The sequence below is a fragment of the Pseudonocardia sp. Ae505_Ps2 genome (assembly GCF_001932425.1).
In the GTDB taxonomy this organism is placed as follows: domain Bacteria; phylum Actinomycetota; class Actinomycetes; order Mycobacteriales; family Pseudonocardiaceae; genus Pseudonocardia.
In genome coordinates, this window is sequence record NZ_MCIP01000001.1 from 3,536,037 (window position 1) to 3,587,075 (window position 51,039).

General features: G+C 75.2%; 48 protein-coding genes and 1 pseudogene (1 of these 49 cut by a window edge). 18 read left to right on the forward strand and 31 right to left on the reverse strand.

Annotated features, from left to right (window positions below; translation table 11 throughout):
• Both Ae505Ps2_RS16975 and Ae505Ps2_RS16980 read right to left on the reverse strand, forming a co-directional pair.
• A protein-coding gene (locus Ae505Ps2_RS16975; RefSeq protein WP_075553766.1) for a siderophore-interacting protein crosses the window boundary here: on the reverse strand, positions 1-562 show its 5' portion. It extends 272 nt beyond the left edge of the window; only the first 562 of its 834 coding nucleotides appear in the window; it begins with the start codon at positions 560-562; its stop codon lies off the left edge, out of view.
• Positions 559-1,470, reverse strand: coding sequence for an iron-siderophore ABC transporter substrate-binding protein (locus Ae505Ps2_RS16980; protein ID WP_198932193.1), 912 nt, complete (start codon positions 1,468-1,470; stop codon positions 559-561). Before Ae505Ps2_RS16980 ends, Ae505Ps2_RS16975 begins: the two co-directional genes overlap by 4 nt.
• Before the next feature lie 180 nt (positions 1,471-1,650).
• Between Ae505Ps2_RS16980 and Ae505Ps2_RS16985 the strand changes: the two genes are divergently transcribed.
• Positions 1,651-2,013 carry a hypothetical protein gene (locus Ae505Ps2_RS16985; RefSeq protein WP_175581804.1) on the forward strand — a complete coding sequence of 121 codons (363 nt, stop codon included), beginning with the start codon at positions 1,651-1,653 and terminating at the stop codon, positions 2,011-2,013.
• Between the two features lie 4 nt (positions 2,014-2,017).
• On the opposite strand, the gene Ae505Ps2_RS16990 is transcribed toward Ae505Ps2_RS16985, so the two are convergent.
• Positions 2,018-2,782 carry an SDR family oxidoreductase gene (locus tag Ae505Ps2_RS16990; protein WP_075306927.1) on the reverse strand — a complete coding sequence of 255 codons (765 nt, stop codon included), beginning with the start codon at positions 2,780-2,782 and terminating at the stop codon, positions 2,018-2,020.
• 15 nt (positions 2,783-2,797) lie between these two features.
• Entirely contained in the window at positions 2,798-3,799 is a 1,002-nt protein-coding gene (locus Ae505Ps2_RS16995) for an acetamidase/formamidase family protein (protein ID WP_075306925.1), read from the reverse strand.
• 112 nt (positions 3,800-3,911) lie between these two features.
• Between Ae505Ps2_RS16995 and Ae505Ps2_RS17000 the strand changes: the two genes are divergently transcribed.
• Complete coding sequence (locus Ae505Ps2_RS17000; protein WP_020623429.1) at positions 3,912-4,532, forward strand: L-threonylcarbamoyladenylate synthase; 621 nt, start codon at positions 3,912-3,914, stop codon at positions 4,530-4,532.
• Positions 4,533-4,762: 230 nt separating this feature from the next.
• Positions 4,763-6,628, forward strand: a complete 1,866-nt coding sequence (locus Ae505Ps2_RS17005) for a hypothetical protein (protein WP_075553767.1) — start codon at positions 4,763-4,765, stop codon at positions 6,626-6,628.
• Here Ae505Ps2_RS17005 and Ae505Ps2_RS17010 read toward each other — a convergent pair whose 3' ends face one another.
• Positions 6,629-7,591, reverse strand: a complete 963-nt coding sequence (locus Ae505Ps2_RS17010; protein ID WP_075306921.1) for a pseudouridine synthase — start codon at positions 7,589-7,591, stop codon at positions 6,629-6,631.
• A 26-nt stretch (positions 7,592-7,617) separates the two neighbouring features.
• Between Ae505Ps2_RS17010 and Ae505Ps2_RS17015 the strand changes: the two genes are divergently transcribed.
• The 4 genes from Ae505Ps2_RS17015 (at position 7,618) to Ae505Ps2_RS17030 (ending at position 12,013) form a co-directional block, all read left to right on the forward strand.
• Complete coding sequence (locus Ae505Ps2_RS17015) at positions 7,618-8,238, forward strand: LysE family translocator (protein ID WP_075306919.1); 621 nt, start codon at positions 7,618-7,620, stop codon at positions 8,236-8,238.
• 99 nt (positions 8,239-8,337) lie between these two features.
• Entirely contained in the window at positions 8,338-9,861 is a 1,524-nt protein-coding gene (locus Ae505Ps2_RS17020) for a GntP family permease (protein ID WP_233147575.1), read from the forward strand.
• Positions 9,862-9,869: 8 nt separating this feature from the next.
• Complete coding sequence (locus tag Ae505Ps2_RS17025; RefSeq protein ID WP_075306915.1) at positions 9,870-11,087, forward strand: CoA transferase; 1,218 nt, start codon at positions 9,870-9,872, stop codon at positions 11,085-11,087.
• Positions 11,084-12,013 (forward strand): hydroxymethylglutaryl-CoA lyase, encoded by a 930-nt coding sequence (locus Ae505Ps2_RS17030; RefSeq protein ID WP_170917051.1) that lies wholly within the window; start codon positions 11,084-11,086, stop codon positions 12,011-12,013. Before Ae505Ps2_RS17025 ends, Ae505Ps2_RS17030 begins: the two co-directional genes overlap by 4 nt.
• A 19-nt stretch (positions 12,014-12,032) precedes the next feature.
• On the opposite strand, the gene Ae505Ps2_RS17035 is transcribed toward Ae505Ps2_RS17030, so the two are convergent.
• Both Ae505Ps2_RS17035 and xylB read right to left on the reverse strand, forming a co-directional pair.
• On the reverse strand, positions 12,033-12,800 hold the full coding sequence (locus Ae505Ps2_RS17035) for an IclR family transcriptional regulator (RefSeq protein ID WP_020627902.1): 768 nt from the start codon (positions 12,798-12,800) through the stop codon (positions 12,033-12,035).
• The gene (xylB, locus tag Ae505Ps2_RS17040; protein WP_020627901.1) at positions 12,797-14,203 is read right to left on the reverse strand and encodes a xylulokinase; all 1,407 of its coding nucleotides are present in this window, start codon (positions 14,201-14,203) and stop codon (positions 12,797-12,799) included. The genes Ae505Ps2_RS17035 and xylB overlap by 4 nt, the downstream gene beginning before the upstream one ends.
• Before the next feature lie 72 nt (positions 14,204-14,275).
• Between xylB and Ae505Ps2_RS17045 the strand changes: the two genes are divergently transcribed.
• From Ae505Ps2_RS17045 to Ae505Ps2_RS17055, 3 genes are read left to right on the forward strand one after another with little or no spacing between them, the layout of a single operon-like run.
• Positions 14,276-14,473: a hypothetical protein gene (locus Ae505Ps2_RS17045; RefSeq protein ID WP_020627900.1), complete on the forward strand. Its 198-nt coding sequence runs from the start codon at positions 14,276-14,278 to the stop codon at positions 14,471-14,473.
• 1 nt (position 14,474) lies between these two features.
• Entirely contained in the window at positions 14,475-15,233 is a 759-nt protein-coding gene (locus Ae505Ps2_RS17050) for a glucose 1-dehydrogenase (protein ID WP_075306913.1), read from the forward strand.
• A complete protein-coding gene (locus Ae505Ps2_RS17055; protein WP_233147574.1) occupies positions 15,230-16,291 on the forward strand; it encodes a phosphotransferase family protein in 1,062 nt (353 codons plus the stop codon). Before Ae505Ps2_RS17050 ends, Ae505Ps2_RS17055 begins: the two co-directional genes overlap by 4 nt.
• On the opposite strand, the gene Ae505Ps2_RS17060 is transcribed toward Ae505Ps2_RS17055, so the two are convergent.
• The gene (locus tag Ae505Ps2_RS17060) at positions 16,278-17,756 is read right to left on the reverse strand and encodes a cytochrome P450 (protein WP_075333542.1); all 1,479 of its coding nucleotides are present in this window, start codon (positions 17,754-17,756) and stop codon (positions 16,278-16,280) included. The genes Ae505Ps2_RS17055 and Ae505Ps2_RS17060 overlap by 14 nt on opposite strands.
• Positions 17,757-17,856: 100 nt before the next feature.
• Here Ae505Ps2_RS17060 and Ae505Ps2_RS17065 point away from each other — a divergent pair, with 100 nt between their 5' ends.
• Complete coding sequence (locus Ae505Ps2_RS17065; RefSeq protein ID WP_158071502.1) at positions 17,857-18,438, forward strand: TetR family transcriptional regulator; 582 nt, start codon at positions 17,857-17,859, stop codon at positions 18,436-18,438.
• A 26-nt stretch (positions 18,439-18,464) separates the two neighbouring features.
• Here Ae505Ps2_RS17065 and Ae505Ps2_RS17070 read toward each other — a convergent pair whose 3' ends face one another.
• Positions 18,465-19,376, reverse strand: a complete 912-nt coding sequence (locus tag Ae505Ps2_RS17070; protein WP_075306907.1) for a LysR family transcriptional regulator — start codon at positions 19,374-19,376, stop codon at positions 18,465-18,467.
• 89 nt (positions 19,377-19,465) lie between these two features.
• Here Ae505Ps2_RS17070 and Ae505Ps2_RS17075 point away from each other — a divergent pair, with 89 nt between their 5' ends.
• Complete coding sequence (locus tag Ae505Ps2_RS17075; RefSeq protein ID WP_075334283.1) at positions 19,466-20,260, forward strand: alpha/beta hydrolase; 795 nt, start codon at positions 19,466-19,468, stop codon at positions 20,258-20,260.
• A gap of 10 nt (positions 20,261-20,270) precedes the next feature.
• The gene (locus Ae505Ps2_RS17080; protein ID WP_075306905.1) at positions 20,271-20,807 is read left to right on the forward strand and encodes a hypothetical protein; all 537 of its coding nucleotides are present in this window, start codon (positions 20,271-20,273) and stop codon (positions 20,805-20,807) included.
• Between the two features lie 107 nt (positions 20,808-20,914).
• On the opposite strand, the gene Ae505Ps2_RS17085 is transcribed toward Ae505Ps2_RS17080, so the two are convergent.
• The 8 genes from Ae505Ps2_RS17085 to Ae505Ps2_RS17120 form a co-directional block, all read right to left on the reverse strand.
• On the reverse strand, positions 20,915-21,583 hold the full coding sequence (locus Ae505Ps2_RS17085; protein WP_075306903.1) for a GntR family transcriptional regulator: 669 nt from the start codon (positions 21,581-21,583) through the stop codon (positions 20,915-20,917).
• A 55-nt stretch (positions 21,584-21,638) separates the two neighbouring features.
• A complete protein-coding gene (locus tag Ae505Ps2_RS17090; RefSeq protein WP_075306901.1) occupies positions 21,639-23,249 on the reverse strand; it encodes an ABC transporter ATP-binding protein in 1,611 nt (536 codons plus the stop codon).
• Positions 23,246-24,121 (reverse strand): ABC transporter permease, encoded by an 876-nt coding sequence (locus Ae505Ps2_RS32630; protein ID WP_075306899.1) that lies wholly within the window; start codon positions 24,119-24,121, stop codon positions 23,246-23,248. Before Ae505Ps2_RS32630 ends, Ae505Ps2_RS17090 begins: the two co-directional genes overlap by 4 nt.
• Positions 24,118-25,074: an ABC transporter permease gene (locus Ae505Ps2_RS17100; protein ID WP_075553768.1), complete on the reverse strand. Its 957-nt coding sequence runs from the start codon at positions 25,072-25,074 to the stop codon at positions 24,118-24,120. Before Ae505Ps2_RS17100 ends, Ae505Ps2_RS32630 begins: the two co-directional genes overlap by 4 nt.
• Positions 25,074-26,705, reverse strand: a complete 1,632-nt coding sequence (locus tag Ae505Ps2_RS17105; RefSeq protein ID WP_075306897.1) for an ABC transporter substrate-binding protein — start codon at positions 26,703-26,705, stop codon at positions 25,074-25,076. The genes Ae505Ps2_RS17100 and Ae505Ps2_RS17105 overlap by 1 nt, the downstream gene beginning before the upstream one ends.
• A 115-nt stretch (positions 26,706-26,820) precedes the next feature.
• A complete protein-coding gene (locus Ae505Ps2_RS17110) occupies positions 26,821-27,471 on the reverse strand; it encodes an LUD domain-containing protein (protein ID WP_075553769.1) in 651 nt (216 codons plus the stop codon).
• Positions 27,468-29,051 carry a lactate utilization protein B gene (locus Ae505Ps2_RS17115; protein WP_170917052.1) on the reverse strand — a complete coding sequence of 528 codons (1,584 nt, stop codon included), beginning with the start codon at positions 29,049-29,051 and terminating at the stop codon, positions 27,468-27,470. Before Ae505Ps2_RS17115 ends, Ae505Ps2_RS17110 begins: the two co-directional genes overlap by 4 nt.
• Positions 29,048-29,887, reverse strand: coding sequence for a (Fe-S)-binding protein (locus Ae505Ps2_RS17120; RefSeq protein WP_020627885.1), 840 nt, complete (start codon positions 29,885-29,887; stop codon positions 29,048-29,050). The genes Ae505Ps2_RS17115 and Ae505Ps2_RS17120 overlap by 4 nt, the downstream gene beginning before the upstream one ends.
• Positions 29,888-29,973: 86 nt before the next feature.
• On the opposite strand from Ae505Ps2_RS17120, the gene Ae505Ps2_RS17125 reads away from it, so the two are divergent.
• Together Ae505Ps2_RS17125 and Ae505Ps2_RS17130 are read left to right on the forward strand one after the other, a co-directional pair.
• On the forward strand, positions 29,974-30,660 hold the full coding sequence (locus Ae505Ps2_RS17125) for an FCD domain-containing protein (protein ID WP_075306895.1): 687 nt from the start codon (positions 29,974-29,976) through the stop codon (positions 30,658-30,660).
• A gap of 20 nt (positions 30,661-30,680) precedes the next feature.
• Positions 30,681-31,337, forward strand: coding sequence for a maleylpyruvate isomerase family mycothiol-dependent enzyme (locus Ae505Ps2_RS17130; RefSeq protein WP_212567643.1), 657 nt, complete (start codon positions 30,681-30,683; stop codon positions 31,335-31,337).
• Positions 31,338-31,388: 51 nt separating this feature from the next.
• Here the strand turns inward: Ae505Ps2_RS17130 and Ae505Ps2_RS17135 are convergent, their stop codons facing one another.
• The 4 genes from Ae505Ps2_RS17135 to Ae505Ps2_RS17150 are packed head-to-tail and all read right to left on the reverse strand — an operon-like array spanning position 31,389 to position 33,468.
• A complete protein-coding gene (locus Ae505Ps2_RS17135; RefSeq protein WP_075306893.1) occupies positions 31,389-31,898 on the reverse strand; it encodes a gamma carbonic anhydrase family protein in 510 nt (169 codons plus the stop codon).
• A gap of 4 nt (positions 31,899-31,902) precedes the next feature.
• Positions 31,903-32,418, reverse strand: coding sequence for an O-acetyl-ADP-ribose deacetylase (locus Ae505Ps2_RS17140; protein WP_075306891.1), 516 nt, complete (start codon positions 32,416-32,418; stop codon positions 31,903-31,905).
• The gene (locus tag Ae505Ps2_RS17145) at positions 32,415-33,188 is read right to left on the reverse strand and encodes a 5-formyltetrahydrofolate cyclo-ligase (RefSeq protein WP_083695830.1); all 774 of its coding nucleotides are present in this window, start codon (positions 33,186-33,188) and stop codon (positions 32,415-32,417) included. Before Ae505Ps2_RS17145 ends, Ae505Ps2_RS17140 begins: the two co-directional genes overlap by 4 nt.
• A gap of 25 nt (positions 33,189-33,213) precedes the next feature.
• Positions 33,214-33,468: a Rho termination factor N-terminal domain-containing protein gene (locus tag Ae505Ps2_RS17150; RefSeq protein WP_075306889.1), complete on the reverse strand. Its 255-nt coding sequence runs from the start codon at positions 33,466-33,468 to the stop codon at positions 33,214-33,216.
• Between the two features lie 86 nt (positions 33,469-33,554).
• On the opposite strand from Ae505Ps2_RS17150, the gene Ae505Ps2_RS17155 reads away from it, so the two are divergent.
• Positions 33,555-34,481: a GIY-YIG nuclease family protein gene (locus Ae505Ps2_RS17155; protein ID WP_075306887.1), complete on the forward strand. Its 927-nt coding sequence runs from the start codon at positions 33,555-33,557 to the stop codon at positions 34,479-34,481.
• On the opposite strand, the gene Ae505Ps2_RS17160 is transcribed toward Ae505Ps2_RS17155, so the two are convergent.
• Together Ae505Ps2_RS17160 and Ae505Ps2_RS17165 are read right to left on the reverse strand one after the other, a co-directional pair.
• On the reverse strand, positions 34,471-34,983 hold the full coding sequence (locus tag Ae505Ps2_RS17160; protein WP_075306885.1) for an NUDIX domain-containing protein: 513 nt from the start codon (positions 34,981-34,983) through the stop codon (positions 34,471-34,473). The two genes, Ae505Ps2_RS17155 and Ae505Ps2_RS17160, sit on opposite strands and share 11 nt — an antisense overlap.
• Positions 34,980-35,585 carry a GNAT family N-acetyltransferase gene (locus tag Ae505Ps2_RS17165; RefSeq protein WP_075553770.1) on the reverse strand — a complete coding sequence of 202 codons (606 nt, stop codon included), beginning with the start codon at positions 35,583-35,585 and terminating at the stop codon, positions 34,980-34,982. The genes Ae505Ps2_RS17160 and Ae505Ps2_RS17165 overlap by 4 nt, the downstream gene beginning before the upstream one ends.
• Before the next feature lie 164 nt (positions 35,586-35,749).
• Between Ae505Ps2_RS17165 and Ae505Ps2_RS17170 the strand changes: the two genes are divergently transcribed.
• Entirely contained in the window at positions 35,750-36,688 is a 939-nt protein-coding gene (locus tag Ae505Ps2_RS17170) for a VTT domain-containing protein (protein ID WP_249265289.1), read from the forward strand.
• 30 nt (positions 36,689-36,718) lie between these two features.
• Here the strand turns inward: Ae505Ps2_RS17170 and recD are convergent, their stop codons facing one another.
• From recD to Ae505Ps2_RS17210, 8 genes and pseudogenes are all read right to left on the reverse strand, one after another.
• A complete protein-coding gene (gene recD / locus Ae505Ps2_RS17175; RefSeq protein WP_212567644.1) occupies positions 36,719-38,740 on the reverse strand; it encodes an exodeoxyribonuclease V subunit alpha in 2,022 nt (673 codons plus the stop codon).
• Positions 38,737-42,216: a UvrD-helicase domain-containing protein gene (locus Ae505Ps2_RS17180; protein WP_198932190.1), complete on the reverse strand. Its 3,480-nt coding sequence runs from the start codon at positions 42,214-42,216 to the stop codon at positions 38,737-38,739. The genes recD and Ae505Ps2_RS17180 overlap by 4 nt, the downstream gene beginning before the upstream one ends.
• On the reverse strand, positions 42,213-45,590 hold the full coding sequence (gene recC, locus Ae505Ps2_RS17185) for an exodeoxyribonuclease V subunit gamma (RefSeq protein WP_075311928.1): 3,378 nt from the start codon (positions 45,588-45,590) through the stop codon (positions 42,213-42,215). The genes Ae505Ps2_RS17180 and recC overlap by 4 nt, the downstream gene beginning before the upstream one ends.
• A 46-nt stretch (positions 45,591-45,636) precedes the next feature.
• Positions 45,637-47,058, reverse strand: coding sequence for an SDR family NAD(P)-dependent oxidoreductase (locus Ae505Ps2_RS17190; RefSeq protein WP_170917053.1), 1,422 nt, complete (start codon positions 47,056-47,058; stop codon positions 45,637-45,639).
• A 62-nt stretch (positions 47,059-47,120) separates the two neighbouring features.
• Positions 47,121-47,780 (reverse strand): biliverdin-producing heme oxygenase, encoded by a 660-nt coding sequence (locus tag Ae505Ps2_RS17195; protein WP_075306881.1) that lies wholly within the window; start codon positions 47,778-47,780, stop codon positions 47,121-47,123.
• Between the two features lie 100 nt (positions 47,781-47,880).
• Complete coding sequence (locus Ae505Ps2_RS17200) at positions 47,881-48,480, reverse strand: TetR/AcrR family transcriptional regulator (RefSeq protein WP_075306879.1); 600 nt, start codon at positions 48,478-48,480, stop codon at positions 47,881-47,883.
• 40 nt (positions 48,481-48,520) lie between these two features.
• Positions 48,521-49,006, reverse strand: coding sequence for a peroxiredoxin (locus Ae505Ps2_RS17205; protein ID WP_060712110.1), 486 nt, complete (start codon positions 49,004-49,006; stop codon positions 48,521-48,523).
• 204 nt (positions 49,007-49,210) lie between these two features.
• Positions 49,211-50,203: pseudogene (locus Ae505Ps2_RS17210) on the reverse strand (tyramine oxidase); the annotation flags it as partial.
• Between the two features lie 129 nt (positions 50,204-50,332).
• On the opposite strand from Ae505Ps2_RS17210, the gene Ae505Ps2_RS32635 reads away from it, so the two are divergent.
• Positions 50,333-51,039, forward strand: a 707-nt coding sequence (locus tag Ae505Ps2_RS32635) for a transposase family protein (RefSeq protein ID WP_212567645.1), incomplete at its 3' end; no start/stop codon positions are given.

A 51,039-nucleotide genomic window follows, 5' to 3' on the forward strand; every position in this document is an offset into this window, starting at 1 on the left:
CCGGGTCGCCGACCTCGACCAGCACCCGGCCCCGATGGTGCGGCGGGAGCGCGGCGAGGATGCCGCGCACGGCGGGCAGTGCCGTCTCGTCGCCGGTGATCAGCACCTCGGTGGCGGGGCCCGGGTCCCACTGCACGCCGTGGTCCGGGTTGCCGCGCCGCACGTCCGGCCCGGAGAGCAGGACGGCGTCGCCGGGCCGGGCGGCCGCCGCCCACGCGCTCGCGGGACCCGGCCGGGCGTGGCAGAACACGTCGAGCTCGACCTCGCCGCGCCCCGGCCGGACCGCCACCGGGGTGTAGCTGCGCGGCACCGGCCGCGTGTCGGCGGGCAGCGCCCGCAGCCGGGCCCGCCACTCGCGTTCGGGCAGGCCCGACGCGAGCGAGGCGGGATAGCCGACCTCCGTCGGTACCAGCAGCTTGATCCGCTGGTCCCGGCCGTGCGGGGCGAACCGCGACAGCTCCGGCCCGCCCAGGACGAGCCGCCGGAACCCGGGGGAGGGCACGCCGACGGCGAGAACCCGGGCGGCGAACAGGACGTTCGGCGACCCCGCCAGCGGGCTCACCGGCCCAGCGTCCGCTCGATGTCGTCGAGCACCTTCTGCCCGCCGAGCGGACCGACCCCGGTGATCCAGACCGACTGGTCGACCGGGTGCAGCCGCGGGAAGACCTGCGCGCGCACCGCCTCGACGGCGGGCGGCACCGCCGACGGCGACGCCGGGTCGGCCGCGGTCAGGAACACCTCGTCGGCGCGGGCCTGCTGGACCAGCTCGGGGGACAGGTCCACCGAGATCGAGTTCTCCCAGTCCCGGGGAGGGATGGTGAACCCGGCGCACTCCAGGGTGCCGCCCGCGAACGACGTCGGCCCGTAGAGGGTCAGGAGGCCGTCGCGGGGGCGGATCATCTGCGCGGTGCGCCCGGCCGTGTCGTGCGTGCGCGCGACCTCGGCGCACCGGTCCCGGTAGCGGGTGAGCAGCTCCTCGGTGTCGGCCTCCCGGCCGAGCACCCGGCCGACGAAGCGGACGTTGTCCTGCCACGGGTCGGCCTGCGAGGCCATGAACGCCGTCGGCGCGATCGCGGCGAGGCGGTCGTACAGCGCGGCGTGCCGGGACTCGGTGCCCAGGATCAGGTCGGGCCGCTGGGCCGCGATCCGTTCCAGGTCGGGCTCGGCGACGGTCCCGACGACCGTCACCCGCGCGCCGGCGTCGCCGAGGTAGGCGGGCACCCCGGTGCCCTCGGACAGGACCGCGGCCCCGACCGGCGGGGCGTCGAGGGCGACGGTGGTGTCGAGCTGCACCGGCTCCAGCACGACGACCCGCCGCGGCGCGGCCGGGACCGTGACCTCGCCCCGTGCGGTGGCGACCGTGCGGGTGCCATCGTCGTCGGTGGGGTCGGCGCCGGGCGTGGCGGAGCACGCGGCGAGGAGCAGGGTGAGCAGGGCGGCGAGGGCCACCGCGGCCCGGGACGGCGTCACGGACGGTCTCCTTCGGTCAGGTGAGGCGACCCTAACCCGAGACCGGTAGGGGATGGGCTGTCCGGTTCGACGGAAATCCGGTCGCCCACGAGCGCACGACCGGGGACCCTGTCAGGCGATGATCGACCAGTTCCTCCGCGACGGCTGGGTGCACCTCCCGGGCGGGGCCGGTCCCTGCTGATGTTGTTCCTCTACACCGACGTCGGACCGGACGACGCCCCGACGCTGCTGCGGTCCGGCTCGCACCACGAGGTCGCCCGGCTGCTCGCACCGCACGGATCCGCCGGCGCGGACTGGCTGCCGTTCTGCGGCGAGGCGGTCCGCGCGACCGCGGGATGTCGGGAGGTCGCCGCGACCGGCCGCGCCGGCGACGTCCACCTGGTGCACCCGTTCGTCGTGCACCGCGCCCAGGCGATGTCCTCGGCCGCCCGGCGGCCACGGGTGATCGCCCAGCCGCCGCTGGAACCCGCGCGCGAGCCGGCGTTCGACCTGGTGGCCGGGACGGCCCCGGTCGAGCGGGTGGTGCGCGAGGCGCTGGGGTGAGGCCTCAGAGCTGCACCCCGCGGGTCAGCGCCCCGTCGACCACCAGGTTGGTGCCGCTGATCCGGCTCGCCCGCGGGCTGACCAGCGAGACGACCGCGTAGGCGGTCTCCTCCGGGGTGCCCATCCGGCCCGTCGGGTTGAGCCCCATCGCGTGCGCGTACAGCGCGGGGTCGTTCTGCTCGACGTTCGCCCACACCCCGCCGGGGAAGTAGACGTTGCCGGGGGAGACGGCGTTGGCGCGGATGCCCTTCGGGGCGAGGTCGAAGGCCAGGCCGGAGACGTAGTGCACCAGCGCGGCCTTCATGACGCCGTAGGAGCCGTCGGCGAAGTCGATCTCGCGACCGGAGACGCTCGACACCGCGGTGACCGAAGCGGCGTCGCTGCGCTCCAGGTGCGGCATCGCGGCGTCCACCAGACGCACCGTGTGCAGCAGGTCGATCTCGAAGCTCGAGCGCCAGTTCTGCTCGCCAGGGCCGATCGCGAGCGCCGAGACGTTCGCGACGACCGCGTCGACGGCACCGAAACGATCGGCGGCGGCGGCGACCCAGCCGGCCAGCGCATCGCCGTCGGCGACGTCCACCGCGGTCCCGGCCACCTCACCGGCGCCGGCGGCGCGCAGCTCCTGCTCGGCGGCGGCGACCCCGTCGGCGTCGCGGGCGCAGAACGCGACCCGAGCGCCCTCCGCCGCCAGCCCGGCGACGACCGCGCGCCCGATCCCGCGCGACCCTCCGGTCACGAGCACGACGCGGCCGTTCAACAGCATGTCCATGACAGGGGCCTTCCTCTACAGGGAGCGGGCCTGCTCGCGCAGGTGACGGTGGACGCCGCCGTAGGCCGCGGCCGTGGGCAGCAGGGCCTTCGCGATCTTGGTGACGGCGCTGTAGTTGGTGTCGACGACGTTGGCCAGCGGCGACTCGGCGGCCTGGGTGAGCAGCTGGTAGGCGTCCAGCCGGTCCAGCCCGTAGAGCTCGCCCAGCCAGGCGATCATCCCGACCTGGCTGGCCCGCCAGGCGTCCTCCAGCGGGCGGGCGGACCCGACGACGACGTAGTGGGTGTCGGTCTCGATCCGCGGCCAGGCCGGGGCCGGGGAGTTCTTGATCAGCTCGACGATCAGCACGACGTCCATCGCGCCCTCGACCGCCGTGCCGCAGCTCTCGCCCTCGCCCTGACGGTAGTGGCCGTCGCCGACCGAGAAGAGCGCGCCGGGCACGTTGACCTGCAGGTAGCAGGTGGCCCCGGCGCGCATCTCCGGGGTGTCCATGTTCCCGCCGAACACGTCGGGGACCAGCGAGCTGCGCACCTCCCGCCCGGGCGGCGCGACGCCGACGGTGCCGAGCATCGGGTTGCACGGCAGCTCCAGACGCAGGTCCGCGCTCGTCGCCTCGAACAGCACCGTCCCCGCGGCCCGGTCGAGCTGGTAGATCCAGGTCCGCTCGGGCAGCGGCTCGTGCAGCAGCGCGGTGCGCTCGGTCGTCGACAGCGCCCCGAACAGCGGGATCAGCGTGGAGGCGCCCCAGTCCCGGGCCGGGGTCAGCTCCACGAGGTGGACGGCCAGGGTGTCGCCGGGCTCGGCGCCCTCCACGTGGAACGGCCCGGTCTGCGGGTTCACCTCGCTCATGTCGAGCACCGCGCTCGGACGGTCCGAGATGGACGTGAGCCGCCCGGAGAACGCGTCCTCGGTCCACAGCCGCAGGCAGGTCCCGGGCGCGACCCGGCGCACCGGCGGCACGCCCCCGAAGGTCCAGGCGAACTCGTGCCGTTCCGGCCGGTATTCCACGACGTGCATGGATCGCATCCTGGTCCCCTCCGCGCGTCGCGGGCAACGGTTTCCCGGCCGCACCGCGACCGGCCGGTCGTCGAGGTCCCCGGGTGGGCCGCCGAGCCGGTACGTTCGCGCGATGGCCCGGTACTTCGACGTGCACCCGCAGAACCCGCAGCCGCGCAGCATCGGACAGGTCGTGGACCTCGTGCGCTCCGGCGGCCTGATCGCCTATCCGACCGACTCGTGCTTCGCGCTGGGCTGCTCGCTGGGCAACCGCGACGGCCTGGACCGGATCCGGCAGATCCGCAAGCTCGACGACCGACACCACTTCACCCTCGTGTGCGCGGAGTTCGCGCAGCTCGGGCAGTTCGTCCAGATCTCCAACGCCGTGTTCCGCGCGGTGAAGGCGTCCACCCCGGGCAGCTACACCTTCATCCTCCCGGCCACCAAGGAGGTGCCCAAGCAGCTGCTGCACCCGAAGAAGAAGACCGTCGGCGTGCGCATCCCCGACCACGCCACCACCCAGGCGCTGCTGGCCGAGCTGGGGGAGCCGCTGCTGTCCTCGACGCTGCTGCTGCCGGGCCACGACGAGCCGATGACGCAGGGCTGGGAGATCAAGGAGGAGCTGGAGAACCAGGTCGACGCGGTCATCGACTCCGGGGACTGCGGCACCGAGCCGACCACCGTCGTCGACCTGTCCGGCGACGAGCCGGAGATCGTGCGGCACGGTGCGGGGGACCCGTCGCGGTTCGAGTGAGACCCCTCCGGCGCGGCCGCCCGGCCGCCCGTCGTGCCCGTCCGGGCACTCCCGGCGACCCGTCGGCGGAGTTGCGCCGCCCGCCCGTCCACGATCCACCGCCCACCGCATCAGAACAAGCGCTGGGCGGACCGACGAGTAGGCTTCGCAACCGTCCCGCCCGCTACCCGAGCGGGTACTGACGTGGCGTCCGACCCGGGCGCCGTCCGAACGGTTCGGAGGACGATCGCGTGGCGCGAGACGACCCGCCGCCCCACCCGTCCGGCCCGGCGGGGGCCTCGGCCGGGGACGCCGTGCTGGCCGCGATCGCGCACCGGCTGCGGGCCCGTTCGGAGCGTCAGCAGCTGCTGACCGAGCGGCTGCGTGCCGGCGAGCTGCGCCCGGGTGCGCTGGCCGACCTCGCCGAGCTGGCCGCGGCCGCCCGCCGCGGCGCCCGCGACGGCGACCACATCCTCGTCCTCGCCGGTGCCCCCCGCGGTCCCCGGCTCGCCGCCCCGCCGACCCCGCTCGGCCAGGCGCTCAACACCGTCGTCTCGGCGAGCGAGGCGGCCTCGCGCACGATCGTCCCGCCAACGCCGAGCGTCTCGGTCGACGCGGTCGCCGAGCCCGTGCTGGGCCAGATCCTGGCGGAGCTGCTGGCCCACGCCGCGAGCGTCACGCCGGCGGGGGAGCGAATCGAGCTGCTCACCCGCTGGGGTCCCGAGGGTGGGATCGTCGTCGAGCTCCAGGGGACCCAGCCGCCGCGGCACCGCACCCCGGTCGAGGAGCTGGACCGGGCGCTGGGCTCGGCGACGCCCGGCGGTCCGGTCGCCCCGCAGGAGATCGGTCTGCACGTGGCCGCGCGGCTGGCCCGCGCCATCGGCGCCCGGCTCGGCGTCCGTGGCCCCGCCGGGAACTCCGCGGTCGCCCCGATCGCCGTGCTGCACCTGCCGTCGTCGGTCGTCGGCGGTGGCCGCTCCGAGCCGGCCGCGCCCGCCGGCCCCACCGCGGAGCCGCAGCCGGACGAGCAGGTCGGCACCGGGACGACGGCATCGCTGCGCCGCCCGGCGCCGGACGGTGCCCCCGACGCGGCCGGCACCCCCGACCCCGCTGCGGCGGCGGACGTGCCCTGGCCCCCGCGGGACGCCCCGGCGGCGGAGCCCGAGCGGAGCTGGCCGCCGGTCGCGCCCGAGCGGGACGAGCCGGCGGCATCCGCCGGGCTGCCCCGCCGTGCGCCCCGTCCGGCCGGCGGCATCGCGGCCGCGGCCCCCTTCGCCGGCTCCGGCCCGAACGGCAACAGCCCGAACGGCAACGGCCCGTACGGCTCCGGTCCGAACGGCGTCGGCCCGAACGGCTCCGGCTCGAACGGCGTCGGCCCGAACGGATTCGGCTCGACCGGGCCCGGTCCGGCCGGCTCCGGTCCCGGTGGGCCCGGACCAGGGTCCCGTCCGCCGTACGGGCCGCCGTCGCCGGGCGCGGGGCCGTCGCGCAACGGGGGCCCGCCGCCCGCGCCGCAGGAGGCCCCGGCCACCGAGGCACTGCCCGTCACCGGCGCCCCGGGGACGACCCCGCCGGTGGAGCTGTTCGGACCGTTCGACTCGGAGGTTCCGGTGCCCGTGGACGACGCGGACGACACGCCGATCTTCGCGGCGGTCGCCTCGGCCTGGTTCCGTGAGCCGGGATCGACCGAGACGACGGCGCTCCCGGTCACCGGGAACAACTGGCGCACCGCGGGTGACGCCGAGTTCGACGCCGCCCGCATCCGGGCCGACCGGGTCGTCGACCTGCCGACCACGGCGCAGGGTCTGCCGCAGCGGCTGCCCGGGCAGGCGATGGTGCCGCCGTCGTGGCGGGACACCCCGAACGGCGTCGCGCCGGCCGGGTCCCGCGAGCGCCAGCCCGACCGCGTGCGCAACCGGCTGTCCAGCTACCAGCGGGGGCTGCGCGAGGGCCGCCACCGCGCAGCGGAGGACCACGGTCCGCACGGACCGGCCGACGGGGCTGCCAACGGTGCGGTCAACGGCGCTGCCAACGGCGCCGCCAACGGGGTGCCGGTCCCCGGCGGCCACCACAACGGCCACCACCTCGACGACGACGGCGACCGCAGCGTCGGCTGATCACCACTCGTGCGGCGTCCCGGCGGCCCAGCCGTCCGGGTCGTCCCACGCCTGCAACGTGCGGCCGCTCACGAAGCGCCGCCGCACCCCGGTCAGCGGGTCGTCGAACTCCAGCGCGCGGGAGAGCAGCTGGAGCGGGCGGGTGAAGTCCTCGGGCGCCCGCCGGCGCAGCTCGGGATAGACGTCGTCGCCGAGGATCGGCACGCCCAGCCCGTTCAGGTGCACCCGCAGCTGGTGGGTCCGCCCGGTGCGCGGGGTCAGCCGGTAGCGGGCCAGGTCCTCGCGCCGCCCGTCGAGCTCGATGCGGGTCTCGGCGTTCGGCTCGCCGTCCTCGGTGACGGCGGCGAACACCCCGGGGCGTTTCACGATCCGCGACACCTCGGTGCGCGGCAGCTCCAGGTCCGGGTCGAACCGGGCGAGGGCCTCGTAGGTCTTGGTGACGCGGCCGCGGGCGAACAACGTCTGGTAGGCACCGCGCAGCTCGGGCCGCACCACCAGCAGCAGCACCCCCGCGGTGGCGCGGTCGAGCCGGTGCGCCGGGCTGAGCGCGGGCAGCCCGAGCTCGTGACGCAGCCGCACCAGCACGGTCTGGCGGACGTGGCTGCCGCGCGGGATCGTCGCGAGCAGGTGCGGCTTGTCGACGACGACCACGTCGTCGTCGGCGTGCAGCACCGGCAGGCCGAACGGCACCGGCACCTCGTCGGGCTCGTCGCGGTAGAGCCACAGCGTCGTCGAGGGCGTGTACGGCGTGGCCGGGGTGACCGGACCGGCCGCGGTCACGATCTCCCCGGCGGCCAGGCGCGCGTCGATCCGGTCCGCGACGTGCGGGAACCGGTCGACGAGGTGGTCGCGCATCGTCGCCCACCCCTGGGTCGCCGGGGTCCGGACGCGGGCCGGCGCGAGGCCGTCGACCGTCGGGAGCGGGGACGCCTCCCGGGAGGTGCGGCGCCGGCGGGATCTCACGGGGCAGCAGCCTACGATGGCCTCTCGTGAGCTGGACGTCCTACGGTGCCTATCTGTTGATCGTCGTCGGGCTGGTGCTGATGCCCGGCCCGGACACCTTCGTGATGCTGCGCGCCTCGCTGGTCGGCGGGCGCGCGGGCGGGCTGGCGACGCTGGCCGGGGTGTTCACCGGCAACGCCCTGCAGGGCTGCGCCGCGGCGTTCGGGCTCGGCGTGCTCGTCGCCGGCTCGCACACCGCGTTCACCGTGATCCGCTGGGCCGGCGTGGTCTACCTCTGTGTGCTCGGTGTGCAGGCGCTGCGGGCCGCCCGCCGCGGGGACTACCCCGCCGTCGACGACGGCGGTCCGCGGGTGCCGGTGCGGCGATCGTTCCTGGTCGGCTTCGGCTCGAACATCACCAACCCGAAGGTGCTGGTCATGTACCTGTCGGTGCTGCCGCAGTTCCTCGTCCCCGGCGTGACGACCATCGCCGACGCGCTGCTGCTGGCGCTGTCGGTGGCGGTGCTCGGCGGCGTCTACGGGGTCGGCCTGGTCCTCGCCGTGCACCGGGCGCGGGGCTTCTTCACCCGGCGCCGCGTGCGCCGCGCCGGTGACGTCGTCGCCGGCGCCGCGTTGATCGGGTTCGGCGGGGCGCTGGCCGTGACCTGACCGCCAGGCTTGCTCGCATGGTGGGTCTGTGTTCATGATGTGGGTACGACATCGTCGTCGACGCCCAGGGGGACCATCGTGTCGGACACCGTCATCGTGGTGAACACGGCTGTCGCCGTGCTCGCCGTCGTCGTGCTGATCGTGAGGTTCCGGCTCAACCCGGTGATCTCGCTCGTGATCGGCGCCGTCTACCTGGGGCTGACCGCCGGCCTGGGGGTGAGGGGGACGGTCGACGCGGTCACCGGCGGGTTCGGCGACATCCTGGCCGACGTCGGGCTGCTCATCGCCTTCGGCGTCCTGACCGGGGCGATGCTGCACCACGCGGGCGCCATCGAACGGCTGGTCTCGGCGCTGCTGGCGGCCTGCGGTCCGCGCGGGATGCCCTACGCCACGGCCGTCACCGTCTCCACCGCACTCCAGTCGATCTTCGTCGACGTGCTGCTGGTCATCTCCGCGCCGCTGGCCCGCCGGATCGCCCCGCGCATCGGGGACCGGGGACTGCCGCGGATGGCGACCGCGCTCGCGATCGGCCTGGAGTGCGGGATCGTGTTCATGGTCCCCGGGGTCGGCGCGGTCGCGCTCGCCGGTGTGCTCGGGGTGCCGCTGGGCCAGATGCTGATCCTGGGCCTGGTCGTCGTCGTGCCGACGGTGCTCATCGCCACCGCGATCATGTCCGTGCTGCTGCGTCGCGGCTGGTGGGACCCGGCGCGCGACGAGCAGGAGCCGGTCGCAGCGGGCGTACCCGGCGGACCGGGGGCCGGCGCCCCGCACGCCGCCGCGACCGACGCCGCCGCGGCCGTCCCCTCTCCGGCCGACGCCGCCCCACCCGGTGACGGTCCCGGCGGGGACCTCCCGCCGTCGGGGGGAGCTGTTCCGGGCCCCGGGGCCGGGCAGGGGGCTCCGGGTGGTGGTGCCGGCGGCGCCGGTCGGGCGGGCGGGGCGGCCGCCGGCACCGCGGTGTCCGGCACCGCGCGTCGCGAGCTCCCGCTGGCCCTGCTGTTCGGGCCGCTGCTGGTGGGCCTGCTGCTCATCGCCGCGGGCGCCGTCCTCGACGCCGCCGGGGTGACCCACCCGGTGCTCGCGTTCCTGGGTGAGCCGGTGATCGCGCTGCTGCTGGCGCTGATCGGGACCACCGCCGTCGTCGGGGTCGCCCACGGGCGCGAGATGGTGGAGTCCGCCGTGACCGACGGGTTCCGCGAGAGCGGGCAGATCCTCATCCTCACCGGGGTCGGCGGCTCGCTCGCCACCACGATCGGCGACGCCGGGCTGGGCGAGATCCTCGGCCGCTTCTTCTCCGCGAGCACCGCCGCCCCGCTGCTGATGGTGTGGCTGATCGCCGCCGTGCTGCACGTCGCGATCGGGTCGGTGACGATCTCGGCGATCACCGCGGCCGGCGTGCTCGCCCCGGTCGCCCCGGTGATCGGCCTGGCCCCCGTGTTGATCGCGCTCGCGGCCGGAGCCGGCGCGTTGTTCGCCGTGCACGTCACGTCGAACACGTTCTGGCTGCTGCAGTCGCTGCTCGGGCAGTCCGTGCGGGGGACGCTCAAGACCTGCTCGGTCGGGGTCTCGATCGCCTCGGTCGTGGCGATCATCGTGATCCTGCCGCTGTCGCTCGTCGTCTAGGGAGAGTCGTGTCGCAACTTCCGCTGTCCGGGGTCCGGGTGCTCGAGCTCGGCAACTACATCGCCGCCCCCACCGCCGGACGCCTGCTCGCCGACTTCGGCGCCGAGGTGATCAAGGTCGAGCGCCCCGGGACGGGCGACGAGGTCCGCAACTGGCGGCTCTACGCCGGGGACACCTCGATGCTGTACCGGACGCTGAACCGCAACAAGCGCTCGGTCACCCTCGACATGCGCTCGGCCGCGGGGAAGCAGGCGGTACTGGACCTGGCCGCCCGCTCCGACGTGGTGCTGGAGAACTTCCGGCCCGGCACGCTGGAGCGCTGGGGACTGGGCCCGGCCGAGCTCGACGCCGTCAACCCCGACGTCGTGCTCGTGCGGATCTCCGCGTTCGGGCAGACCGGGCCGCTGTCGTCGCGGCCGGGGTTCGCCGCGGTCGCCGAGGCGATGGGCGGGCTGCGCGCGCTGGTCGGGGAGGCCGACCGGCCGCCGTCGCGGACGGGGGTGTCGATCGGGGACTCGATCGCCGGGCTCTACGGTGCGTTCTCCGCGATGATGGGCCTCTACCAGCGCGAGAGCCGCGCCGACCGGCCCGCGCTGGACCGGCGCTGCATGGACGTCGCGCTCAACGAGGCCGTGTTCTCGATGATGGAGTCGCTCGTCCCCGACCACCTCGCCTACGGCGTCGAGCGGCGTCGGGTCGGCGGGCGGATGGAGGGCATCGCGCCGTCCAACGCCTACGTCTGCGCCTGCGGTGGAAGCGTCGTCGTCGCCGGCAACGGCGACTCCATCTTCGGCCGGCTCATGACCGTCATCGGCCGCGCCGACCTCGGGACGGACCCGGAGCTGGCCACCAACGCCGGCCGCTGGACGCGCCGCGACGAGCTCGACGGCGCCATCGAGGCCTGGACCCGCTCGCTGCCCCGCGACGAGGTCCTCGCGAAGCTGGAGGAGGCCGGGGTCCCGGCCGGGCCGATCCACTCCGCCGCCGACATCGTCGCCGACGAGCAGTTCCGCGCCCGCGACATGGTCCAGTACTTCGACGTCGACACCGGCGGCGACGCGCCCGCCCGCGTCGGGTTCCCCGGCATCGTGCCGGTGCTGGGCGACCGCTCGGTGCCGGTCCGCTCGGTCGGGCCCGACCTGGGCGCCGACACGCACGACGTGCTCGGGGGTCTGCTCGGGTACACCCCGGACACGATCCGGGCCGCATCGGGGGAGGACGCATGAGCACCGACGGGATCGTCCTGCGGGACGTCACGCTGCGCGACGGGCTACAGCTCACCGGCAAACCGCTGCCCACCGACCGCAAGGTCGAGCTGGTCCGCGCGCTGCTCGGGGCGGGCGTGCCGGAGCTGGAGATCGGGTCGCTGGCCCGCGGTGACCTGGTGCCGCCGCTGGCCGACACCCTCGACGTCGTCGCCGCGCTCACGCCGGAGGAGCTGGAGCGCTGCTGGGTGTGGGTGGCGACGCCGCGGCACGTGCAGAAGGCGGTGGCGGCCGGCGCGCGCAACGTCCAGTACTGCTTCTCCGTGTCCGACGCGCACAACAACGCCAACGTCGGCCGTGACACCGCCGTCTCCCTCGACGCGATGCCGCAGGCCGTCGAGTACGCGCGCGCCGCGGGCGGACGCATCCAGCTGTGCCTGGCGACCGCGTTCACCTGCCCGTTCGACGGGCCCGTCGACCCGGACCGGGTGCTCGGGATCGTCGCCGACCCGCGCACCGCGGGCTCCTGCGACGTCGTCGTCTGCGACACGCTCGGGCAGGCGAACCCGGCCGAGGTCGGGTCGCTGGTCGGGCGCGTCGCGGCGGTCGCCGACGGCCGCCGCGTCGCCTTCCACGGCCACGACACCTGGGGCCAGGGCGTCGCGAACGCCCTCGCCGCCGTGCAGAACGGCGCGACCGTCCTCGACGGCGCGCTGGGCGGCCTCGGTGGCTGCCCGTTCGCGCCCGGGGCCAGTGGCAACACCGCCAGCGAGGACCTGCTGTTCGCGCTGCGCCCGGACTGGCTGACCCCCGCCGTGCTGGCCGGGCTCGTGACGTGGTCGGAGGACCTGCTCGCCGAGCTGGGGGAGCCGATGCGCTCGGCGACCGCGCGCGGCGTCCGCTCGAACGCCCTGGCGTTCCCCTGGACGGCGGGGCCCCGCGGCTGAGCCCCCGGCGCGCACCGGGTCAGCCCGGCGGGCGCCCGCCGAGGGTCCGGGTGAGCCGCTCGGCGGCGCCGACCAGCAGGTCCACGCACTTCTCGCACTCCGAGCGGCCGAACCGGATGGTCGGTCCGCTGATCGTGAGCGCCGCCGCGACCTCGCCTGCGTGGTCGAAGACGGGAGCGGAGAGCCCGGAGCCGCCGTCGTCGCGCTCGGCGACGGTGATCGCGAACCCGTCGCGACGGGTGTCGGCGAGCAGCTCGCGCAGCCGCTGCGGGCTGGTCACGGTGTGGTCGGTGAGGGGCTCCAGGGGACCGGCGAGCACCTGCTCGGCCAGCTCGGGGGCCCAGGCCAGCAGCACCCGCCCGGCCGAGCCGGTGTGCAGCGGCACGATCCGCCCGACGTGCATCTCCCGGCGCAGCGCGTGCCGCGTCTCGGCGACGGCGACGCACACTCGGTGCCCGCCCTCGGCCCGGAACAGCGCCGCCGTCTCCCCGGTGGTGTCGCGCAGCTCGCGCAGCAGTGGCCCGGCGAGCTCGAGCAGGTCGACCCCGCGGGCCGCGGCTCCGGCCCAGTAGGCCATCCGGATCCCGATCCGGACCCGGTCCCCGACCCGGTCCAGCAGGCCCTCGGCGACCATGTTGGACACCAGGCGCTGCACCGTCGAGGTCGGGATGCCGGTCGCCTGCTGGATCTCGCCCAGCCCGAGCACCGGGCGCTGCAGGGTGAACGCGTCCAGGATGTCGGTGATCTTGCCGAGGACCAGGAGCCGCTTCGGGCCCTCGGTGGTCATGCCGCGACCCGGTCCAGGAACGCCCCCGCCGCCTCGCGGTAGCGCTCCCACGCCGCCGGAGCGGGCTCGGCCTCGTAGCGCGCCGGTTCGGCCCCGGCGCTCCACGACGGCGGGGTCGCCCCGCCGCGCAGTGCCCACGCGGCCTGCCGGGCGGCGCCGTCGGCCACGTACTCGCCGGGTTCGGGCACCCGGACCGGCACCTCGAACACCTGCGCGGCGATCCGGCAGACCGCCTCGGAGCGGGCCGCCCCGCCGACCAGCGTCACCCCGGACACGGTTACGCCCTGCTCGCGCAGCGCCTCCAGCCCGACCCGCTGCGCGGACAGCATGCCCTCGATCGCGGCCCGGGCCAGGTTCTCCCGGGTCCCCGACGCCAGCGTCCAGCCGTGCAGCGCGCCGGTCGCGTCGGGCAGGTTCGGGGTCCGCTCGCCCTCCAGGTAGGGCACCACGACCAGCCCGCCCGCGCCCGGCTCGGCGGCGAGCGCGAGGCGGCCCAGCTCGTCGTGGTCCACCCCGAGGAACCGCCGGGTCGCATCCAGCACCCGGGAGGCGTTGAGCGTGCACACCAGCGGGAGGTAGGCGCCGGTGGCGTCGGAGAACCCGGCCACGATCCCGGACGGGTCCTGGGCGCGGCGCTCCGAGCGGGCGAACACCGTGCCGGAGGTGCCCAGCGAGACGACGACGTCCCCACCGGCGTCGACCCCCAGCCCGGCGGCCGCGTTGTCGCCCGCCCCGGCGGCGACCCGGATCCCGCCCGGCCCGTCGACGGACTCGGCCGGGCCGAGCAGCCGCGGCAGCGTCGGTGTCGACCCGAAGAACCGTTCGAGCAGTTCGGGGCGGTAGTCGACGCCGTCGAACCAGCCGGTGCCCGAGGCGTCGGACCGGTCGGTGACCAGCTCGTCGAGCCCCGCGCCGCCGGGGACGCCGCCACCGCGGAGCCGCCAGGTCAGCCAGTCGTGGGGCAGGCACACCGCCGCGGTCCGGGCGGCGTTCTCGGGCTCGTGGCCGGCGAGCCAGCGCAGCTTGGCCAGGGTGATCGAGGCGACCGGGACGACGCCGGTCGTCTCCGCCCACTGCTGCGCGCCGAACTCCTCGACGAGCTCGCCGGCGGCCGCCGCCGAGCGGGTGTCGTTCCACAGCAGCGCGTCGCGCACGACCTCGCCGCGCTCGTCGAGGCAGACCATGCCGTGCTGCTGGCCCGCGACCGACACCGCGGCGACGCCGTCGAGGCCGCCCGCGTCGTCGATCGCGGCCTGCAGCGCCTCCCACCAGAGCCGGGGCGCGATCTCCGTGCCGTCCGGGTGCGCGGCGCGCCCGGACCGGACGAGCTCGCCGGTGTCGGCGTCGCGGACGACGACCTTGCAGGACTGGGTGGACGAGTCCACCCCGAGCACCAGTGCCATGGGCCCCAGCCTGCCATCGTCGGCGCGGCGCGGCGGGAGACAGGCGGGGCGGATCGGTGCCAGGGTGGTCCCATGAGCGACGAGCAATGGTTCTACTGCCTCAAGCACGGCACCGTGGAGACCGCCGACGGCTGCCGGTCCGCCGACCGGCTCGGCCCGTACCCGGACCGGGCCACCGCGGCCCGCGCGCTGGAGATCGCCAGGGAGCGCACCGAGTCCGAGGACCGCAAGGACCGGGAGTGGAACGCCGGGAGCTCCGGGGCGTCCTGACATGAGCGGCACGACGGAGGGCGGCCGGGTCGTCGTCGTCACCGGCGGGAGCCGGGGGATCGGACGGGCGGCCTGCGCGGCGTACGCGGCCCGCGGGGACACGGTCGTCGTCGCCAGCCGACGGGCCGAGGCGTGCACCGCACTGGCCGCGGAGCTGACCGCGCTGCACGGCGTCCCGGCGCTCGGCGTCGGCTGCCACGTGGGCCGCTGGGCGGACTGCGACGACCTGGTGGACCGGGTGCTCGCCGAGTACGGCCGGGTCGACGTGCTGGTGAACAACGCCGGCATGTCCCCGCTCTACGGGTCGCTCACCGAGGTCACCGAGGAGCTGTTCGACAAGGTCCTCGCGGTGAACCTGCGCGGCGCCTACCGGCTCGGGGCCCGCTGCGGGGAGCTCATGGCCGCGGCGGGCGGCGGCGCGATCGTGAACGTCTCCTCGGTCGCGGCGGTGATGCCCGGCCCCGGGGAGCTGCCCTACGCGCTGGCCAAGGCCGGGCTCAACGCGCTGACCGTCGGGCTGGCCCGCGCGTACGCGCCGTCGGTGCGGGTCAACACGGTGATGCCCGGTCCGGTCCGGACCGACATCGCCGAGCACTGGACCGAGGAGTTCCGTGCCCACGTCGCCGGCACCGTGCCCGCCGGACGGGTCGGGGAGGCGGCCGAGGTCGTCGGCGCGATCCTGTACCTGACCGGCCCGGACGCCGGGTACACCACCGGCGCGACGATCAAGGTCGACGGCGGCATGGCGTGGTCGACGTGAGCCCCGCGGACCCGTCGGGTGTGGTCGACCGGACCGCGCTCGCGGCCTGGCTGCGCGGACAGGGGTTCGGCGACTGGTCCGGCGAGCTGGAACCGGTCGGCGGCGGCACCCAGAACGTGGTGCTGCGCACCGTCGTCGACGGCAGACCGCTGGTCCTGCGCTCGTCGCCGGTGCACCCGCGGCCGGGGTCGGCCCGCACCATCGCCCGCGAGATCACCGTGCTCGGCGCGCTGCGCGGCACCGACGTGCCGCACCCGGAGCTCGTCGCCGCCTGCACCGACACCGACGTGCTCGGCAGGCCGTTCTACCTGATGACCGACGTGGACGGCGTCAACCCCGGCGAGCGGGTCTCGCCCGAGCAGGCCGCGACCCCGGCGCTGCGGCACGGCGCGGTGCTCGACGTGGCCCGGGCCGCGGCCAGGCTCGGCCGCCTCGACCCGGCCGCGGTCGGGCTGGACGGGCTGCGCCGCCCCGGTCCGTTCCTGGAACGGCAGGTGCCGCGCTGGACCGCGCAGCTCGCGTCCTACTCCGAGGTGCCTGGCTACGACCCCGGCGACCTGCCCGACGTGGCCGTCGCCGCGGACTGGCTGACCCGCCACCGCCCGCCCGAGCCGGAACCGGGCGTCGCACACGGGGACCTGCACCTGAACAACGTGCTGCTGGACCGCACCCGGCCGCGGGTGGCCGCACTCGTCGACTGGGAGATGTGCACCGTCGGCGACCCGCTGCTCGACCTCGGCTGGCTGCTGGTCACCTGGCCGGTCGACCCGGTCGGGTTCGGCGCGGGGACCGCGCTCGCCGGGCACGGCGGTCTCCCCACCCGGGCCGAGCTCGTCGCCGCCTACACCGACGCGGGCGGCCGCGACACCACCGACATCACCTGGTACGCGGGGCTGGCCGCGTTCAAGCTGGGCGTCGTGCTGGAGGGCACCTGGGCACGGGTCGCCGCGGGCGAGGCGGACCGCGCGGTGGGGGAGCGGCTGCACGCCGCGGCCGTCGCGCTGCTGGAGCTGGCCGTGCGGATCGCCCGCGACGAGTGGGCCGTCAGCGCGGGGTGAGCCGCACCGGGATCCCGCCCACCGGCACCGGCAGCGAGGTGTTGTCCCAGCGCAACCGGTAGGACGGCTCGACGGTCCACCGGTACCGGCGCAGCATCTCGTGCAGGATGGCGGTGACCTCGAGGGTCCCGAAGTGCAGTCCGATGCACTTGTGCACCCCGCCGCCGAACGGGATCCACGCGTCGCGGTCGGAGCGGTCCTCGCGCCGGTCGGGCCCGAACCGCTCGGGGTCGAAGTGCTCCGGGTCGGTCCAGCAGGAGCGGTCGTAGTGGTTCACCGCCTGCGCGACGACGACCCGCGTCCCGGCCGGGACGTGGTGCCCGGCCACCGCGGTGTCCTTCACCGCCGTCCGCATGACCACCGGGACCGGTGCGTCGAGCCGCAGCGCCTCCCGGATCACCAGGTCCAGCGACGTCAGCTCGCGCAGCTCGGCCACGGTCGGGACGCGGTCCCCGATCCGCTCGGCGAGCGCGTCGGACTCGGCGCGGCAGCGTTCCTGCCAGACCGGGTTGCGGGCGAGGTGGTGCGCCGCCGAGGCCGTGGTGGTGGTGGAGGTGTCGTGGGCGGCCATCATCAGGAAGATCATGTGGTTGACGACGTCGTCGTCGGAGAACGCCTCGCCGTCGTCGGTGCGGGCGTGGCACAGCGCCGAGAACAGGTCGGTGCCCTCGCCCGCGCGCTTGGCCGCCAGGTTCTCCCGGAACCAGTTCTCCAGCACGACCCGTCCGCGCAGCCCGCGCCGCCAGCGGGTCCCGGGCAGGTCCTTGCGGACGAAGGAGTTCGCCGCCCGGACGCAGTCGACGAACGCCCGGTTCACCGCCTCCGCAGTGTGCATGCTCGTTCCGCCTGCGCTGCTCTCGGCGGCTCCCGAGCGGGCGTCCATGAACACCGCCTGCGCGACGTCCAGGGTGAGCCGCTTGAGCGCCGGGTAGAGCCGCAGCCGCTCCGGCCAGGTCGGCAGCACCTCGCGCACGACCGGGGTGGTCGCGGCGACGTAGCGGGAGATCCGGTCCGCGGTGAACGCCTCCTGCATGATCCGCCGGTGCGCGCGGTGCTCGTCGAAGTCGAGCAGCATCAGGCCGCGGTGGAAGAACGCGTCGACCGTCGCGCGCCACCCCTCCTGGGAGAACGCCTTGTCCCGGTTGGTGAGCACCTCCCGGGTCGCGGCCGGGCCGGTCACGACGATCGCCCGGCCGTTGGGGGTGCGCATCCACCAGACCGGGCCGAGCGCCTCGGAGCGGGCCCGGGTGAAGCGGTGCCCGAACCGGACGTAGGTCAGGGCGTGGCCGAGGACGGGCAGCCCGTCGTCGCCGGGCACCTCGCGCAGCCCCTCGGGTGCCGGGCCGAACGCCGCGGGGCGCCGGCCTCGCACCGCACCGGTCAGCAGCGACCGGTCGACCGCCTCGGGCGCGGGCAGGGTGAGGACGGACGACCAGCGCTCACGCGCCTGCTGCACCAGCTTCACGGGCTTGCTCCTCGGACGTCGACGGCGGTGTCCCGGCCGAAGTTAGACACTTCTGACGAAACTGTCCAGACGATGGACGGGCCGTGCGATGATGTCGGCCATGAGCGAGCGGCGGACGATGGCGCGGCGAGCCCGCGACGAGCTGCGCGGCGAGGTGCTCGACGTCGCCGAACGCCTCGCGGTCGCGGGGGAACGCCCGTCGATGCCCGAGCTCGCCCGCCGGGTCGGGGTCAGCCGGCAGACCCTCTACAGCGAGTTCGGCGACCGCGACGGGCTCGCCGCCGCCCTGGTGCTGCGGGCCACCGACCGGTTCCTCGACCGGATCGAGGCCGCCCTCGACGGCGAGACCGACCTGCACGCGGCCTGGGTCGCCGCCGTCGGCGCCGCGCTCACCGAGGGGGCCGAGAACCCGCTGCTCAAGGCCCTGCTCAGCGGCGACGCGGCGGTCCCGTCCGCGTTCGGCACCGACTCCGGCCCGATCATCGCGGCCGCGGCCGAGCGGTCCGCCGGATACCTGCGCCGGGTCCGGCCCGGGGCCCGCGAGCACGACGTGCGGCTCGCCGCGGAGACCGCCGCCCGGCTCACGGTCAGCCACCTGGTGCTCCCCGCGGGCCCGGCGTCGCGCTCGGCGGAGGACATCGCGACCGTGGTGGTGCGGACGCTCGGCGACGACGGGGTGTGAGCTCGTGGGAGGTCGTCCCGCCCCGGTCACGGCGTGGCAGGCGTGCCGCCGGCCTCCCCGGCGGCGTGCCGGACCAGACGGATCAGCCGGCCGGCGGCGACGGACGGGGGCCGGTCGCGTGCGGTGATCAGGGAGACGACGAACTCGGGATGTGGTGAGAGGTCGAGGAGCCGACGGCGGACCGGCTCGGGCGCCGAGGACGGCGCGATCAGTGCCAGCCCGAGCCCCGCGCGGACCAGTTCGGCGACGGTGGCGACGTCTCCCACCTCGATGACCACCTCGCGTGCGACACCGTGGGCGGCGAGGACCCGGTCGACGCTCTCCCGGCTGCCCCAGCCGGGAGGGACGTCGATGAACGACTCGCCGCGGAGCTCGGTGAGGGGCACACGCTCACGACCGGAGAGCCGGTGCCCGGGCGGGCAGGCGAGCCGGATCGGTTCCCGGAACAGCTCGTGCGCCTCGATCGCCGGTGGGCACGCCGTGGGATCGACCGCGGCGAGCGCGAGGTCGAGGCGGTGCTCACGCACACCACGCACGAGCCCGGCGGTCCCGTCGGGTGCGGTGCCGGGGCGGATCGTCACCCGGGGCCACTGCTGGTGGAAGCGCTGGAGCAGCGCCGCCAGGTCGACACCGGGCAGGGCGTGCATGATCCCGACGGTGACAGTGCCGCGGATCCCCCCGGTCACCTCCTCGACGGCGTCGCGGGCGGAGGCGGCCGCGGCCAGCGTGGTGCGGGCGGGCGCGACCAGGGCCGCGCCCGCGTCGGTGAGCGCGACCCGGCGGGTGGTCCGCTCGAACAGCACCGCGCCCAGGTCACGTTCGAGCGCCCGGACCGCGACCGAGACCGCCGACTGCACGAGGTGCACGGACTCGGCGGCGGCGGTGAAGCTCCCGGTGTCGGCGACCGCAAGGAAGATCTCGAGCTGGCGCAGCTCCACGGCGCTCCCCGATCCATGAATCCGATGAATAGGTCTCAGGAGAACCTATCGTTGGACGTGATCGGTGTCCGCAGGTGACAGTCGTCGTCGTGGACGACAGCACCTTCTCGACGCGGACCGTCAACCTGGTCCGCACCGGCCCCCGCGGCGGCACCCCGCTGGTCCTCCTGCACTCGGCCGGGCTGGATCTGACCTACTGGGATCGTCAGATCGCGGCCCTGGCGCCCGACCGGGACGTCGTCGCGGTCGACCTGCCCGGCCACGGGCGGACCACCGGCGGCCCCGGCGACTGGCAGCTCGATCGCGCGGTCGGGTTCGTGCGCCGAGTGCTGGCGAGTCTGGAGGCCGACCGGGTCCACCTGGTCGGGCTGTCACTGGGCGGGATGCTCGCCCAGGCCACCGCCGTCGCGGACCCGGGCATCACGGCCTCGTTGACGTTGATCGACACGGCGGCCTCGTTCTCCGACGCCGGCCGCGCGGCGATGCGGGCCCGGGCCGCGCAGGCGCGGACGGAGGGCATGGCGGCGGTGCTGGAGGGGCTGTTCGGGCACTGGTTCACCGCCGACACCCGCGCCCGGCGCCCGGACCTGGTCGAGCGCGCCACCCGCACGCTGCTCGCCCAGGACCCGCAGGTGCATGCCGCGATGTGGGAGATGATCGCCGGCTTCGAGCTCGCGGCCGACCTCCCCCGGATCGGGTGCCCGACGATGGTCGTGGTCGGGGAGCACGACTCCAGCTCGCCGGTCTCCGCGGCCCGGCAGCTGCGCGACACCATCCCGGACGCCCGGCTGCGCGTGGTGCCCGCCGCCGCCCACCTCGCACCGTTGGAGAAGCCCGACACCGTCACCCGCCACCTGGTCGGGTTCCTCGACCAGGTCGCCTGAGGAACCCGCGATGGCCCGCATCCCGCTGCCCGAGCCCGCCGACATGGACCCCCGTCACCGCGCCCAGTACGAACGGTTCCCCTCGAACCTCACCCGGACCCTGACCCTCATGGACTCCCGGCTGTCCGAGGCCCTGCCGGAGACGGCCAACGCGCTGCGCGCCTCCGCGCTGGCTCCCGCCTGGCGCGAAGGGGTCATCCTGCGCGTCGCCGCCCTCACCGGCAGTGCCTACGAACGGTGGCAGCACCTGGACCAGGCGCGTCAGCACTGGTCGGACGAGCAGATCGCCGTCATCGAGACCACCGCGGGGGCCGACCGGTCGGTGCTGCCCACCGGGTTCGCCCGCCTGCTCGACCTGGTCGACCTGCTCGTCCCCGGCCTCCCGGTCCCCGCCGACGTCCTCGCCGCCGTACGCCGGATCCTCGACGACCGCGACCTGGTCACCGTCATCGTCCTGGTCGGGCACTACCTCACCGTCGCCCGGCTCACCACCGTCCTCGGCGTCGACCTGGACCCTGCCCCGGACACCTGGACCCACGAACACTGACCCTCAGCCCGGCCCGACGGTCCGCGGCAGGTCCGCACGCCGGCCCACGCCGGCGAGGCCGATCGGCACTGTCCGGTGCCGGGGAGGCCGACGGCTCGACGACCCGCTCAGCCCACCCCGCGGTGATGGCGCTCGGCGCGTTCGACGTGTGCCCGGGCCAGGGCCCCCGCCGACGCCGGATCACCCGCCGCGATCGCCGCGAGGATGCCCCGGTGCTCGGCCCACGACCGCGGACCGGCCACGGACACCCCCATCGCGTAGATCCATTCGATCCGGTCGGAGACGTGCCGCAGCAGCGACGGCAGCGACGCCGACCCGCTGTGCTCGGCGATGGCGAGGTGGAAGCGCGTGTTGAGCTCCGGCAGCCGTTCCGTCCGGCCGGACGCCAGCTCGGCCTCGCCCTCGGCGACGAGCAGCCCCAGCAGGTCCACCACCGCGTCCTCGCCCCCGGCCACCCGCGCCGCGCAGCGGGCCGCGGCGATCTCCTCGATGGTGCCGCGCACGGCGAACAGGTCCTCGGCGTCGGCGTCGTCGATCGTGGCGACGGTGGCACCCTGGTTCGGACGGACCTCGACGAAACCCTGGACGGCGAGCGTGCGCAGCGCCTCGCGCACCGGGACGCGCGAGACCCGGTAGCGCTCGCACAGCCGGGCCTCGGTCAGCCGCTCGCCCTGGGCGAGCACCCCGGTCACGATGTCCGCCCGCAGCGCCGCGAGTACCCGCCGCGCCTTGCCGTCGGCCGAGCCGTACCGGTTACCGCCGTCCTGCCCGTCCACCCGGACCCACCTCCTCGCCGCCGGTGCAGTGTGGACGCACGTCCCCGTCCGGTCGTCAGGGGGTGGCGCCGACGTCGCGCCCGGGGATCGCGGCGAGCAGCTCGCGGGTGTAGTCCTGCGCGGGGGTGTCGACCACGCGTGCGGTCGGGCCCTGCTCGACCACGGCGCCCGCGCGCAGCACCACGACGCGGTGGGCGACCTGGCGCACGACCGCGAGATCGTGGGTGATGAACAGCAACGAGACCCCCAGGTCGCGTTGCAGGCCGGTCAGCAGCTCCAGGATCTGCTCCTGCACCAGCACGTCCAGGGCGGAGACGGCCTCGTCGCACACGACGAGCTGCGGCCGGGCGGCCAGCGCCCTGGCGATCGCGACCCGCTGCCGCTGGCCGCCGGACAGCTCGTCCGGGCGACGTGCTGTCACCCCCGACGGCAGGGCCACCTGGTCCAGGAGCTCGGCGACCCGGTCGCGCCGCGACGCGGTGTCCCCGATCCGCAGCACCCGCAAGGGCTCGTCGACGATCCGGGCGACCGTGGACGTGGGGTCCAGCGAGCCGTAGGGGTCCTGGAACACCGGCTGCATGGTGCGGCGCACCATCGCCCGGTCCCGTCGTGACGAGCGGAACGGATCGGTCCCCGCCACGGTCACGGTGCCCGCCGTCGGCCGGTCCAGCCCGAGGACGATCCGCGCGGTCGTCGTCTTGCCCGACCCGGACTCCCCGACGAGGGCGGTGGTGGTGCCGGCGTCGACGGTGAACGACACGTCGTCGACGGCGCGGACCCGTTCACGGGAGCCGCGCACCCGGAACTCGCGGACCAGGCCGGTCACCTCGAGCACCGGTCGCGGCGGCGCGGGTGGCTCGGCGGCGCGGGACCCACCGCCGATCGCGGGTGCCGCGGCGACCAGACGGCGGGTGTAGTCGTCGTCGGGCCGGGTCAGGATGCGCTCGGCCGGCCCGGTCTCGACGACGTGGCCCTCGTGCATGACCACCACCCGGTCGGCGCGCTCGGCGGCCAGCGCGAGGTCGTGGGTGATGAGCAGCATCGCCGTGCCGCGGGCGTCGGTCAGCCCGGCGAGGTGGTCGAGGATCCGCCGCTGCACCGTGACGTCGAGGGCCGAGGTCGGCTCGTCGGCCAGCAGCAGGTCCGGCTCCGCGGCGAGCGCCATCGCGATCAGCACCCGCTGCCGCATGCCTCCCGAGAACTCGTGCGGGTACTGCCGCGCCCGGCGCGCGGGATCCGGGATCCCGGCCTCGGCCATCAGCTCCACGGCCCGGTCCCGCGCCGCCCGGCCGCGCGCCAGCCGGTGGGTCGTCAGGGCCTCGGCGATCTGCGCCCCGACCCGGTGCACCGGGTTCAGGTTGGACATGGGGTCCTGCGGGACGAGACCGATTCGCGCCCCGCGCAGTGCCCGCAGCCGGGCCTCCCCGGCGGTGGTGAGGTCCTCGCCGTCGAAGAGGATCCGCCCGCCGGTCACCCGCCCGGTCCCCGGCAGCAGGCCGAGCGCGGCCGCCGCGGCCGTCGACTTCCCGGACCCGGACCCGCCGACCACGGCGACCTTCTCCCCGCGACCGACCGCGAGGTCGACCCCGTGCAGCACGTCGGTGACGATGCCGCGGGAGTCGGCGTAACCCACCCGCAGACCGCGCAGCTCCAGCAGCGCGCTCACTGTCGTGCCCCCGGGGACAGGGCGTCGCGCAGCGCGTCGCCGACGAGGTTGAACGCCAGGCAGATCAGCAGGATCGCGAGGCCGGGGAACACCGCCGACCACGGAGCCCGGTAGAGGTACTGCTGGGCGTCGGACAGCATGATGCCCAGGCTCGGTTCCGGTGGCTGGATCCCGAGGCCGAGAAACGACAGCAGCGCCTCGCCGATCACCGCCACCGGCATGATCACGGTCGCCTGCACGATCACCGAGGACGCCGCGTTGGGCAGGACGTGGGTCAGCAGGACCCGCGGGCCCGAGGCGTTCATCGTCTTCGCCGCCAGCACGAACTCCCGTTCCCGCAGCCGCAGCGTCTCCGCGCGCACGACGCGGATCATCGTCGGCACCTGTGCCACACCGAGCGCGATCGCCGCGCCGCTCAGGCTCGCGCCGTGGATCGCGGCCAGTCCCACCGCGACGATCAGGAACGGGAACGCCAGGGTCAGGTCGGTCAGCCTCGACACCACGACGTCGGCCGCCCGCCACCATCCGGCGGCGAGCCCCAGCGGCGTGCCCACCAGCACGGCCAGCGCGACGGCGAGCAGTCCCACCTGCAACGACGCCCGGGTGCCGTACAGGATCCGGGACAGCACGTCGCGGCCCAGGTCGTCGGTGCCCAGCGGGAACCCGACGGTGCGCGGCAGCTGGAACGGGGTCTCGAAGTGCACCGCGCCGGGGGAGTGGGGCGCGAGGACCGGGGCGAGCAGCGCGGCCAGCACGACCAGGACGAGCAGCACCCCGCCGACGAGCCCGGAGCGGCTCCGCAGGAACGCGGCGAGCACCCGGCCGCCGGACGGCGCGGTCGGCTGGGGCCCGACGGGTTCGACGGCGGTCATCGCGACCTCCCCTCGACCCGGACCCGCGGGTCCACGACCGAGTAGAGGACGTCGACCGCCAGGTTGATGACGATGTAGGCGAGCGTCACGACGAGCACCACTCCCTGGATCACCGGGTAGTCCCGGGTGAAGACCGAGTCGAGCGTGAGCTTCCCGAAGCCGGGCAGCCCGAAGATCCGCTCGGTGACGACGGCGCCGGACACGAGCCCGCCCAGCTGCAGGCCGACGATCGTCAGGACCACGAGCAGGCTGTTGCGCAGGGCGTGCCGCAGCACCACGGCGCCACGGGACACTCCCTTCGCCCGCGCGGTGCGCACGAAGTCGGCGGTCAGGGTGTCCACCATGGATGCACGGGTCTGGCGCATCACGATGGCGGCGAGCCCCGTCCCGAGGATCAGCGCGGGCAGGGTGAGGTGCCACAGCGCGCGCAGCGGGTCCTCGGTGACGGCGACGTAGCCCGAGGCGGGGAACAGCCCGAGCCCGACCGCGAGGTAGAGGATCGCCAGCAGTCCGAGCCAGAAGTTCGGCACCGACAGCGAGACCAGCGACAGCCCGCTGACGGCCGCGTCCACCCCGCGTCCGCGGTACACCGCGGCCAGCGTCCCGGCGGCGATCCCGGCGACGACGGCGACGACGATCGCGTACAGCGACAGCCACGCCGTGACCGGCAGTGTCGCGGCGATCAGCTCGGTCACCGGCGTCCCGGTCCGGGTCGACTCGCCCAGGTCCCCGGTCAGCGCGCTGCCCAGGAACCGCAGGTACTGCTCGACCAGCGACCCGTCCAGGCCGAGCCGGTCGCGGATCGCGGCGACGGTCTCCGGTGTCGCCTCCTCCCCGGCCAGCGCCAGCGCCGGGTCGCCGGGCAGCGCCCGGACGCCGGCGAACACGACCACCGAGGCCAGCAGCAGGGTGACCAGGCCCTGCCCGGCCCGCACCGCCAGGTAGCGCAGCATCAGCCCACCTCGCCGTCGACGAACGCGGCCCGGCTCAGCCGCACGACGCCGTCGGCGAAGGTCTGCACGCCGACGACGTCCGCGGAGTGCGCCGTGAGGTTCCGCAGGCGGTACAGGTAGATGATCGGGTTGTCGCGCTGCACCCGTTCCACGACCTGTCCGTAGAGGGCCGCCCGGGCGGCCGGGTCGATCGTCGCCGCGGCCCGGCGGATCAGCTCGTCGACGCCTGCGTCGGAGTAGCCGGAGTAGTTGCTGCCCGCCCCGGTGGTGAGGAACGAGGCGATGTTGCCGTGCGGGTCCACCCGGCCCGACCAGCCCAGCTGCAGCAGGTCGAAGTCGCCACGGTCCTGGACGTCGAGCAGCGTGGAGTACTCGACCGGCTCCACGGTGATCGCGAACCCGCCCTGGGCGACCGCGGCCTGCAGCGCCTGGGCCAGCCGCAGCGTGTCCGGGGAGTTGGAGACCTTCATCGTCACCGGGTACGGCACCGGGGCACCGGCACTGGCCAACAGCCTGCGGGACTCCTCCGGGTCGTAGGGCGGGCAGGCGTCGCTCGCCGGGCTCGCGTAGGTGCTCCCCGGCGGGATCGGCGAGCAGGCGGGCTCGTACCAGTTGTTGAACACCGCGTTGACCAGCACGGTCCGGTCCACCGACAGGGCGAGCGCCCGTCGCACGCGCGCGTCGCGCGCCAGTGGGGTGTCGATGCGCCCCGGCGGGTTCCCGGTGCCGGCGGTGTTGCCGATGTTGACCGTCATCGCCTGGTACCCGAGCGAGGGGATCTGCAGGACACGCACGTCGGTCTCGCGGGACAGCGCGTCGACGTCCTGCGGGGAGATCGTGTCGGCCACGTCGACGTCTCCGCTGCGCAGGTTCGCCGCCCGGATGTTGGCGTCGTTCATGATCCGGTAGGTGATCGAGTCCAGGTGGACCTCGTCGGCGGCGTAGTAGAGCGGGTCCCGCACGACGGTGATCGAGGTCTGCGGGATGCGCTCGGCGAAGCGGAACGGTCCGACGCAGACCGGGTCGGAGGAGAACTCGACGCCGGGCCGGGCCAGCGCGGTCGGGGACATGATCATGCCCGCACGGTCGGCCAACGACGCCGTCAGCGGCGCGAACGGTCGCTCGTAGCGGATCCGCACCGTGCGCGGTCCGGTCGCGTCGATGCCCGCGACGGGGCCGAGCTCGGAACGGCGGCTCGAGTCCGGCAGCGTGAGGTGGCGGCGCAGCGTGGTGACGACCGCGGCGGCGTCGAGCGGGGTGCCGTCGGCGAACCGGACCCCGTCCCGCACGGTGATCTCCACCGAGCGGCCGTCGGCGCTGACCGTCGGCAGCGCGGTCGCGAGCTGGAGGAGCACCGTGCCCTCGGCGTCGATGTCGTAGAGCTTCTCGCAGATCGAGCTCATGACGTAGCGCGTGTAGAGCGAGGACGACGTGGTCGGGTCCAGGCGGTCGGGTTCGTTGGACAGCCCCATGACCAGGTCACCGCCGTCGCGGACCGGGGTGCCGGGGGAGACGGCCGCGCCGGGGACCACCGGACGCGGTGGTGCCGGCAGTACCGGCTGCACGGCGATGCAGCCGGTCAGCAGCAGGGCACCGAGCAGCACCACCGCGAGTCGAACCGTTGTATACATTGCCGGCGACCGTACGGCCGTCCGGACGGCCGCGATAGCCCTTCCGGTGTCACGATCACGTTTCCGGATCCCCACCCCGACGCCGGGCCACCTGGCCGGTGGACCCGACGAGGGGTCAGTCCCCGACGATCACCACGTGCAGTGTCCGCGGCCCGTGCACGCCCTCGACCCGGTCCAGCTCGATGTCGCTGGTCGCGCTCGGTCCACTGATCCAGGTGTGCGGCCGCACCGGGTCCAGCGCCGCCACCGCCTCCGGCACCCCGGCCACGATCTGGTCGGCGCGGATCACGCAGACGTGCAGGTCGGGGACCAGGGTCGCGGCGCGGCGGCCCTGGCCCGGTCCGTGGTCGAGGATGATCGTGCCGGTCTCGGCGACGCCGATGGCGGCCGTCGACAGCACCCCGTCACACCGGTCCAGCTCGGCCACCGCGACGCCCGGCCCGTCGGTGACGACCTCGACGTCGGCGGGAACCAGCCCGGCCGGGAAGCCCGGTGGCACCAGGATCCGCAGCGGACCGGAGCCCGCGAGCGGGGTCCGGCCCGCCAGCGCGCCGGCGACCCGCGCCGCCGCGGTGTCCGGGCCCGCCCGCTCGACGACGGCGCGGTAGTCCGCGACCCGCTCGTCGAACAGGTCCACGACCTGCGCGTGCGACAGTGACCGGTCGGGCACCGGGCGGACCACCTCGACGTCGAGCACCGGCTCGACGTCGGGGACGTCGGACAGGGCCCGCCGGGCCTTCGCCAGGATCGCCTTGCGCGCGCTCATGTCCCGCCCCCGTCCCGGCCGCCGTCGGTGTCGTCGCTCCGGCTCCGATCGCCGTCGGTGTCGATGGTCCGGCTCCGGCCGCCGTCGGTGTTGATGGTCCGGCTCCGACCGCCGTCCGTCCGCTTCCACCACTCCCGGAACGACTCCTCCGCCGGCACCGGGACGTCGCGCGAGTCCGCCCACGGGCTCGCCGGACCGGGGACCGCGCCCAGCACGGTCCGCCCGCCGGGGGTGGTGCGTCCCAGCCGCGCGACCAGCCGACCCCCGAGCCCGGCCGCTTTCTCCGCCGCACCGGTCCGCGTCGCCGAGGACAGCGTCCACGACGCCGCCCGCATCGCGACGTCCTGCACCGAGGGCACCCGGCTCGCCCGCTGGTGCGCGTCGACGACCTCGGCGCGCAGGTGCACCAGCACCTCGGGGATGTCGATGCGGACCGGGCAGACCTCGAAGCACGCCCCGCACAGGCTGGAGGCGTAGGGCAGCGAGTCGGTCTGCGGGTCGCTGCCCACCCCGCGCAGCTGCGGGGTGAGGATCGCGCCGATCGGGCCCGGGTAGACCGAGCCGTAGGCGTGCCCGCCGGTGCGCTCGTAGACCGGGCACACGTTCAGGCAGGCCGAGCAGCGGATGCAGCGCAGCGCCTGCCGCCCGGTCGGGTCGGCGAGCACGTCGGTGCGGCCGTTGTCCAGCAGCACCACGTGCACCTCCTGCGGCCCGTCGCCGGGAGTGACCCCGGTCCAGGTGGAGGTGTAGGGGTTCATCCGCTCGCCGGTCGAGGACCGGGGCAGCAGCGCCAGCATCACGTCCAGGTCCTGGAAGGTGGGCAGGACCTTCTCGATCCCGACCACCGACACCAGCACCTCGGGCAGGGTCAGGCACATCCGGCCGTTGCCCTCGGACTCGACGACGGTGAGCGTCCCGGTCTCGGCGACGGCGAAGTTCGCTCCCGACACCGCCACCTTCGCCCGCAGGAACTTCTCCCGCAGGTGCTCCCGGGCGGCGGCGGCGAGGCGCTTCGGCTCGTCGGTCAGGTCCGCGGGCGCGGCGCGTCCGGCGCGGCCCATCTCGCGCAGGAAGATCTCCCGGATCTCCGCGCGGTTGCGGTGGATCGCCGGGACCAGGATGTGGCTGGGCAGGTCGTCGCCGAGCTGCACGATCAGCTCGGCCAGGTCGGTCTCCCAGGCATGGATGCCCGCGGCCTCCAGCGCCGAGTTGAGGTCGATCTCCTGGGTGGCCATCGACTTGACCTTCACGACCTCGTCGGTGCCGTGGCGCCGCGCGATGTCGACGACGACGGCGTTGGCCTCGGCGGCGTCACGCGCCCAGTGTACAGTGGCCCCGGCCGCGGTGAGTGAGCGTTCCAGCTGCTCCAGGTAGTCGGGCAGGTGCCGCAGCACCCGGTTCTTGATCGCCTCACCGGCCAGCCTCAGCTGCTCCCAGTCGTCGACCTCGCCGACGACGCCGGCCCGCTTGGTGCGGATGACCCCCGTCGCGTGCGCGAGGTTGCGGCGCAGCTGCGAGTCCTCCAGCGCGTGCTTCGCCGCGGTCGGGAACGACGGGGTGCCGAGGAAGGTGCCGCTCACCGGGCCACCCCTCCGGCGCGCAGTTCCGCGGAACGCGCATCGACACGGCTGCCGACGGAGCGCTCGTCGCCCGCCCGGTCGTCCCCGGCGACCACTGGCTCGGTCTGCGCCAGCACCTCGGCCAGGTGCATGACCCGCATCCCCGACCGCTGCCGCGACAGCAGCCCCCCGACGTGCATCAGACAGGAGTTGTCCCCGGCGACGAGCACCTCGGCGCCGGTCGACCGGACGTGGCGGGCCTTGTCATTGCCCATCGCGATCGAGGTCTCGGAGTTCTTCACCGCGAACGTCCCGCCGAACCCGCAGCACTCGGCCGCGCCCGGCAGGTCGAGCAGGGTCAGCCCGCGGACCGCGCGCAGCAGCCGGGTCGGCCGGTCGCCGACCCCGAGCATCCTCAGCGAGTGGCAGGTCGGGTGGTAGGTGACGCGGTGCGGGAAGTAGGCCCCGACGTCGACGACGCCGAGCACGTCGACCAGGTACTCGCTCAGCTCGTAGACCGGCGGTGCCGCCTCCACACCACGGACCAGGCCAGGATCGCCGGAGCGGCGCGCGACGAGGCCGTGCTGGTGGCGCACCGAACCCGCGCAGGAGCCGGACGGTGCGAGGACGGCGTCGTAGCCGGCGAAGGCGTCGAGGTGGTTGCGGACGAGCGGGACGGCCTCGTCGAGGTAGCCGGTGTTGACCATCGGTTGGCCGCAGCAGGTCTGGGCTGCGGGGAAGTCGACGTCGACGCCGAGCCGGCGCAGCAGGGACACGACGGCCCGGCCGGTGTCCGGGAACAGGGCGTCGTTCAGACACGTGACCATGAGGCCGACGCGGGGCGGTGGGATCGGCATGGCGCCTCCGGTGACGTGGTGGGACGGAGGGTGTGGTCCGACCAAGGTAACGGTATGGTCGGACCACACACAAGCAGGAGGACGACGTGCCTGTTCCCGCCGCCTACGAGATGGTGCTCGCCCACGTCGAGGAGCGCCTGACGAGCGGCGAGTGGCGCCCGGGGGACCGGCTCCCGCCGGAGCGCGAGCTCGCCGCGACGCTGGGTGCCTCCCGCCAGGCGGTCCGCGAGGCGCTGCGGGTGCTGCAGGCCCAGGGCGTGATCCGCTCGCAGGTGGGCACCGGCGCCGACTCCGGGACGGTCGTCGTGCCGGCCCCGGCGCGGGCGCTCGGCCGGGTCCTGGCCCTGCACCTGGCGGTGGACTCGTTCCCGGTCGACGACGTCACCGAGGCCCGGGTCATGCTCGAACGGTTCTCCGCCGGGCTCGCCGCGCGCCGGCGTTCGGCGTCGGACCTGCTGGAATGGGCGGCCGCGCTGGACGTCATGGACGCCGATCTCGATCCGGTCGCGTTCAGTGACGCCGACATCGCCTTCCACGTCGCCATCGCCGCGGCCGCCGGGAACCGGCTGGTGGGGGAGCTGACCCGGGCGATCCGGGAGTCGGTGCGCGGGATGTTGCTCGAGGCGATGCAGTCCCAGGGGGACTGGCCCGCACTGCGCGAGCGGCTGCGGGCCGAGCACCGGGAGATCCACGCGGCCCTCGCCGACGGCGACCCGACGCTGGCGGCGGACCGGATCGAGGCGCACATCCGCGCCTTCCACGGCCGGGTCTGACCTGCCCTACGCTCGCGGCGGTGACCACCTCCGACCTGTCCGACGCCGCCGTCGTCGAGATCTCCGCACGCCATCGTCGTGCGTTCGCCGACCTGGTGTCCTCGCTCGACGCGACGCAGCTCGCGGCACCGAGCCTGTGCGCCGGGTGGGACGTGCGGACCGTCGCCGGGCACCTGGTGTCCGCGTTGACCACGACGATCCCGTCGTTCCTGGCCCAGGTGCTGTGGGCACGGGGGAACCTGGACCGGGCGGTCGACCGGGCCGCGCGGCGGGAGGCCACCCGCCCGGTCGAGGAGCTGGTCGCGGTCCTGCGCGAGCGGGCCGACAGCTCCGTCGCCCCGCCGGGCATCGGGACGCGGGGCCCGATGACCGACGCGATCGTGCACACCGGCGACGTCGTGGTCCCGCTCGGGCTGCCGTTCGACCCCGACCCCGCCGACGTGTGCGTCGCGCTCAACTTCGTGGTCGGGAGGGTCCCGCCCGGGTTCACCACGAAGCACCGGGTGGCCGGCCTGCGGTTCGTCGCCGACGACGCCAGGTTCGACGCGGGGCAGGGCGCGCAGGTGCGGGGACGAGCGATCGACGTGCTGCTGGCCGTGTGCGGGCGCCCTGCCGTGCTGGACCGGCTGACCGGGGACGGCGTCGCGACCCTCGCCGGACGCCTGACCCGCCGCTGACCTCGGCTGACTGCCCGTTCCTGGTCCCGGCGGCCGGGTCCGGTCGGTGGGTCAGGTGTTCGCGTCGCGGTGCAGCCCCAGCAGGTGGACGTAGGCGGCGGCCGACAGCGGGATCGAGTCCCGTTCGGCCTCGCCGAGCTCACGACGCACCTTCCCCGGGACCCCGGCGACCAGCGACCCGGGCGGCACGACCGTGCCCTGGGTGAGCACCGCCCCCGCGGCGATCAGCGACCCGGCGCCGACGTGCACCCCGTTCATGAGCACCGCGCCCATGCCGATCAGCACGTCGTCGGCCACCGTGCAGCCGTGCACGACCGCGCGGTGGCCGATGGTGACGCCGTCGCCGATGGTCGTGGGGAAGCCGGGGTCGGCGTGCAGGACCGAGCCGTCCTGGACGTTCGTGCGGGCGCCGAGGGTGATCGGGGCGAGGTCGGCCCGGACCACGCAGGTGTACCAGATCCCGGTCTCCGCGCCGACGCTCACCTCGCCGGCCAGCACGGCGCCGGGCGCCACCCAGGCCTGCTCGTGGACCTGCGGGGTGTGGCCGTTCACGGTGATCATGGGGTCAGCCTAGGGCGGTCTCGAAGGCGGCGAGGACGTCGTCGCTGAACAGGACGAACCGGACCTCGGCCACCGCGGTGCCCGCGTCGGCGACCTCCCGGACAGTGGCGACGGCGATCCGGGCGGCGTCGTCGAGCGGCCACCCGTAGACCCCGGCCGAGACGGCGGGGAACGCGACCGTCCGGGCGCCGAGCTCGTCGGCGACCCGCAGCGACTCGCGGTAGGCGCTCGCCAGCAGCGCCGACCGGTCCTCGCGCTTCGCGTACACCGGGCCGACGGTGTGGATCACCCAGCGGGCGGGCAGGTTCCCGGCGGTCGTCGCGACGGCCTGGCCGGTGGGGAGCCCGTCGGGGAGCTCCGTGGCGCGCAGCCGCTCGCACTCGGCCAGGATCGCGGGCCCGCCGCGACGGTGGATGGCGCCGTCGACCCCGCCCCCACCGCGGAGGCCGGAGTTGGCGGCGTTGACGACGGCGTCGACGCGGGCCTCGGTGATGTCCCCGCGCTCGCAGACGATCCTCATGCGCGTGCCTCCTCGCGCAGCCGTCCCAGCAGCGGAATGGCCGCGATCTTGTCCTCGGTCAGGGAGCTCCACACGATGCCGCCCTCGGGGCGCCGGCGCCGGTGCTGCCGGCAGTCGACGACGCGGTCCGGGGTGACGACGAGGTCGACCGGCGCGTCGTGGTCGGCCCACGGGACCACCCCGGCGTCGCGGAGCTGGAGCTCGTGCACGGTGGTGACGACGAGGGTGTCGTCGGAGATCAGCCCGGCCGCGCGGGCCAGCGCGAACTCGAGGTCGGCGAACCCGCCGCCCTTGCCCAGCCGCGCTCCGTCCGCGCCGACCGCCACACAGCCGGTGACCACGATGTCCACCGGCTCCAGCTCGTCGACGGCGACGCGGCGGGCCGACCGGGTGGCATTCTTGATCGACACGGCCCGGCGCGGCGGGTCGGCCAGGTGGTCGGGGTCGAGGAGGAAGAAGGGGTCGTCCTCGGCCAGCCTGGGGACGGCCATGTAGACGGTCTTGCCGTCCTCCAGCGCGTACTGCCGCACCGGGAGCTGTGCGGAGTCCGGGTTGGACTTCACGGTGCGCGCGGCACGCCAGACGTCCAGCTCGCGCAGCCGCCGGGCCGCGGCCTCCGCACCGACGAAGTTCGAGATCCGGTTCCGCGCACCCGGGAACCGGGAAACCTTCTGCTCGGTCAGCGCGGTCCAGACCTCCTCGCGCAGCTCCGCCTTGCGGGCGAGGGTCTCGGGGTCGCCCCCGGCGTCGTGGTCGTGGCGGCGGCTCATGCCCGCGACACTGCCAGGCCGCCGGTCAGTGCTTCCGCAGGGCCTCGATCAGCTCGTCCTTGGTCATGTCCGAGCGGCCCTCGATGCCGACCTTCTGCGCCTGGGCGTAGAGCTCGTCGCGGGTCTGGTTCTCGTAGTCGCCGTGCTCGCCGCCGCGCCGCCCGACGGTGTCGCGCCCCTGCGCCGCCGCGGCGTTCGCGATCCGTGCGGACTTCTCCTTGGAGTTGCCCTCCTCGCGGAGGCGCTCGTACATCTCCTCGTCCTTGATGCTGTTCGCCATGCACCAGGGGTACCCGACGCCGCCGTCGTCAACCCGTCCGCGGGACGCACCGGCGTGGCTGCCGGGACTTCTGCTAGGAGTGACGCATGAGCCAGGGCAAGTCCGTCCGCATGTTCCTCGCCGACGGCACCCCGGGAGGTCTCCTGACGGCGGAGATCATGAACTGGACGGGGCACGTCCTGGCAGCTCCGAGATCGGAACTCGCGGCGCTGCTGGTGCGTCCGGAGATCGGCCGCACCGGCGTCTACCTGCTGCTCGGCGACGACCCGGACTCACCGGGAGGCACCCTGGTCTACATCGGGGAGACCGACGACGTCGGTGAGCGTCTCAAACGGCACGCCCAGCCGCAGGAGAAGAACGGGAAGGACTTCTGGTCGCGGGCGGTGCTGCTCACGAGCAAGGACATGAACCTCACGAAGGCTCATGTGCGCTACCTGGAGAGCCGACTGATCGAGATCGCCCTCGATGCCAAGCGAGCCAAGCTCGTGAACGGGACGCAGCCTGCCTCGACGGCGATGCTGCCCGAGGCCGACGCCTCCGACATGGAGCAGTTCATCGAGCAGGTGCGCATCGTGCTCCCGGTGCTCGGGATCAACGTCTTCCGATCCCTTCGTCCGGTGCCGGCCCGGTCGACCGATCGTTCCGACGTCAGGACCGATCTCCCGAACGCGCCGCTGTTCCAGCTGCGTACCAAGAAGGACGGCGTGGTGGCGTCTGCGCGCGAGGTGGACGGCGAGTTCACAGTGCTGGCGGGTTCCCGGGCCCGCGCGCAGTGGGGTCCGACCCGCCACGGCTACCAGCAGCTGCACGGTCAGCTCGTCGACGACGGAACGCTGCCGCTGGCAGCCGGCGGCGAATGGCGAGAGTTCGCGCACGACACCGTCTTCGCGAGCCCCAGTGCGGCTGCAGCGGTGGTCCTCGGGCGTCCTGCCAACGGTCGCCAGGACTGGCGTGCCTCCGACTCAGGGATCACCTACGGCGACTGGCAGACCATCGGGGTCGTCACGGAGTAGACCGTGGTCGATCGGTGACGACCCCGAGCAGCTCCGCCAACCTGTCCAGCAGCGGCACCTGCCCCTTCACGATCTTCTCCCTGGCGGTCGCGAGGTCGAACCACGCGGCGCGGTCCAGCTCCGGGAAGCGCAGGGTGCGCCCGGAGCGGGGCGGCCACTCCATCTCGACCCAGCTGCCGTCGTCGGGACGGTCGGCGACGGCGGCGGCGCCGGTGAAGCCGGACCCGTCCAGCGCGAAGGCCGTGACGGTCTTGCGGGACTGGCGGACCGTGCCGAGCGGGACCGGGTCGCCGTCGGGTGGCGGGGCACCGATCTCCTCTGTGAACTCGCGGCGGGCCGCGTCGAGCGGGCTCTCGTCGGGACCGTGCTCGCCCTTGGGCAGTGACCAGGCGTGGTCGTCCTTGCGGGCCCAGAACGGTCCGCCCATGTGGCCGAGCAGTACCTGCGGGCCGTCCGGGCCGGTCCGGTGCAGCAGGAGGCCGGCGCTGGTCACAGGAGTCATCCGGGCATCATCCCGGACGGCCGGGCGGGCCGGTCGAGCCGGAGCACGTGGGACAGCGGGGGGTCGGCCGGGTTGTCGGGGGGCAGCTCCCCGGTCGCGATCCGGCGGAACCCGGCCTTCTCCAGCGCTCGCCACGACGTCCGGTTGCCCGCGGCGACCGGGACGACCACCGCCGTCGCGTCCGGGTAGCGCTCCCAGCCCTCGGTCACGGCCGCGGCGATGATCCGCGGGCCCAGCCCGCGTCCGGTCAGCTCCACCGGGCAGATGAGGTAGTCGATCTCGAGCGCGCCCGGCGGGAGGTCGATCAACCCACGGACCTGTGCGACGTCGTCGGGGTGGTCGGCCCAGCAGGCGCGTTGGACCAGCCCGACCGGGACACCGCCGAGCTCGGCGACGAGGTCCTCGCCCGGTTCCTCCCCGCGCAGCCCCGCCCCGAAGTCGCGTTCGAGGGCCTCGTCGGTGGTCTCGTGGAACCACCACCGGTGCACGTGCGGCGCGGCCAGCCAGCGTTGCAGCAGGGGCAGGTCGGCGCGCACCAGCGGACGCAGGGTGACGGGTGCGTCGAGGAGAGGCCCGTCGGTCGGTGTGGCGGACGGCGGCACAGGGCGGGAGCGTAGCCGCGCCGCGGGAGGTCGCCGAGCGGTTTCCTCCTCCGCCCGGACGAGGACGGGGCGGTGGGCATGTCGTCCTCCCTGCGGATTCGGACAGGACCCCGTCCGGCCTAGGGTCCTGTGCCGAGGGAACGCCATCGGACGAGGGGACGACGATGACGAACGACCACACCGGGCGGGCCGCGCACGGGGGCGGGCCGGTCACCGACGGCGGCACCGACGGCACGGACCGCACGGACGGCACCGGCGGCACCGCCGGCACTGCCGGCACGGACGGCGTGGCGACCGCGGTGCCGGGCGCGCACGCCGGGGAGCGGCTCGCGCCCCCCGCGGACGGAGCGGCCCCCAGCGGGGACGGCGAGGCCCCCGCACGGACACGGTGGTGGCGACGCGACTACAGCCCGGAGGAGATCGAGGCGGGCAAGCAGGCCTGGCGCGACGCGATGCCGTGGGACCACCCGATGTCGCGCGGCGACAAGGTGCTCGTCTTCTCCACCCTCGGCCTGCTCGTATTCATGCTGGCGACGATGCCGCTGCGGCCGTTCCTGCTGGCGTCGCACCCGGTGTGGCTCGCCGCGGTCACCGGCAGCCTCTCCGCGGTCGGCGTGGGCGCGGCGTTCGCCCGGATCGGTGAGGCGGACCTGTGGGCCGTGATCGCCGCCGGCGTGTTCGGGATGATCAAGTTCGACTGGTTGTTCTGGCTGGCCGGGCGCCGGTGGGGCGAGAAGATCGTCGCGTTGTGGGCGCCCGGTGACCTCGCGAAGCGGTTCGTCGGCCGGATCCGCAGCTGGCCGCGCTGGGCGATGCCGATCGCCGTCGTCGCGTCCGCGCTGCCCGGCATCCCCGCCGCGGCGGTGTTCGCCGTCGCCGGCCTGGGGAAGATGCGGCTCTGGACCTTTCTGCTGTTCGACGCGATCGGTGCCGCACTGATCACCGGACTCGTCGCCGGGCTCGGGTTCGGGCTCGGGCAGCACGCCGTCGACGTGGTGCTCGCCATCGACAAGTACGCACTGTGGATCAGCCTGGCACTGGTGGTGCTCGTCTCGGTGCAGGCGGGCCGCAAGCAGAAGCAGCAGGCCCCGCCGGCCGCGTGAGCCGTGCCCGCGCCGGCGTGACCCGGGACCTCAGGTCCCGAGCCGCTGCTGCAGGCCGCTCGCACGCCCGGCCGGGCGGCCGATCGCGGCGCGCACCGCCTCCTCGGTGCCGATGATCCGCACGGCCTCCTTCGCCCGGGTGACGGCGGTGTAGAGCAGCTCACGGGTCATCAGCGGCGAGTCCGCGGGCGGCAGCACGACGGTGATCCGCCGGAACTGGCTGCCCTGGCTGCGGTGCACCGTCATCGCGTGGACGGTGCTGACACCACCGAGCCGGGCCGGCTCGAACGCGACCGAGGAGTTGTCCCGGGCGAACACCGCGCGGCGCCCGGACCCGGTCCGGACCACGACCCCGGTGTCGCCGTTGAACAGCCCGAGGTCGTAGTCGTTCGTGGTGACCAGCAACGGACGCCCCGGGTACCAGGGGGCCTCGGTGGCGAATCCGGGACGCTCGGTCTCGATCCACCGCTCGATCTCCGCGGTCCAGCGGGCCACCCCGTGCGGGCCGCGGCGGTGCGCGCAGAGGACGCGGTGGTCGTCGAGCACCCGCAGCACCCGTGCGGAGTCCCCGGCATCGGCCGCCCCGATCACGTCCACCGCGGCCCGGACCACGTCCTGGCGGAAGGTGTCCAGCCGGGACGGCTCGATCTCGGCCGCGTCGCCGTCGACGAAGGACAGGTCGGCGGCGCCGCGACGCAGCAGGGCGACGGCGGTGTCGGCGTCGTCGTCCTGCACGGCGGCCGCGAAGTCCGCGATCGTGCCACCGAAGCGCCAGTTGCGCTCCAGCCGCACCACCCCGTTGCGCACCGCGACGGGTGGTCCGGGCTCGGCGGGCGCCGGGGTGCCCGCGGTACCGGATGCCGGGACGGGCCGGTCCACGCGGAACGCGCCGCAGGCGGCCAGTGCGTCCTGCAGCGCGGGCTCGGCCCGGCCGCCCGCGGCGGCGAGGTCGCCGAGCACCGCGCCGGCCTCCACCGACGCGAGCTGGTCCGGGTCCCCGACCAGCACCAGCCGGGCGTCGGGGCGGACGGCCTCCAGCAGCCGCGCCATCATCGTCAGCGACACCATCGACGTCTCGTCGACGACCACGACGTCGTGCGGCAGCCGGTTGCCGCGGTGGTGGCGGAACCGGCCCGAGGTGCCCCGCGAGCCCAGCAGCCGGTGCAGCGTCGACGCGGTCGCCCCCGCGACGGCGGCCCGGTCGGTCTCCGGCAGCCGCCCGTGGGCCTCGGCGACGGACTGGGTCAGCCGGGCCGCGGCCTTCCCGGTCGGCGCGGCGAGCGCCACCCGCAGAGCCGGCGCCCCCGGCGGGGCGGTCGCGCGGTGCAGGTCGTGCAGGACGGCGAGCAGCGCCGCGACCGTCGTCGTCTTGCCCGTGCCGGGGCCACCGGCGATCACGGCGACCGGTCGCAGCGCGGCGACCGCGGCGGCGAGGCGCTGCCGTTCGGCGCCGGGGTCGCCGAGCAGGCGGTCCAGCGCCGCGCACAGCCGGTCGGGGTCGACGGCCGCCACCGGTCCGGCGCGCGCGGTGAACTCGCGCCGGACCAGCTCCTCCTCCTGCCAGTAGCGCTCCAGGTAGAGCAGGTCCCCGAGCAGGCGCAGCGGCCGTCCGGCCGGACCGTCCTCGCCGACGGCGACCAGCGGGCTCGCCGCGCACGCTGCGCGCCACACCGCGGGCTCCGGCCAGGGCAGCCCGGAGACGTCGACGGCGACCTCGCCCTCGCCGGCGGTCGTGTCCGCGGCGCTCGCCAGGTCCACGCACACCGAGCCGTTGCGGATCGCGCGGACGGCGAGCGCGGCGGCCAGCACCACGGGTTCGGGTTCGGCGGTGGCCGGATCGGCGGCGGCGGTCGGGTCGCCGCGCCCGCCGAGGGCGGCGAGCCGCCGGGCGACGTGGATGTCTCCCGGTGCGAGGATCTCGGCCTCGTTGAACGCGGCGAGCACCCCCGTCGCGGTGCGGGCGGCCCGCGGGCCGAACGGGTCCCGTTCGGGGGCCGGTGGCACCGTCGGTGCTGCCGTCGCTGCCGGGGTGGAGTGTGCGGTCGTCGTCACGGGGTGCCTCCGTCCAGCAGGTCCGACAGCTCCTCGACCAGGGCGGCGGGTGGCCGCCAGGCGAAGACCCCGCAGGGCGCGGCCAGCGGCCCGGACCCGGTGACCGGGGTGTCCGGCCCGCACATGCCACGCAGGAACAGGTAGCCGACCCCGCCGAGGTGGGTGTCCGGGTCGTAGCCGGGCAGCCGCCACCGCAGGTAGCGGTGCAGTGCGACGGCGTACAGCAGCGCCTGCAGCGGGTAGTGCGCGTCGGCCATCGCCGTGGCCAGCCGGTCGGCGGTGTAGTGCGCCGCGGTCAGCGGGTCGCGGCCGGACGGGCCGGTCGGGCCCAGCCAGTTCGTCTTGTAGTCCACGACGAGGTACCGCTGCCCGGCCCCGTCGCGGATCCGCAGCACCGAGTCGATGCTGCCGGTCAGGTAGCCGCGCAGCGGCTGCCCGGCGAGGTCGGGGGAGTCGAGCAGGTCGGCGTAGCCGTGCAGTGGGTCGTCGGGCCCGAGATGCCTGCGTACCGCGGCGGCCAGCCCGGACAGGGTGAGCCGCCCGGTCGGGGTGTCACCGCCGCACAACGGCAGCTCGAAGTCCAGCTCGGACAGCCGGTCGCCCGGGGCGATGTCGGCCAGCGCGAGCCCGGACGCGATCGGCCCGAGCGGGGTCCGCAGCACCGGGACGAGCGCGTCGGCGAGCTCGTCGGGATCGAGGTCGGCCGGCTGGTGGCGCAGCTCCTCGGTGACGTGCGCGACGACCTCGGCGCGCAGCGCGGTGTCGCCCCCGGCCGCGGTGGTGGTGTCGAGGTGCTCCAGCACGGCGTGCACCAGGGTGCCGAACCCGGTGCCCGAGGGCAGGTCGGCCATGGGGGAGGGGAACGTGGCCGGATCGGCGGCGCCCGTTGCGATGCCCCCGCCGGCACCGGGGAGCGGAGCCGCGTCGGGCTCGTCGACGATGCCCTCGTCCTCGGGCTCGGTCAGCACCCCGGGTGCGGTCGCGACCGGCTCCGGCTCGGCGTCGACGGCCGGGTGCGGGTGGTGCGCGGCGTGCGCCGCCGCGGTCAGCGCGGTGTAGGAGGTGCGCCGCCACGCGGTGTCCAGGGTGCGGGCGAACGTCGCGACGGCCGGCTCGGCGTCCGGCGGGACCGGTGTGCGCTCGACGGGGTCGCGGTCGCTCACGGTCTCCACCGACGCGCCGGCCGGGGCGAGCCGTTCCCGCAGGAACGCCAGCGCGTTCGCGTCCCCGGGGACCTTCGCGGTCGGCTCCGGATCCGTGCCGGGCCCGGCGTGCCCGAACAGCACCCGGTGCAGCGACGACGCCGCCGTCGTGGCCCCGGGGACCCACCAGGCGACGACCTGGCTGCAGGCGCGGGTGAGTGCCACGTACAGCAGGCGGAGGTCCTCGCCGGCCTCCTCGGCCTGGTGCAGCGCGGTGCGCCGGGTGCGGTCCGGGCCGGTGGACCCGCCGACGTCGAGCAGCCGCCGCGGACCGTCGGAGCCGGGCGGGGTGTCGTGGTAGAGCAGCGTCTCGGGCCGGTCGTCGACCCAGCGGTCCCACGCGAAGGGCAGGTACACCACCGGGAACTCGAGCCCCTTCGACCGGTGCACCGTCACGATCTGGACGGCGTCGGCGTCGGACTCCAACCGCCGGCTCCGCTCGGCCGAGGTGTCGCGGGCGGCCTCGCCGATCCGGTGCCGCAGCCACTCGGTGAGGGCCGTCGGGCCCAGGTGTCGTTCCAGCGCCGCGGAGTGCAGCACCTGGCCGACGTGGCGCACGTCGGTGAGGTCGCGCTCGCCGTCGGGGCTGCGCAGCAGGCGTTCGGCGGGGGCGTAGCGGGCGAACACCGCCTCCTGCAGCGCCGCGACCCCGCGCTCGGCGAGGACCTGGTGCCAGGCCCGCAGGTCCGCGCCGAGCTGGTCGACCAGTCCCTCGGCGTCGGGCCCGCACAGGTCGGCGACGGTGTGCCCGACGAACCGGGTCAGCGCGGCGGCGCGCAGCCGCATCGAGCGTTGCGGCTGCTCGACGGCCTCCAGCAGCGTCAGCCACTCCGCGGCGACCGGCGTGGTGAACACGCTGCTGGTGCCGGTGAGCACGGCGGGCACCCCGGCCTCGGCGCAGGCGTCCCGCACCAGCAGGCCCTGGGCGTTGGTCCGTACCAGCACCGCGACCTGGCCGGGGCGCAGCTGGTCCCCCGCGAAGCGGGCGGTGCCGTCGAGCAGCTGCGACAGGTCGACGGCGACGTCGCGGGCCACGACCGCGCGGGCGCCCTTGGCCCGGGCCAGGCCGCGCCCGGTCAGGTCGAGCCGGTCCCGGTCGACCAGCCGCAGCCGCAGCGGGGCGTCGTGCCGGGCGGTCAGCCGCCGCCCGGTGTGGTGGGCCCGGACCGGGTGGACGACGATCCCGGGGTCGCCGAGGGTGGCCTCGCCGAACACCCCGTCCAGCGCGGTGAGCAGCGCGGCGTCGCTGCGGCGGTTCGTCGACAGGGTGCGCTTCGTCGCCGCCGCGTCGGCGGCCCGCAGGTAGCTGTGCACGTCGGCGCCGCGGAAGGCGTAGATCGCCTGCTTCGGGTCGCCGATCAGCACCAGGGTGGTCCCCGGGGCGGAGTGGAAGGCCAGGGAGAGGATCTCCCACTGCAGCGGGTCGGTGTCCTGGAACTCGTCGACGAGCACCACCGAGAACCGCGACCGGAGCCGTTCCCGGGCGGCGGGGCCGCGGACCGGGTCGCGCAGCGCCGTCGCGAGGCGGGTGAGCATGTCGTCGTAGCTGTAGATGCGGGCGCGCCGCTTGCGGGCGTCGACCTCGCGGCGCACCGCGGAGGCGAAGCCGTAGCGGGTGGCGGCCGGGGTGGTCGGGTCGGCGTCGCGGGGCTCCAGCTCGGCCTGCGGGTCGCCGACGGCGCGGCGGGCCAGCGCGAGCGCCGCGGCCCGGTCGAACGCCGGGCGGCCCGCGTTCGGTGCGGCGTACTTGCGCACGTAGAAGTCGTCGACGACCTCGGTGACGACGTCGTCGACGTGGTCGACGAACTCCGCGTCCGGGTCGTTGTCCCCGGCCACGCCCAGCCCCGCCAGCATCTGCATGCAGAACTGGTGGGTGGTGGCGATCGTGGCCGCGTCGAACGACGCCGAGGCCACGGCCAGCCGGGCCCGGCGCCGCTCCAGCTCGGCCGGGTCGGTGGCGGCCAGGTGCGCGACGACCGGGTCGGCGTCGGGAGTCGGCGGGGTGGCGCCGGCGAGCACCGCGGCCAGCGCACGCTCGGTGCCCACCAGCCGCTCCCGGACCCGCTCGCGCAGCTCCTGGGTGGCGTCGCGGCCGAAGGTGACCAGCATCAGCCGGTCCAGGTCGGCGACGCCCTCGGCGACGTAGCGGGTCGCGAGCGCGGCGATCGTGTAGGTCTTGCCCGTCCCCGCGCTCGCCTCCAGCACGACGGTGCCGGTCGGCAGCGGGCCGTCGACGTCGAAGGTCGGTGCCGACAGCAGGCTCGTGGTGCTCACGGCGCGTCCTGCCTCTCGTGGTCGAGCAGCGGTACCCACAACCGGACGGCGAGCTCCCCGAACCGGGTGGGCTCACCGCCGGAGCCGGGCTCGGGACGGACGACCAGTGGGCCGCCCGCACCGCCCCGGACGAAGACGTGCGGGGCCTCGGCGTGCTCGAAGCGCGACCACTCGCTCTCCGCCGCGGCGAACGCGTTGGCGGGCACCACGCCGCGGGCGCGGTTGCGGGCGTAGACGGCGGCGGCGTCGGTCGGCAGCGGCAGCGGCGCCCGCAGCCCCTCGCGGCGCAGCGCGACCAGGTCGGCCAGGGTGCGACGGGCCAGGCCGGGGTCGACCGGGCCGAGCACCGAGCGGGCGGCGCCGCCGGGTCCGCGGCCGACGGTCACCGCCGTCCAGGACCGGCCGGGGTGTGCGGCGGTGAGCGCGAGCAGCTGCACCCAGGCCCGCAGCCGGTGCTTGGCCTTGAGCCGCGAGTACTCGACACGCACCACGACGTCGCCGTGCAGGCCCGGCACCGTCCCGGCGACGGCGCGGCCGTCCTCGGGGGTGCCGGTGAGCTGCGCGACGAGGTCCTGCGAGCCCGCCTCGCCGGTCGCGACCGACGCGGCGACGGCGACCAGCGGCTCGACCTGCCCGCCGACCTCGGTGAGGACCCGGTGGCCGATCCCTCCGGGTGGGAGGTCCCCGCGCAGCGTCTCGGCCCGCGCCACGGCCTGCGGTGCGGCCCCGGCGAGCCGGTCGGTCAGCAGCCGGTCACCGATCTTCCAGGTGGCCAGCCCGTCGAGCTCGACCGGCAGCGCGTCGTCGGGCTCGACGTTCTCCTCCGGCGGCAGCACGCGCACCCGCTGGCGCAGGAACGCCCGCACCGGGTGCTCGACGAACGCGACCAGCTCGTCGAGCTCGACCACCCCGTCCGGCGGGTCCTCCGGCGGGGGCAGCGGGTCCGCGCCGAACAGCGGGTTCACGGTGCGCGGCCCGGCCGCGGCCTCGGCGCCGCGCAGCGCGGCCCGGTCGAAGCTGAACGGCCCGTCGGCCAGCAGCGCGCCGGGGGTGAAGTTGCGCCGGTCGAAGGGCTGCAGCGGGTGCCGGGCCCGCAGCGCCCGTGAGGCGGGGGTGCCGGAGGTGGTCCGCACGCAGGCGTCGATCGCGTCGCACAGCTCCCCGACCGGTACCGACGGCGGTCGGTCGGCCCCGGTGCGCTCGTCGGCGCCGGAGGACACCACGACCAGGTGCCGGGTGGCCGAGCAGATCGCGTCGAGCAGCAGCTGGCGGTCCTCCCCGCGCGGGTCGCGCTCGCCGACGACGGGGTCCCGGGCCAGCACGTCGTCCCCGTCGGGGGCGCCGGCGCGGGGGAACACCCCGTCGTCGCAGCCCAGCAGGCACACCACCTTGTGCGGGACGGCCCGCATCGGGACCAGCGTCGCGACGGTCAGCGTGCCGGTCCGGAAGTTCGCCCGGCTGGGCCGACCGCGCAGCCGCTCGGCGAGCAGACCGCGCACGTCGGGCAGGTCGAGGTCGACGGTGGCGGCCTGCGGCCCCGCGGACGCGACGACGTCGGCCAGCTCCGCGCGCGCCTGCCCGGCCTGCCAGGCGTCGGTCGGGGTGGTGTCGGTCAGCGCCGACAGCCCCTCGACCAGCGCGTCCACCCACGCCGACAGCGGCTGCGGCCCGCGCAGCGCACCGAGCACGGTCGCGAGCCGGTCGACGAACTCGGCGAGCCGCCCGACCAGGTCCACGTCGGAGGAGTCGACCTCGTCCAGCGGCAGCGCGGTGCCCAGCCAGGCCGGGGCGCCCGGTGTCTCGGCCATCGCGACGCCGACGAGCATCCGGTCCAGACCGGCCCGCCAGGTGTTCTGCCCGATCCCCTCGAGCCGGTAGGGCCGGCGGTGCGCGGCGTCGAGCCCCCACCGCACCCCGGCCGCGGTGACCAGCTCGGACAGCCGCTCCAGCGCGTCGTCGTCGAAGCGGAAGCGGCGCCGCACCGGGGCGGAGGCGACCAGGTCGAGCACCTGGGAGGCACTGACCCGGGACCCGGCGAGCTCCAGCAGCGACGACACGGTGCCCAGCAGCGGGTTCGCCTGGCGCAGCGCCCGGTCGGCCAGGCGCACCCGCAGCCGGTGCCCGGGGTGCAGCTCCTCGCGGGACGGGCCCGCGCCGTCCGGGGTGTCCGCGTCCGGGGCGAGACCGAAGGAGGCGGTGATCAGCGGCGCGAACACCTCGATGTCCGGGCACATGACGATGATGTCGCGCGGCTCCAGGTCCGGGTCCGCGGCGAGCAGCCCGAGCAGCACCTCGCGCAGCACCTCCACCTGCCGGTCCGGGCCGTGGCAGGAGTGCAGCGCGACGCTGCGGTCGGCCGGGTCGAGCAGCGGACGGTCCGCGGGGGCGGGCGGCACGGCGTCGTCGCGCAGCGCGGCCTGCAGGCGGCGCAGCAGCGTCGGCGGGCCGGCGTCGGCGGGGGCCGGGTGGTGGGTGTCGGCCACCGTGGGCCCGGCCGGGGGCAGCCGCAGCGCCAGCTCCCGGGTGTCGCGGCCGAGCGAGTGCAGCAGCGGGTGACGGACCGCCTCGGCGCTGGTGTCGGTGGCACGCGACGGCACCCCCGGCGAACGCCCGGCGCGCACCGCCTCCCACATCACCGGCGACGGGTGCGGCAGCCACAGGTGGACCTCCCGGTGCGCCGCGAGGGACTCCAGGACGGCCAGGTGCTCGGCGGCCAGCCGGGTCGGGCCGAACAACGACAGCCGCGGCCCCACCTCCGGTCCCGGGTCGGCGCCCCCGCGCAGCAGGGCCACCGCCTCGTCGAGCCGCTCGGCGGGACCGGGGACCCCGAGCGCCGTGCGCAGGCGCCGCCACAGCTCGGGCTGCCACCGCAGGTCGGCGGGCACCGCGTCCTCCCCGGCGCGCCAGCGGCGCAGCAGCTCGGGGCGGTGGGTGGCGTAGGAGCCGAACAGCCCGGCCAGTGTGCGGGCGAGCGCGTAGCGGCGGCCGTGCCCACCACGCTCCAGGTGTGCGGCCAGGGCGGTGAACCGGTCGTCCCCGGACGTGGCGACGGCGTCGTCGATCAGCTCCAGCAGCGTCCACACCGACCGGCCGGGCGACCACGGGTCGGTCGCCGGGTCCGTGCCGGTGACGTGCGCGACGACCCCGCCGAGCAGCGCGGCCGGGGCCGGGAACCGGACGTTCGCGCAGACCCCGCCGCTGCCCGGCCCCGCACCGAGCCGGTGTGCCAGCCGCTGGGCCAGCCAGCGCTCCACCCCGCGCTCGGGGACCGCGACGGTCTCGGCCGCGAACGGGTCACCCGAGCCGACCGCCAGCACGTCGGCGAGCGCCTCCACGAGGGTGTCGGCGCGTTCGGCCCGATGGATCTCCAGCACGGACCGCACGGTAGCGGCGACCCCCGACAGGGACGGCCGGACCCCTCTACCAGGACGACACGCGGTAGTTCTTCAGGAACACTCCGTGCAGGTCCTCGCCGGACTCCCCGGCGACGATCGGGTGGTAGACCCGGGCGGCGCCGTCGGCGAGGTCGAGCGGGGCGTGGAACCCCTCCTCGGCCAGGCGCAGCTTCATCGGGTGCGGCCGCTCGTCGGTGATCCAGCCGGTGTCCACCGCGGTCATCAGGATCCGGTCGGTCGCGAACATCTCCCCGGCACTGGTGCGGGTCAGCATGTTCAGCGCGGCCTTGGCCATGTTGGTGTGCGGGTGCCCGGGGCCCTTGTAGCCGCGGCCGAACACGCCCTCCATCGCCGAGACGTTCACGACGTACTTGTTGCGTGCGCTCGACGCCGCCATCGCCGGGCGCAGTCGCGAGACCAGCACGAACGGCGCCGTCTGGTTGCACAGCTGCACCTCGAGCAGCTCGAGCGGGTCCACGTGCTGGACGTGGTCGACCCAGCTGTTGACCGCCGCGGTGTCGGGGAGCAGCCCGCCCGCGTCGACCGCGGTGCCGTCGGCGATCCGCTCCGGCGACGCCGAACGGGCCGTCGTCGCCAGCGCGGCCAGGTCGCGCCCGCCCGGGACCGCCCCGGCGAGCAGGACCGGGTGCTCGCGCGAGGCGCTGGTGAACGACACGATCTCCGGCAGCTCGCCCGCGGGCAGCTCCTCCTGCTCGGCCGCCTCCAGCGCGGAGTACGAGCCGGGGGAGCGGCGCACCGTCTGTGCGGCGTTGTTCACCAGGATGTCGAGCGGGCCGGCGGCAGCGACCTCGTCGGCGACCGCGACGACCTGGGCCGGGTCGCGCAGGTCCACCCCGATCACCCGCAGCCGGTGCAGCCACTGCCCGGAGTCGGGCAGCGCGGCGAAGCGGCGGGCGGCGTCACGCGGGAAGCGGGTGGTGATCGTGAGGTGCGCGCCGTCGCGCAGCAGCCGCAGCGCGATGTACATCCCGATCTTGGCGCGGCCGCCGGTGAGCAGTGCGCGGCGCCCGGTCAGGTCGGTGCGGGCCTCGCGGTGGGCGCGGTGCGCGGCGGCGCAGTCCTGGCACAGCTGGTGGTAGAAGGCGTCGACGACGGTGTAGCGCGTCTTGCACACGTAGCAGCCGCGGGCGCGGTGCAGCGTCCCCGCGGTCGCGCCGGGGGTGGTCGACACCAGCGGGATCCCGGCGGTCTCGTCGTCGATGCGCCCGGCCGCGCCGGTCGCGGTGGCGGCGGTGACGGCCTCGTCGGAGGACTTCTCGGCCTGGCGCTTCTCCGCGCGACGCCGCAGCCGCACCGACTTCCAGATCCCGGCGGTCGCCCGCCGGACGACCACGGCGTCGGGGTGTTCGGGTGGCAGCTCGTCGACCTGGGCCAGTACCTTCAGCGCGGTCGCGAGCTCGTCCGGGTCGATGCCGGGGCTGGACACCGGGACACTCCTGGGATCGTGGTCGGGGGACGGGCGTCGATCCTAGTTCCCCCGATTCCGGCTCAGGACGCCAGCGGCTGCCCGAGCCCGACCTCCTGCGCCATCTCGGTGAGCACGGCGATGTTCAGCTCGAAGGCGTGCACCGCCTCGGCGAGCAGCCGCTCGCGCTGCGCCGGGGTCCAGGGGGCCTCGTCGAGCAGGGCGCGGTAGCGGGCCCGGAACGTCGAGGGATTGCCGAGGGCCGTGAAGTCGTAGAACAGCCGCCCCGGCCCGTCGATGCCGTAGGTGCGCTGCAGGATCTTCCCGACGACCTGGCCGCCGGCCAGGTCGCCCAGGTAGCGGGTGTAGTGGTGCGCCACGAACAGCGCCGGGTCCGCCGCGGTCTCGCGCAGCCGCGCCACGTAGGCCGCCGTCGAGGGCAGGACTCGCGGGACCCCGCCGCCCAGTGCGTCGAGATCGGCGTGCAGCGCGGGCACCCGGCGGAGCTCATCGATGACGAACGGGGCCGCGACCGGGTCGGCGGCCAGGACGTCCCCGGTCGCCTCCAGCGCGGTGTAGATCGCGATGTACTGCTCGGCGAGCAGCGTGTACGCGTCCAGGGGGAGGGCGCCGTCGAACAGTGCCCCGAAGTAGCTGCACTGGTGCGCCCGCTCGTGCACCGCCCAGGTGGCCTGGCTGAGATCGGCGGACAGCGTGCCCGCGATGGGGGTCGTGGCGGCCATCGGCCCTCCCGTGACGTGACGTCTGGTGCGACGGCACGGCGCCGGATCTGACACCGTGTCAGATCACGATGCTAGGGCGCGAACGCGAGTAAGGCTAGCCTCAGTCGCGCGCAACCGTCGAGACCGCTCGCAGCACGGCCGCGACGGCGGTCTCCACCGTGGCGTCGAGATCGGCCGGGTCGACGTCGACGATCCGCCTGCTCGACAGCGCCCCGGCGACGACGACGGCGAGCACCCGGGGGTCGTCGTCGACCATGCAGCCCGCGGCCGCGCCCTCGCGCAGCACCGCCACCAGGCGGTCCCCGATGGGGTCGGCGTGCGCGGCGATCCGGCGGTAGGCGGCCGGGTCGAGCGCGCCGGCCAGTGCCTGGCCGGGCGGGAGGTGGAACTCGGCGAGGCGGCGCAGCTGGAGCCGGGCGAAGGTGGCGAGGCGTTCACGCGGGCCCGGCGCATCGGCCAGCGCGGCGTCGAGGTCGGCGACGTAGCGCTGCGCCTCGTGCTCGACGAAGGCGACGAGCAGGGCCTGGCGGTCGGGGAAGTGGTTGTAGAGCGCCGAACGCCCCACACCGGCGGCCGAGGCGACCCCGGACAGGGTCACCGTGTCGAAGCCGCGCTCGTAGAGCTGCACACGCAGCGCGTCGAACACGCGCTCACGGACCTGCTCGCGGTGCGTGGCGAGCGAGCCCAGGACCTTCGGCACGCGGGCCAGTGTAGGCCCGCGTGCCGGTCGGCCCGGAACCTCAGAGCTGCGCGAGCACCGACTCGACGCCGGAGACGTCCACCGAGGACGGGACGTCCTCGACACCGATCCAGCGCACGACGCCGTCGGTGACGATCGCGGCGTAGCGCTTCGAGCGGGTGCCGAGCCCGAACGACGAGCCGTCCATGTCCAGGCCGGCGGTCTTCGCGAAGTCGCCGTTGCCGTCGGCGAGCATGAGCACCGCGTCGCCGGCGCCGCGGGACTCGGCCCAGGCCTCCAGGACGAACGCGTCGTTGACCGAGGTGCAGGCCACGGTGTCGACGCCCTTGGCCTTGAGCTCGTCGCGGCGCAGGACGAAGCCGGGCAGGTGGGTGTCGGAGCAGGCCGGGGTGAACGCGCCGGGCACACCGAACAGCACGACGGTGCCGGTGCCGAGCACCGAGGCACTCTGCACGGGCTTCGGCCCCTCGGCGGACGGGGTCATCAGGGTGACGTCGGGGATCTGGTCACCGGCGGCGAGAGCCACGGGGTTCCTCCTGGTGCGACGGGGTGGAGTGGTCGGGACCGACCCTAGTCCGCCACCGCCGCGCCCCGCCCGGCCCGGCGCCGTCGTCACACCCCGCCCGTCGTCGGGCACCCGCGCGCGCCGCACGGGTGCCGGGGCCGCCGCACGGGCCCGAACCCGTGCGGCGGCGGGACGACCTGGGCGGCGCCGGCCGGGAGGGGGCGGTCAGTGGCAGCTCGTCGGCGCCGGCGGGACGTCGAGGGTGGGGTTGCGGTCGAAGAACCCGGCCGGCTTGAGCACGAAGCCGGTGTGGTCGACCGGCATGACCGGCCAGTCCTCCGGGCGCGGGAAGTGGGTCAGCCCGAAGGTGTGCCACAGCACGACGTCCTGGCCGTCGAGGTCGCGGTCCGCTGCCACCCAGGACGGCAGCCCGTCCCCACCCGGGTTCTGGTTGACGAAGTCACCGGCCGGGTAGCGCTGCGCCGGGTGGTAGCGGGTCACCCACAGCGCCTTCGAGGCGAACGTCGCCCGCGCGTGGATCGACGACGCCGGGTCCGCCAGCAGCGTGGGCTGCCCGTGCGGGTGCAGGACGTAGCCGACCGGGCGTCCCAGCGTGTTGGTCTTCTCGGTGTTGACGACGTGCCAGACCCGCCCCGACCCCGGGTCGGCGTCCCGCTGGGCGTGGGACTCGCGGGTCAGCCGGGTCGCCGACCGGGCGAACGCGTTGCCGTGGGGGTTGCCCTCGCCCATCGGCACACGGACCGCCTCGACCTCCTCGACGGCGTTCGCCGTGCCGTCGACGGTCATGTCCAGCCGCGCCGAGAACAGGTGCTGGTGGAACGGCGCACCCAGGCCCGGGGCGACCTCGGTGGCGTACTCGCCCGGCGTGCCCGAGGTGAACACGATGCCGGTCGCCTTGCACTCCAGCTCGATGGTGCCGTCGAGGTAGAGGTACCAGTAGAAGCCGTAGTCGTAGTTGCCGATCGGGGTGAAGAAGGAGATCACCAGGCGGCGCTGGCGGCGCACCTCGCGGGCGCCGGTGAAGATGTCGGTGTGCTTCCAGAGGACGCCGTGGTCCTCCTCGTGCAGGCAGATGGCGTTGGTGATCGTGCGCGGGTTGCCGAGGTCGTCGGCGACCACCGCGTCGAGGTAGTGGATGTCGCCGAGGCAGTCGCAGCCCAGCTGCAGGGAGTCGGCGTAGCGGGCGAACATGTACTGAGGTGTTCTCAGTAGCGGGGTGGCAGGTCGTGGCGACACGCCGAGGGTGGTGAGATGAGCGGGAACGGGGCAGGACCCCGGTAGATCGGTTCGGTCCAGCACAGATCGACACCGTCACCGAGGTCCTGCATGTCTGATCCTGTCACCTACACCGCTGTCCTCCCGATCGGGGAGCGCACCGTGGCCTATCTGGCGCGGCTCCTGGTCCTTCAACGCCGTCGACGTGGCACCCGGCGGCGGGCGTTGACCCCGTTCGCCCAGGCAGTGCTGGTGATCCGCTGGTTCTGTGATGCTACCCGGGTCCGATGTTCGGCCGGTGACAACGCGATCAGCACTGCAACGGCCTACCGTTACCTGCACGAAGGCATCGACGTCCTCGCCGCGGCCGCACCCGGCCTGCACGGAGCCCTGCTCGCCGCCCGCACAGCCGGGCACACCCACGTGAATCTCGACGGCACCCTGATCGCCACCGACCGGTGCCGCGCGCTCGGCCTCACCCCCGGGGTCGACCTGTGGTGGTCGGGCAAGCACCGCCGCCACGGCGGGAACATCCAGGTCCTCACCGCACCTGATGGATGGCCGCTATGGACCAGCGACGTGCGGCCGGGCCGCGAGCACGACACCCGCTGCGCCCGTACCCACCCCGGGCTGCTCGAGGGCCTGGCCGCGTTCACCGACGACACCCACGCCGCGCTGGGCGACCTCGGCTACGAAGGCGAAGCCGACCGGCTCACCGTGCCCATCAAACTCGCCCCCGGCCGCGGGCAGACGGTCAACCAGCGCACCGTCAACACCCTGCACTCAGCCCTTCGTGCTCTGGCCGAACGCGGAAACGC

What these genes read in the sequence shown, in the direction of transcription:
- Ae505Ps2_RS16985 (WP_175581804.1), top strand. Translation starts at nt 1,651, where the DNA reads ATGTTGTTCCTCTACACCGACGTCGGACCGGACGACGCCCCGACGCTG.
- Ae505Ps2_RS16990 (WP_075306927.1), bottom strand. Translation starts at nt 2,782, where the DNA reads ATGGACATGCTGTTGAACGGCCGCGTCGTGCTCGTGACCGGAGGGTCG.
- Ae505Ps2_RS16995 (WP_075306925.1), bottom strand. Translation starts at nt 3,799, where the DNA reads ATGCACGTCGTGGAATACCGGCCGGAACGGCACGAGTTCGCCTGGACC.
- Ae505Ps2_RS17000 (WP_020623429.1), top strand. Translation starts at nt 3,912, where the DNA reads ATGGCCCGGTACTTCGACGTGCACCCGCAGAACCCGCAGCCGCGCAGC.
- Ae505Ps2_RS17030 (WP_170917051.1), top strand. Translation starts at nt 11,084, where the DNA reads ATGAGCACCGACGGGATCGTCCTGCGGGACGTCACGCTGCGCGACGGG.
- Ae505Ps2_RS17035 (WP_020627902.1), bottom strand. Translation starts at nt 12,800, where the DNA reads ATGACCACCGAGGGCCCGAAGCGGCTCCTGGTCCTCGGCAAGATCACC.
- xylB (WP_020627901.1), bottom strand. Translation starts at nt 14,203, where the DNA reads ATGGCACTGGTGCTCGGGGTGGACTCGTCCACCCAGTCCTGCAAGGTC.
- Ae505Ps2_RS17045 (WP_020627900.1), top strand. Translation starts at nt 14,276, where the DNA reads ATGAGCGACGAGCAATGGTTCTACTGCCTCAAGCACGGCACCGTGGAG.
- Ae505Ps2_RS17050 (WP_075306913.1), top strand. Translation starts at nt 14,475, where the DNA reads ATGAGCGGCACGACGGAGGGCGGCCGGGTCGTCGTCGTCACCGGCGGG.
- Ae505Ps2_RS17065 (WP_158071502.1), top strand. Translation starts at nt 17,857, where the DNA reads ATGAGCGAGCGGCGGACGATGGCGCGGCGAGCCCGCGACGAGCTGCGC.
- Ae505Ps2_RS17080 (WP_075306905.1), top strand. Translation starts at nt 20,271, where the DNA reads ATGGCCCGCATCCCGCTGCCCGAGCCCGCCGACATGGACCCCCGTCAC.
- Ae505Ps2_RS32630 (WP_075306899.1), bottom strand. Translation starts at nt 24,121, where the DNA reads ATGACCGCCGTCGAACCCGTCGGGCCCCAGCCGACCGCGCCGTCCGGC.
- Ae505Ps2_RS17100 (WP_075553768.1), bottom strand. Translation starts at nt 25,074, where the DNA reads ATGCTGCGCTACCTGGCGGTGCGGGCCGGGCAGGGCCTGGTCACCCTG.
- Ae505Ps2_RS17105 (WP_075306897.1), bottom strand. Translation starts at nt 26,705, where the DNA reads ATGTATACAACGGTTCGACTCGCGGTGGTGCTGCTCGGTGCCCTGCTG.
- Ae505Ps2_RS17110 (WP_075553769.1), bottom strand. Translation starts at nt 27,471, where the DNA reads ATGAGCGCGCGCAAGGCGATCCTGGCGAAGGCCCGGCGGGCCCTGTCC.
- Ae505Ps2_RS17120 (WP_020627885.1), bottom strand. Translation starts at nt 29,887, where the DNA reads ATGCCGATCCCACCGCCCCGCGTCGGCCTCATGGTCACGTGTCTGAAC.
- Ae505Ps2_RS17135 (WP_075306893.1), bottom strand. Translation starts at nt 31,898, where the DNA reads ATGATCACCGTGAACGGCCACACCCCGCAGGTCCACGAGCAGGCCTGG.
- Ae505Ps2_RS17140 (WP_075306891.1), bottom strand. Translation starts at nt 32,418, where the DNA reads ATGAGGATCGTCTGCGAGCGCGGGGACATCACCGAGGCCCGCGTCGAC.
- Ae505Ps2_RS17145 (WP_083695830.1), bottom strand. Translation starts at nt 33,188, where the DNA reads ATGAGCCGCCGCCACGACCACGACGCCGGGGGCGACCCCGAGACCCTC.
- Ae505Ps2_RS17150 (WP_075306889.1), bottom strand. Translation starts at nt 33,468, where the DNA reads ATGGCGAACAGCATCAAGGACGAGGAGATGTACGAGCGCCTCCGCGAG.
- Ae505Ps2_RS17155 (WP_075306887.1), top strand. Translation starts at nt 33,555, where the DNA reads ATGAGCCAGGGCAAGTCCGTCCGCATGTTCCTCGCCGACGGCACCCCG.
- Ae505Ps2_RS17160 (WP_075306885.1), bottom strand. Translation starts at nt 34,983, where the DNA reads ATGACTCCTGTGACCAGCGCCGGCCTCCTGCTGCACCGGACCGGCCCG.
- Ae505Ps2_RS17170 (WP_249265289.1), top strand. Translation starts at nt 35,750, where the DNA reads ATGACGAACGACCACACCGGGCGGGCCGCGCACGGGGGCGGGCCGGTC.
- Ae505Ps2_RS17195 (WP_075306881.1), bottom strand. Translation starts at nt 47,780, where the DNA reads ATGGCCGCCACGACCCCCATCGCGGGCACGCTGTCCGCCGATCTCAGC.